The 55,534-nt window shown below is 73.7% G+C and carries 53 protein-coding genes (2 of these 53 cut by a window edge); 34 read left to right on the top strand and 19 right to left on the bottom strand.

Annotation, left to right across the window (positions count from 1 at the left end; genetic code table 11):
* The 5 genes from OG534_RS03050 to OG534_RS03030 form a co-directional block, all read left to right on the top strand.
* On the top strand, positions 1-165 hold the final stretch of the coding sequence (locus OG534_RS03050; protein WP_326586517.1) for an ACT domain-containing protein. It extends 252 nt beyond the left edge of the window; the window shows 165 of its 417 coding nt (coding positions 253-417); its start codon lies off the left edge, out of view; its stop codon occupies positions 163-165.
* Between the two features lie 186 nt (positions 166-351).
* Entirely contained in the window at positions 352-3,234 is a 2,883-nt protein-coding gene (locus tag OG534_RS03045) for an ATP-binding protein (protein WP_326586516.1), read from the top strand.
* A 172-nt stretch (positions 3,235-3,406) separates the two neighbouring features.
* On the top strand, positions 3,407-3,889 hold the full coding sequence (locus OG534_RS03040; protein ID WP_326586515.1) for a maleylpyruvate isomerase N-terminal domain-containing protein: 483 nt from the start codon (positions 3,407-3,409) through the stop codon (positions 3,887-3,889).
* Positions 3,889-4,167, top strand: coding sequence for a hypothetical protein (locus OG534_RS03035; protein WP_326586514.1), 279 nt, complete (start codon positions 3,889-3,891; stop codon positions 4,165-4,167). Before OG534_RS03040 ends, OG534_RS03035 begins: the two co-directional genes overlap by 1 nt.
* Before the next feature lie 110 nt (positions 4,168-4,277).
* Positions 4,278-4,778 carry a hypothetical protein gene (locus OG534_RS03030; RefSeq protein WP_326586513.1) on the top strand — a complete coding sequence of 167 codons (501 nt, stop codon included), beginning with the start codon at positions 4,278-4,280 and terminating at the stop codon, positions 4,776-4,778.
* A gap of 33 nt (positions 4,779-4,811) precedes the next feature.
* On the opposite strand, the gene kstD is transcribed toward OG534_RS03030, so the two are convergent.
* Together kstD and OG534_RS03020 are read right to left on the bottom strand one after the other, a co-directional pair.
* Positions 4,812-6,614: a 3-oxosteroid 1-dehydrogenase gene (gene kstD / locus OG534_RS03025; RefSeq protein WP_326586512.1), complete on the bottom strand. Its 1,803-nt coding sequence runs from the start codon at positions 6,612-6,614 to the stop codon at positions 4,812-4,814.
* A 244-nt stretch (positions 6,615-6,858) separates the two neighbouring features.
* On the bottom strand, positions 6,859-7,983 hold the full coding sequence (locus tag OG534_RS03020; RefSeq protein ID WP_326586511.1) for an aminoglycoside phosphotransferase family protein: 1,125 nt from the start codon (positions 7,981-7,983) through the stop codon (positions 6,859-6,861).
* A 230-nt stretch (positions 7,984-8,213) separates the two neighbouring features.
* On the opposite strand from OG534_RS03020, the gene OG534_RS03015 reads away from it, so the two are divergent.
* Positions 8,214-9,701, top strand: coding sequence for a DNA-binding protein NsdB (locus OG534_RS03015; protein ID WP_326586510.1), 1,488 nt, complete (start codon positions 8,214-8,216; stop codon positions 9,699-9,701).
* A 111-nt stretch (positions 9,702-9,812) separates the two neighbouring features.
* Here the strand turns inward: OG534_RS03015 and OG534_RS03010 are convergent, their stop codons facing one another.
* Positions 9,813-11,234 carry a PP2C family protein-serine/threonine phosphatase gene (locus OG534_RS03010; protein ID WP_326586509.1) on the bottom strand — a complete coding sequence of 474 codons (1,422 nt, stop codon included), beginning with the start codon at positions 11,232-11,234 and terminating at the stop codon, positions 9,813-9,815.
* 487 nt (positions 11,235-11,721) lie between these two features.
* Between OG534_RS03010 and OG534_RS03005 the strand changes: the two genes are divergently transcribed.
* From OG534_RS03005 to OG534_RS02990, 4 genes are all read left to right on the top strand, one after another.
* The gene (locus OG534_RS03005; protein ID WP_326586508.1) at positions 11,722-13,986 is read left to right on the top strand and encodes a xanthine dehydrogenase family protein molybdopterin-binding subunit; all 2,265 of its coding nucleotides are present in this window, start codon (positions 11,722-11,724) and stop codon (positions 13,984-13,986) included.
* 23 nt (positions 13,987-14,009) lie between these two features.
* The gene (locus tag OG534_RS03000; RefSeq protein WP_326586507.1) at positions 14,010-14,465 is read left to right on the top strand and encodes a (2Fe-2S)-binding protein; all 456 of its coding nucleotides are present in this window, start codon (positions 14,010-14,012) and stop codon (positions 14,463-14,465) included.
* A 161-nt stretch (positions 14,466-14,626) separates the two neighbouring features.
* On the top strand, positions 14,627-16,045 hold the full coding sequence (locus OG534_RS02995) for a PucR family transcriptional regulator (protein WP_326586506.1): 1,419 nt from the start codon (positions 14,627-14,629) through the stop codon (positions 16,043-16,045).
* A gap of 51 nt (positions 16,046-16,096) precedes the next feature.
* A complete protein-coding gene (locus tag OG534_RS02990) occupies positions 16,097-18,037 on the top strand; it encodes an APC family permease (RefSeq protein ID WP_326586505.1) in 1,941 nt (646 codons plus the stop codon).
* Here OG534_RS02990 and OG534_RS02985 read toward each other — a convergent pair.
* The gene (locus tag OG534_RS02985) at positions 17,955-19,220 is read right to left on the bottom strand and encodes a PucR family transcriptional regulator (RefSeq protein WP_326586504.1); all 1,266 of its coding nucleotides are present in this window, start codon (positions 19,218-19,220) and stop codon (positions 17,955-17,957) included. The genes OG534_RS02990 and OG534_RS02985 overlap by 83 nt on opposite strands.
* 162 nt (positions 19,221-19,382) lie before the next feature.
* Here OG534_RS02985 and OG534_RS02980 point away from each other — a divergent pair, with 162 nt between their 5' ends.
* The 9 genes from OG534_RS02980 to OG534_RS02940 all read left to right on the top strand — a co-directional run bounded on the left by OG534_RS02980 (position 19,383) and on the right by OG534_RS02940 (position 27,848).
* Positions 19,383-19,946, top strand: a complete 564-nt coding sequence (locus tag OG534_RS02980) for a TetR/AcrR family transcriptional regulator (protein WP_326586503.1) — start codon at positions 19,383-19,385, stop codon at positions 19,944-19,946.
* Between the two features lie 56 nt (positions 19,947-20,002).
* The gene (locus OG534_RS02975) at positions 20,003-20,623 is read left to right on the top strand and encodes a DUF6461 domain-containing protein (protein ID WP_326586502.1); all 621 of its coding nucleotides are present in this window, start codon (positions 20,003-20,005) and stop codon (positions 20,621-20,623) included.
* 209 nt (positions 20,624-20,832) lie between these two features.
* Positions 20,833-21,075 (top strand): helix-turn-helix domain-containing protein, encoded by a 243-nt coding sequence (locus OG534_RS02970; RefSeq protein WP_326586501.1) that lies wholly within the window; start codon positions 20,833-20,835, stop codon positions 21,073-21,075.
* Positions 21,076-21,235: 160 nt separating this feature from the next.
* Entirely contained in the window at positions 21,236-21,676 is a 441-nt protein-coding gene (locus tag OG534_RS02965) for a hypothetical protein (protein WP_326586500.1), read from the top strand.
* Complete coding sequence (locus OG534_RS02960; RefSeq protein WP_326586499.1) at positions 21,673-22,464, top strand: transcriptional regulator; 792 nt, start codon at positions 21,673-21,675, stop codon at positions 22,462-22,464. The genes OG534_RS02965 and OG534_RS02960 overlap by 4 nt, the downstream gene beginning before the upstream one ends.
* Before the next feature lie 71 nt (positions 22,465-22,535).
* Complete coding sequence (locus OG534_RS02955; RefSeq protein WP_326586498.1) at positions 22,536-22,955, top strand: roadblock/LC7 domain-containing protein; 420 nt, start codon at positions 22,536-22,538, stop codon at positions 22,953-22,955.
* 131 nt (positions 22,956-23,086) lie between these two features.
* The gene (locus OG534_RS02950) at positions 23,087-23,461 is read left to right on the top strand and encodes a hypothetical protein (RefSeq protein WP_326586497.1); all 375 of its coding nucleotides are present in this window, start codon (positions 23,087-23,089) and stop codon (positions 23,459-23,461) included.
* A 197-nt stretch (positions 23,462-23,658) separates the two neighbouring features.
* On the top strand, positions 23,659-27,237 hold the full coding sequence (locus OG534_RS02945) for a bifunctional glycosyltransferase/CDP-glycerol:glycerophosphate glycerophosphotransferase (protein WP_326586496.1): 3,579 nt from the start codon (positions 23,659-23,661) through the stop codon (positions 27,235-27,237).
* Positions 27,238-27,362: 125 nt separating this feature from the next.
* Positions 27,363-27,848 (top strand): VOC family protein, encoded by a 486-nt coding sequence (locus tag OG534_RS02940; protein WP_326586495.1) that lies wholly within the window; start codon positions 27,363-27,365, stop codon positions 27,846-27,848.
* A gap of 91 nt (positions 27,849-27,939) precedes the next feature.
* Here OG534_RS02940 and OG534_RS02935 read toward each other — a convergent pair whose 3' ends face one another.
* Positions 27,940-28,674 (bottom strand): SIR2 family NAD-dependent protein deacylase, encoded by a 735-nt coding sequence (locus OG534_RS02935; protein ID WP_326586494.1) that lies wholly within the window; start codon positions 28,672-28,674, stop codon positions 27,940-27,942.
* Between the two features lie 162 nt (positions 28,675-28,836).
* Between OG534_RS02935 and OG534_RS02930 the strand changes: the two genes are divergently transcribed.
* The 4 genes from OG534_RS02930 to OG534_RS02915 all read left to right on the top strand — a co-directional run bounded on the left by OG534_RS02930 (position 28,837) and on the right by OG534_RS02915 (position 31,634).
* On the top strand, positions 28,837-29,262 hold the full coding sequence (locus OG534_RS02930; protein WP_326586493.1) for a hypothetical protein: 426 nt from the start codon (positions 28,837-28,839) through the stop codon (positions 29,260-29,262).
* A gap of 42 nt (positions 29,263-29,304) precedes the next feature.
* Complete coding sequence (locus OG534_RS02925) at positions 29,305-30,243, top strand: ATP-grasp domain-containing protein (RefSeq protein WP_326586492.1); 939 nt, start codon at positions 29,305-29,307, stop codon at positions 30,241-30,243.
* Positions 30,240-31,106 carry a GNAT family N-acetyltransferase gene (locus OG534_RS02920; RefSeq protein WP_326586491.1) on the top strand — a complete coding sequence of 289 codons (867 nt, stop codon included), beginning with the start codon at positions 30,240-30,242 and terminating at the stop codon, positions 31,104-31,106. Before OG534_RS02925 ends, OG534_RS02920 begins: the two co-directional genes overlap by 4 nt.
* A 78-nt stretch (positions 31,107-31,184) precedes the next feature.
* Positions 31,185-31,634, top strand: coding sequence for a sel1 repeat family protein (locus OG534_RS02915; protein ID WP_326586490.1), 450 nt, complete (start codon positions 31,185-31,187; stop codon positions 31,632-31,634).
* Between the two features lie 49 nt (positions 31,635-31,683).
* On the opposite strand, the gene OG534_RS02910 is transcribed toward OG534_RS02915, so the two are convergent.
* The 4 genes from OG534_RS02910 to OG534_RS02895 all read right to left on the bottom strand — a co-directional run bounded on the left by OG534_RS02910 (position 31,684) and on the right by OG534_RS02895 (position 35,219).
* Positions 31,684-32,127 carry an SSI family serine proteinase inhibitor gene (locus OG534_RS02910; RefSeq protein ID WP_326586489.1) on the bottom strand — a complete coding sequence of 148 codons (444 nt, stop codon included), beginning with the start codon at positions 32,125-32,127 and terminating at the stop codon, positions 31,684-31,686.
* A 422-nt stretch (positions 32,128-32,549) separates the two neighbouring features.
* Positions 32,550-33,011 carry a Crp/Fnr family transcriptional regulator gene (locus tag OG534_RS02905; RefSeq protein ID WP_326586488.1) on the bottom strand — a complete coding sequence of 154 codons (462 nt, stop codon included), beginning with the start codon at positions 33,009-33,011 and terminating at the stop codon, positions 32,550-32,552.
* A 168-nt stretch (positions 33,012-33,179) separates the two neighbouring features.
* The gene (locus OG534_RS02900; protein WP_326586487.1) at positions 33,180-33,482 is read right to left on the bottom strand and encodes a hypothetical protein; all 303 of its coding nucleotides are present in this window, start codon (positions 33,480-33,482) and stop codon (positions 33,180-33,182) included.
* A gap of 138 nt (positions 33,483-33,620) precedes the next feature.
* Positions 33,621-35,219 carry an MFS transporter gene (locus OG534_RS02895; RefSeq protein WP_326586486.1) on the bottom strand — a complete coding sequence of 533 codons (1,599 nt, stop codon included), beginning with the start codon at positions 35,217-35,219 and terminating at the stop codon, positions 33,621-33,623.
* Positions 35,220-35,297: 78 nt separating this feature from the next.
* Here OG534_RS02895 and OG534_RS02890 point away from each other — a divergent pair, with 78 nt between their 5' ends.
* Both OG534_RS02890 and OG534_RS02885 read left to right on the top strand, forming a co-directional pair.
* Positions 35,298-35,894, top strand: a complete 597-nt coding sequence (locus OG534_RS02890; protein WP_326586485.1) for a helix-turn-helix domain-containing protein — start codon at positions 35,298-35,300, stop codon at positions 35,892-35,894.
* Positions 35,895-36,079: 185 nt separating this feature from the next.
* Positions 36,080-38,812: a DNRLRE domain-containing protein gene (locus OG534_RS02885; protein WP_326586484.1), complete on the top strand. Its 2,733-nt coding sequence runs from the start codon at positions 36,080-36,082 to the stop codon at positions 38,810-38,812.
* A gap of 393 nt (positions 38,813-39,205) precedes the next feature.
* On the opposite strand, the gene OG534_RS02880 is transcribed toward OG534_RS02885, so the two are convergent.
* Positions 39,206-39,625: a DUF3224 domain-containing protein gene (locus tag OG534_RS02880; RefSeq protein WP_326586483.1), complete on the bottom strand. Its 420-nt coding sequence runs from the start codon at positions 39,623-39,625 to the stop codon at positions 39,206-39,208.
* 123 nt (positions 39,626-39,748) lie between these two features.
* Between OG534_RS02880 and OG534_RS02875 the strand changes: the two genes are divergently transcribed.
* Complete coding sequence (locus OG534_RS02875) at positions 39,749-40,774, top strand: helix-turn-helix transcriptional regulator (protein ID WP_326586482.1); 1,026 nt, start codon at positions 39,749-39,751, stop codon at positions 40,772-40,774.
* Here OG534_RS02875 and OG534_RS02870 read toward each other — a convergent pair.
* Entirely contained in the window at positions 40,771-41,724 is a 954-nt protein-coding gene (locus OG534_RS02870) for an IS481 family transposase (protein WP_326586481.1), read from the bottom strand. The genes OG534_RS02875 and OG534_RS02870 overlap by 4 nt on opposite strands.
* A gap of 172 nt (positions 41,725-41,896) precedes the next feature.
* Here OG534_RS02870 and OG534_RS02865 point away from each other — a divergent pair, with 172 nt between their 5' ends.
* Positions 41,897-42,367 (top strand): GNAT family N-acetyltransferase, encoded by a 471-nt coding sequence (locus tag OG534_RS02865; protein ID WP_326586480.1) that lies wholly within the window; start codon positions 41,897-41,899, stop codon positions 42,365-42,367.
* Here OG534_RS02865 and OG534_RS02860 read toward each other — a convergent pair.
* Together OG534_RS02860 and OG534_RS02855 are read right to left on the bottom strand one after the other, a co-directional pair.
* Positions 42,354-43,226, bottom strand: coding sequence for a GNAT family N-acetyltransferase (locus OG534_RS02860; RefSeq protein ID WP_326586479.1), 873 nt, complete (start codon positions 43,224-43,226; stop codon positions 42,354-42,356). The two genes, OG534_RS02865 and OG534_RS02860, sit on opposite strands and share 14 nt — an antisense overlap.
* A gap of 93 nt (positions 43,227-43,319) precedes the next feature.
* Entirely contained in the window at positions 43,320-43,772 is a 453-nt protein-coding gene (locus OG534_RS02855) for a hypothetical protein (RefSeq protein WP_326586478.1), read from the bottom strand.
* A gap of 97 nt (positions 43,773-43,869) precedes the next feature.
* Here OG534_RS02855 and OG534_RS02850 point away from each other — a divergent pair, with 97 nt between their 5' ends.
* Positions 43,870-44,166 carry a hypothetical protein gene (locus OG534_RS02850; RefSeq protein ID WP_326586477.1) on the top strand — a complete coding sequence of 99 codons (297 nt, stop codon included), beginning with the start codon at positions 43,870-43,872 and terminating at the stop codon, positions 44,164-44,166.
* Positions 44,167-44,222: 56 nt separating this feature from the next.
* Here OG534_RS02850 and OG534_RS02845 read toward each other — a convergent pair whose 3' ends face one another.
* Positions 44,223-44,954 carry a hypothetical protein gene (locus tag OG534_RS02845; RefSeq protein ID WP_326586476.1) on the bottom strand — a complete coding sequence of 244 codons (732 nt, stop codon included), beginning with the start codon at positions 44,952-44,954 and terminating at the stop codon, positions 44,223-44,225.
* 294 nt (positions 44,955-45,248) lie between these two features.
* A complete protein-coding gene (locus tag OG534_RS02840) occupies positions 45,249-45,794 on the bottom strand; it encodes a hypothetical protein (RefSeq protein ID WP_326586475.1) in 546 nt (181 codons plus the stop codon).
* Between the two features lie 144 nt (positions 45,795-45,938).
* On the opposite strand from OG534_RS02840, the gene OG534_RS02835 reads away from it, so the two are divergent.
* Positions 45,939-46,373 carry a hypothetical protein gene (locus OG534_RS02835; RefSeq protein WP_326586474.1) on the top strand — a complete coding sequence of 145 codons (435 nt, stop codon included), beginning with the start codon at positions 45,939-45,941 and terminating at the stop codon, positions 46,371-46,373.
* 8 nt (positions 46,374-46,381) lie between these two features.
* Here OG534_RS02835 and OG534_RS02830 read toward each other — a convergent pair whose 3' ends face one another.
* Both OG534_RS02830 and OG534_RS02825 read right to left on the bottom strand, forming a co-directional pair.
* The gene (locus tag OG534_RS02830) at positions 46,382-46,672 is read right to left on the bottom strand and encodes a hypothetical protein (protein WP_326586473.1); all 291 of its coding nucleotides are present in this window, start codon (positions 46,670-46,672) and stop codon (positions 46,382-46,384) included.
* Between the two features lie 124 nt (positions 46,673-46,796).
* Entirely contained in the window at positions 46,797-47,246 is a 450-nt protein-coding gene (locus OG534_RS02825; protein ID WP_326586472.1) for a hypothetical protein, read from the bottom strand.
* Positions 47,247-47,623: 377 nt separating this feature from the next.
* Between OG534_RS02825 and OG534_RS02820 the strand changes: the two genes are divergently transcribed.
* The gene (locus OG534_RS02820) at positions 47,624-48,766 is read left to right on the top strand and encodes an MFS transporter (protein WP_326593441.1); all 1,143 of its coding nucleotides are present in this window, start codon (positions 47,624-47,626) and stop codon (positions 48,764-48,766) included.
* A 918-nt stretch (positions 48,767-49,684) separates the two neighbouring features.
* The gene (locus OG534_RS02815) at positions 49,685-49,876 is read left to right on the top strand and encodes a peptidoglycan-binding domain-containing protein (RefSeq protein WP_326586471.1); all 192 of its coding nucleotides are present in this window, start codon (positions 49,685-49,687) and stop codon (positions 49,874-49,876) included.
* 24 nt (positions 49,877-49,900) lie between these two features.
* Here OG534_RS02815 and OG534_RS02810 read toward each other — a convergent pair whose 3' ends face one another.
* On the bottom strand, positions 49,901-50,644 hold the full coding sequence (locus tag OG534_RS02810) for an SDR family NAD(P)-dependent oxidoreductase (protein WP_326586470.1): 744 nt from the start codon (positions 50,642-50,644) through the stop codon (positions 49,901-49,903).
* Positions 50,645-50,822: 178 nt separating this feature from the next.
* Here OG534_RS02810 and OG534_RS02805 point away from each other — a divergent pair, with 178 nt between their 5' ends.
* From OG534_RS02805 to OG534_RS02795, 3 genes are all read left to right on the top strand, one after another.
* Complete coding sequence (locus OG534_RS02805; RefSeq protein ID WP_326586469.1) at positions 50,823-51,899, top strand: RNA ligase (ATP); 1,077 nt, start codon at positions 50,823-50,825, stop codon at positions 51,897-51,899.
* 66 nt (positions 51,900-51,965) lie between these two features.
* Positions 51,966-52,562 carry an HD domain-containing protein gene (locus OG534_RS02800; RefSeq protein ID WP_326586468.1) on the top strand — a complete coding sequence of 199 codons (597 nt, stop codon included), beginning with the start codon at positions 51,966-51,968 and terminating at the stop codon, positions 52,560-52,562.
* Positions 52,563-52,856: 294 nt separating this feature from the next.
* Entirely contained in the window at positions 52,857-53,774 is a 918-nt protein-coding gene (locus tag OG534_RS02795) for an NADP-dependent oxidoreductase (protein WP_326593440.1), read from the top strand.
* Between the two features lie 18 nt (positions 53,775-53,792).
* On the opposite strand, the gene OG534_RS02790 is transcribed toward OG534_RS02795, so the two are convergent.
* Positions 53,793-55,534, bottom strand: partial view of a poly(A) polymerase gene (locus OG534_RS02790; protein WP_326586467.1) — the 3' portion only. The gene runs 1,195 nt beyond the window's last position; 1,742 of the gene's 2,937 nt are visible here — the last part of the coding sequence; its start codon lies beyond the right edge, outside the window; the stop codon is at positions 53,793-53,795.

The following is a 55,534-nucleotide window of genomic DNA, read 5'->3' as shown; positions in this document are numbered from 1 at the left end:
CTCACCGCGGCCTTCGCCACCGAACTCGGCGCACACGGCCTGAGCTGCAACGTCATCGCCGGCTACCACCACGACCACCTCTTCGTGGACGCCGACCGGGCCGCCGAGGCCGTGGCCGTCCTGGAGGACCTCGCGGCACGGTCCGCCCGGGACGGACACGCCTGACGAAGACGCCGGAGAGGCCACCGGAAGGGCGCCGGAAGCACACCGGAAGCGCAGTGGAAAAGACGCCGGAAAAGACTCCGGAACGGACACCGGTAAAGAAGATCGGATTCTTTCCCGACAGTGGGATCCCCCGCGATGTGCGCGGGCGTACGCTGATCCCCCGAACAGGCCTGGGGGGTACCAGCCATGACGGACCGCCGTACCCGCAAACGGCGCACCTTGGTCGAACGCGAGACCGAACTCGCCATCGTCGACGAGGCCCTGGACCAGCTCACCGGTCCCGGGCCGGACGCGGGCGGCGCGCTGCTCGCCTTCTCCGGCCCCGCCGGCCTCGGCAAGACCACCCTGCTCGCCGAGCTGCGCCGCCGCGCCCACGCCCGCTCCTGCACCGTCCTCGCCGCCCGCGGCGGCGAACAGGAGCAGAGGCAGCCCTTCCACGTCGCCCGCCAGCTCATCCAGCCCCAGCTGGCCGGCACCTCCGAGCAGGAGCTGCGCGCCGCCCTCGGGAGCTGGTACTCGATCGTCGGCCCCGCCCTCGGACTCTGCGCCCCCGAACAGGGCGCCCCGCCCGACCCCCAGGGCCTGCGCGACGGACTCGACTGGGTCCTCACCCACCTCGTCGTGAAACGCGCCCCCGTCACCCTCGTCCTCGACGACGCCCACTGGGCCGACCCCGAGTCCCTCGGCTGGCTCGCCGCCTTCGCCCCGCGCGCCGAACACCTCCCCCTGCTGCTCGTCGTCGCCTACCGCCCCGACGAACTGCCCGCGGACGCCGACGCCTTCCGTACGCTGCCGGGCCGGGCGGGACAGCGCCCGCTGCCCCTCGCGCCGCTCACCCCGGCCGCCGTCGCCGCGCTGGTCCGCGAGGCCCTCGGCGACCACGCCGAGGACGCCTTCTGCCGGGAGGCCTGGGCCGTCACCACCGGCAACCCCTTCGAGGCCGTCGAACTCACCGCCAAGGTCCGGGAGAAGGGACTGCCCCCGGTCGAGGCGAACGCCCCGCTGCTGCGCGACCTCGCCGCCGCCCAGCGCGGCAGCGGCCTCGTGGCCCGCCTCGAACGCCTCGGCCCCTCCACCGTCCGCTTCGCCTGGGCCTGCGCCGTCCTCGGCACCGCCATCCCGCAGGACCTCGCCGCGCGGGTCGCCGCCCTCGGCGCCGAGGAGGGTGTGGACGCCACCAGGCGGCTGCGGGACGCCCGCATCCTGTCGGCCGCCGGGTCCTCGACGGCGCAGGAACCCGTGACCGGGCCGGCGCAGGAACCCGAGACCGGGCTGGAGTTCGTCCACCCGCTCATCGCCACCGCCATCTACCGCGCCATCCCCGACGCGCTGCGGGTCGCCCTGCACGGCAAGGCCGCGGCCGCCGTCGTCGACGCCGGACTCGGCCCCTCCGCCGCCGCCCGCCACCTGCTGGAGACCCACCCCGAGAACGACCCCTGGGTGGTGCGCATCCTGCGCGAGGCCGCCGGCGAGAACCTCCGGGCCGGCGCCCCCGAGGCCGCCCGCCGCCAGCTCGCCCGCGCCCTGCGCGAGCCCCCGGACTTCGACGAGCGCGCCGCCGTCCTGTACGAACTGGGCTGCGCCTCCCTGCTCACCGAGCCCGCCAACACCGTCAACCACCTGAGGGCCGCCCTCGCCGAACCTTTCGACGACCCCACCCTGCGCCAGGGCATCGTCATCCGGCTCGCCCAGGTCCTTGCACACAGCGACCGCCTCGCCGACGCCTCGGAATCCCTCGCGCGGGAGATCCCGTACACCCAGGACGTCCGGGCCCGGCTGCGCCTGCAGTCCGAGCAGTTCATGTGGGACGCCTTCAACGCCGCCGAGACCGACTCCCCGGCGCGCTCCCGGCGCCTCGCCCGGCTCGCCGACCGCCTCACCGGGCGCGACCTCACCGAGCGGTACGTCATCGGGCTGCGCGCCTGGGACGCCTGCCTGCGCGGAGAACCGGTGGACGTGGTGCTGCACCACGCCGGACGGGTACTGGAGCGGCCCTTCAGCTGGGCCTACGAGGACCGCGGCTTCGAGGTGCCGGTCCTGGTCGCGATGGCCTACATGTACGCCGACCGCCCCGGACGGGCGGAGGAGCTGTTCGAGACCGGCACCGCCGAGTTCGAGCGGATGGGCTGGCGCGGCGCGCACCTGTCCTTCGCGTACAGCCTGCGCGCCTACATCCGCTACCGGCGCGGGCGGCTCGTGGAGGCCGAGGAACTGGCGCGGGCCGGGCTGCGGCTCGCCGAACGCGTGGGACGGCGCACCCCCGTGCACTGGTACGCCATAGCCATCCTCCTGACCACGCTGCTCGCACGGGGACGCGTCGACGAGGCCTGGGAACTGGGACGCGAGCACGAGTACGGCCGGCCCTTCCCGGCGGCCGTGGTCTTCCCCGACTCCCAGACCGTGTACGCCCAACTGCTCGTCGCCCGCGGTGAGATGCGTGCGGCCGTCGCCGAACTGGAGGAGGTCGACCGGCGGCTGACCCCGCGCGGCATCCAGAACCCGGCCTGGTGCCCGTGGCAGCTGCTCCTGGCCCGCGCCGTGGCCGGGGAGGATCCGCAGCGGGCGCGCACACTGGCCGACGACGCCGTCCGGCGGGCCCGCTCCTTCGGCGCCCCGTCGGGCATCGGCCAGGCCCTGCGCGTGGCGGCCGAGGTCGCGGCCCCGCAGGACCGGGCCGTGCTGCTGCGGGAGGCGGTGGCCCTGCTGTCGCAGTCCCCGGCGGGACACGAACTGGCCCGCGCCCTGGCCGCGCTGGGCACCGAGCTGCGCGACGCGGACCTGCTGGAGCGGGCCGTGGTGACGGCCCGGGAATGCGGGGCCGACGGGCTGGTGGCCGAGACGGCCGACACCCTGCTGGGGCTGGGCGCCGGCCTGCCGGGCGGGCCGGACTGGCAGGACGGGCTGACGGAGGAGGAGCTCAAGGCGGCGCGGCGGGCGGCGGGCCAGGCCGTCCCGGACGGCTCCGCCCTGCCGGAACAGGGTCCGGACTGGGCCCTGTCCGCGGCGTGCCGCAAACTCGGCACCAACCTTCCGGGCCTCCCGGCCGTCCTGGACTCGTACGCGCCGTAGGCCGCCGGGGCACCGGTTCCGGAAGCCGGCGATGCCGTGCTCGCCGGTGCGCCAGTGCGGCGGTGCGGCGGTGTGGTGGTGCGTGATTCCGCCGGTCCGCCGGCCGCGCCGGAGGCGTTCGCCCGTAGCGCAAGGCGGGAGGTTCCGCCGTCCGGCGGGCAGGGTCAACCGTATGGATCACCTCCACCGGATGTCCCTCTTCCGGAGCGAGGCGGCGGCCTTTGAGAAGGCCGTCCGCCACGCCTTCGACCTCGGCGGGCCGGCCCCGCAGGTCCCCTCGTGCCCGGGCTGGTCGGTCTGCGACCTCGTCGGACACCTCGGGGGCGTGCACCGCTACCTGGTACACGTCCTGCGGGAGCGGCTCGCGACCCCGCCCGACCCCGCCGGCCTCGGGCTCCCGCAGGCCCCGGCCGACCCGGAGGCGCTGACCGAGTGGTTCGCCGAGGGCGCCCGGGAGCTGGGGGAGCTGCTGGGCGAGCTGGGGCCGGACACCCGGGTGTGGACCTGGTCGGACGAGCAGACCTCGGGCTTCTGGCTGCGGATGCAGCTGATCGAGCTGGCCGTCCACGCTGGGACGCGCAATCCGCGACCGGAACGCCCGCCCCGCTCGACCCGGCCCTCGCGGCGGACGCCGTCACCCAGACCTTCGAGGTGATGGCCCCGGCCCGCCGCTCCTGGCAGGCCGCCCCCGTCGGCCGGGGCGAGCGTTACCGCTTCCGGCGTACGGACGGGCCGGAATCCTGGACGGTGGTCTTCACACCGGACCGGGTCCTGCCGGAGCCCGGCTCCACCGCCCCCGCGGACGTCGAGGTCGCGGGCCCGGCCCCGGACCTCGCGCTCTTCCTCTGGCAACGTCTGCCCGCCACCGGCCTGCGGGTCACGGGCGACGCCGCCCTGCTCCCGTACTACTTCACGCTGGTCCCACCGGTCTGACCCGCCGGCCCGGCGCGCCCGCACGGCCGGCCCGGCGCGCCCGGCCGCGGCGGCCGCCGGGATGAGGGCCCCCGGGCCGGAAAAGCCGTGCGGCCACGTACCATGGCGGCATGTCCTTCCTCCGCCGCCACCGCGCCGCCACACCCGCCGGCCCGGACTTCGACGTCCTGGCCATGGACCCGGGGGACTGGCCTGGCAATCTCGGGGCCGGGCTGCTGCCCGCGCCCGACGGCAGCTGCCAGGGTGTCTTCCTCCGCTACGACCTGTTCGGCGGACGCGGCCCCGCGATGATCATCGGAAACCTCCCCGAGGGTTCCCCGGCCCGGGACCTCACCGAGGGCCAGGTGCCCTTCGAGGTGGCCCAGCTCCTCGACGCGCTGGAGAACGACGAGGACGTCGAGGTCACCGGCATCGAGGACTGCCCCGTCATGCAGGGTGACAACCTCCTCATCGTCCGGAAGGTCAAGCTGTCGGAGTCCCGCATCTCCTGCGTCCAGTTCGACCGCAGTGACAACGTGCTGGTCACCATCGCCAGCTGGGACCGCCCGATCACCGATGACCTCTACGCCCTCCTGAAGCCGCTCCCCGCCGAGCTCTTCCAGCAGGGCTAGGATCCAGGGCGTGCCCGGGCGCCGGCCGCTCGATCACGCGTCCGCGATGTCGTTCGCCGCCACGTAGCCGAACGTCATCGCGGGGCCGATCGTCGATCCGGCGCCCGCGTAGCTGTGCCCCATCACCGCGGCGCTGGCGTTGCCCGCCGCGTACAGGCCGCGGATCACCGAGCCGTCCTCCCGCAGGGCCCGGGCCCGCGCGTCCGTGACGATGCCGCCCTTCGTGCCGAGGTCCCCCGGGACGATCTTGAACGCGTAGAACGGCGGGGCCCAGATCGGTGCCAGGCACGAGTTCGGGTGCACGTTCGGGTCCGTGTAGTAGTGGTCGTACGCCGTGGCCCCCCGGTGGAAGTCGGAGTCGGTCCCGCTCCACGCCTGCGCGTTGAACCGGCCCAGGGTCGCCCGCAGCGCACCCGCCGGAACCCCGATCTGGCCGGCCAGCGCGTCCCACGTCCACGCCTTCTTCGCCGCGCCCGCCTGGTACCACGAGTCCGGGAAGGGGAGCGTCGGCAGGATGTCCTTGAACAGGTACTTGTTGCGGTAGTTCTGATCCACGATCAGCCACGCCGGGATGTGCGAGCCGGCCGCGCCCCGGTCCTTCTCGTACATCACGTGCACCACGTCGCCGTAGGGCGCCGCCTCGTTGACGAACCGCGCGCCGTTCGCGTTCACGATCAGCCCGCCCGGCAGGGTCCGCTCGGCGAGGCAGAAGTACGGCTCCCCGGGCAGCGGGATCGACGGACCCCACCAAGCGTCGTCCATCAGGGCCAGTGCCGCCCCGGCCCGCTGCCCCGCCCGGATCCCGTCGCCGGTGTTCTCCTTCGCGCCGACCGACCACTGCGTGCCGATCGGCTGCTGCTGGTACTGCGCCCGCATCGCCGCGTTGTGCTCGAACCCGCCCGAGCCGATGATCACCCCGCGCCGGGCCCGTACCGTGCCCCGTACGCCCTCCTTCTCCACCACGACCCCCGTCACGGGACCGTCCGCGCCACCCTCCCGGACCAGATCGACCAGCGGACTGTTCAGCCACACCGGCACCCCCGCCCGCTGCAGCCCGACGCGCAGCCCGGCCGCCAGGGACTGGCCCATCGTCAGCGGCTTCTCGCCGCGCAGTGCCGCCTTCGTGCCGCGCGCCAGGCACTCGGTCGACACGGCGAGCCCCTTGGCGCTGACCGCCGCGAGGTTCAGCCACTTGTAGTCCTGGCTGAAGACCACCATCCCGGCCGGTACCGGCATGTACGCGGGGTTCAGGCGGGCCAGTTCGGCGCCCAGTAGCCGGCCGTCGAGCTGGTCCGGCTCGATGGAGCGGCCGTTCGGCAGCCCGCCCGGCAGATTCGGGTAGTAGTCGCTGTACCCCTCCATGAAGCGGAACCCGAGCGGGCTGTTGGCCATCACGAAGTCCAGCATCCGGGGCCCGTTGGCGAGGAACGCGGCCTGGCGGTCGGCCGGAACCTCCGGCCCGACGACGGCCGCGAGGTACGTCGCCGCCTTCTGCGGGGTGTCCGGCACGCCCGCGCCCAGGATCACCGAATTGTTGGGGAGCCAGATGCCGGCCCCGGAACGTGCGGCCGATCCGCCGAAGGTGGGGGCCTTCTCGACCACCAGCACGCTCAGCCCCCGCCGGGCGGCGGTGAGCGCGGCGGTCATCCCGGCGGCCCCGGAACCGACCACGACGACGTCGTACTCGCCGAGCGGGGGCCCGTCCTGGGCGCTGTCGGCCCGCGCCGCGGCGGACGGGAGCACGGTGGCGGCAAGCATCCCGGCCCCGGTACCGGCGAGGACCGTACGTCTGGACGGGAGGGCGGCGGGGGAAGTGCGTGAAGCGCTTGCGGACATGGGCAGGCTCCAGCGGTGTGGGGAGGAGGGGAGTGACTCCAGCACGTCTGATGCTGAGTCAGAAAAGGTGTTCGGGGGATCATGTGATGTCAAGGCATCCGGCGTCCCCGGCTCCTGACCGCACCCCGCCTCAGCTCCGCCCCGCGCCCCGCGCCCACAGGCTCCAACGCCCCGCGCTTCCGGGCCCGCACGAGCGAAGTCCCGTGGCGGTGGGGGCCACGGGACTTCGCGTACGAGGGGACGGTCAGCGCGTGCCGACCGCCGCGCGGACCGCTCTGCGCGCCATCCCCGCATCGTCGTGCAGGCGGCGGAGCAGCAGCCGCTGCTCCTCACCGGAGGACAGGGCGCCCACCGGCAGCGGCTGGGTCGGGGCGGTCGCCAGCATCGAGCGCTGCACCGCCGTCTCGGACATCCGGATCTCCCGGGTCAGCACCAGCATCAGGTTGACCAGGAAGGCGTCCCGTGCGACCGGACCGGCCGACTGGGCGAGCCGGCTGATCTGGGCGCGGGCGGCCGGGGCGTCGCCCAGCACCGTCCACAGGGTGGCGAGGTCGTAGCCCGGCAGGTACCAGCCCGCGTGCTCCCAGTCGAGCAGCACCGGACCGGCGGGGGACAGCAGCAGGTTCGACAGGAGCGCGTCACCGTGGTTGAACTGCAGGGGCGTGCCCGACAGCTTCACTCCGTGCAGCAGCTTCTGCAGGTCGCCGAGGTCCCGGTCGGTCAGCAGGCCCAACTCGTAGTCGCGGGCGATCCGCCGCGCGTAGTTCATCGGGGTGCCGAACAGCTCCGACGGCGGCCGCCACTGGTTGACCCGGCACACCGCGCCCAGGGCCGCCCGCAGGTCGACCCGCGGCGGCGGTTCCACCGGGTGCCGCTGGAGGGCCGCGACCCGGCCGGCCATCCGCTCCACCACCAGCGTGCAGTTCTCGGGGTCGGCGGCGATCAGCCGCGGCACCCGGACCGGCGGGCGGTGCCGGACGAACGCCCGGTATGCCGCTATTTCGTGCCGGTAGCGCTCACGCCACTCCGGCGAGTGATCCAGTAACACCTTCGCGACGGCGGTCATCCGCCCGGTGGTCCCCACCAGGAGGACCGAGCGGCCGCTGCGCCGCAGTACCTGCACCGGCGCGAACTCGGGACAGATCCGCTGCACCGAGGCGAGGGCGGTGCGCAGTTGCGCGCCCTGCGGCCCCGAGAGGTCGATTCTTCCGCTGACGGGCTGAGACCCGGTACCCGGCATCCGCCGGGCCCGCACGGCGCCCTGCGCCGGGGCCGGCTGACGGCCGGGGTCGAGGTAGGGGCCGCCGCCCGCAGGGAGCGTGCGGTGCGACCGGACCGGTGCGGACACGGAGGACGTTGCTGCGTACATGGTGATACGGATCCCTTCGTGCGCCGACGAGTTGCGTACGCCGCCCCGCCGGATCCCGTGCTTCACCCTGGGGAGTTCCGCCGGTGACCGGGTCGGGGAGGCGCATTCCTACCTGACACCCGGCGCAAGGTGGCGAACCATCGGGCGTGCCCTGGCGAAGCCTGGCGAATAGTCGCTGGGCATCTGACGGCGGGCTACTGTCAACTCAGCCGAGAACCTGGGGGCTTGACGTGAGCAAAGGTCCAAACACCCGCTTGAACGACCTGTTCGGCCTGGCCGGCTGGTCGAAGGGCGAACTGGCGAGGATGGTAAACCGGCAGGCGGCGGCCATGGGCCACCCCCAGCTGGCCACCGACACCTCGCGGGTGCGGCGCTGGATCGACATGGGGGAGACCCCCCGCGAGCCGGTGCCCACGGTACTGGCAGCACTGTTCACCGAGCGGCTCGGTCGTGTCGTGACCATCGAGGACCTCGGGTTCGTACGGCAGCGGCGCACCTCAAGACGGCAGCCGGACGGGGCTCGCGAGAACCCCGACGGAATGCCCTGGGCGCCCGAACGCACAGCCGCGGTCCTCACCGAATTCACGGGAATGGACCTCATGCTCAACCGTCGCGGTCTGATGGGCGCGGGTGCCGTGCTCACCGCCGGCTCCGCTCTCAGCAACGCCATGTACGACTGGCTCCACACCGACCCCGCCGCAGCGAAGGAGGCCCGGCACTTCGGGGACGCCTTCCAGGGCGACCCGGCGGGCTACGACCGCTACGAGGCGGCCCCGATCGGCTCCCAGGAGATCGAGGCGCTGGAGCGCTCGGTCGAGGTCTTCCGGGCCTGGGACGCCTCCAGAGGCGGGGGACTCCAGCGCAAGGCCGTCGTCGGCCAGCTCAACGAGGTGGGCGGGATGCTCGCCTACCACCACCCCGACCACCTCCAGCGCCGGCTGTGGGGGGTGGCGGCCAACCTGGCGGTGCTCGCGGGCTGGATGTCCCACGACGTGGGCCTCGAACCCACGGCGCAGAAGTACTTCGTCATCGCCGCGCACGCGGCCCGCGAGGGGGGCGACCGTCCGCGCGCGGGCGAGGCCCTGTCCCGCGCCGCCCGCCAGATGGTCCACCTCGGCAAGCCGAACGAGGCCCTGGACCTGATGAAGCTCGCCCAGTCCGGCTCGGGCGAGCAGACCCTCCCGCGCACCCGCGCCATGCTGCACACCATCGAGGCCTGGGCGCAGGCCGCCATGGGCAAGGGCCAGGCCATGCGCCGCACCCTGGGCGAGGCGGAGGAGCTGTTCGTCTCCGACAAGGGCGACGTGCCGCCGCCGAGTTGGATGCAGCACTTCGACGAGGCCGACCTGCACGGCATGCAGGCCCTCGCGTACCGGACCCTGGCCGACCACGACGCCGCGGCGGCGCCGATCGCCGCGCGCCACGCCAGGGAGGCTTTGCGGCTGCGGGGCGAGGGCCACCAGCGCTCGCAGATCTTCGACTACATCTCCATGGCCTCGGCCTGCTTCATCGCCGACGAGCCGGAACAGGCCGACCGCTACGCGCGCCTCGCCCTGGTGTCGATGAACGAGACCTCCTCGCACCGCACCTGGGACCGGCTGCGCGAGATGTACCGGCTCACCGCCCAGTACTCCGGGTACGCCAGCATCGAGGACCTGCGCCAGGAGATCAAGCTGGCCCTCCCCGACACCCCGGCGCCGCGCGGTACGGGGGTGTAGTCCCGCGCCGGTACGTCGTGGACGCCTTGCGGTGCACGCCTTGCGCCTTGCACGGAGACGAGAAAGGCCGCGCCTTCCGGCGCGGCCCCGAAGCCCGTACGGCACTGCCCGTTACCCGCCGACCCGGGCGACGAGCACACAGGCGTCGTCCTCCCGCTCGCTCTCGCCGAACTCCTCGATCACGATCCGTACGCAGTCCTGCGCCGACCGCGCCGCCGAGAATCGCGGCGCCAGCGCCAGCAGCCGCTCGGTCCCGTCCGCCCGGCTGAACTCGATGCTGCGCGGCGTCAGTCCGTCCGTGTGGAGGACCAGCAGGTCGCCCACCTCGAGCCGTTCCTCGGCCTGCCCGTACGAGGCCCCGGAGGTCGCACCCAGCAGCACGCCCTCCGGCGGCACCAGGGAGCGGCCCGAGCCGCGGCGGAACAGCAGGGGGGCCGGGTGGCCGGCCTGCGCCCAGGACAGGACGCGGCGCGCGGGGTCGTAGCGGCAGCACACGGCCGAGCCGAGCGCGGGCTGTACGGAGGTCTCCAGGAGCTGGTTGAGCCAGCCCATCAGAGGGCCGGGCTCGATCCCGGCCATGGCCATGCCGCGCAGGGCGCCCAGCATCATCGCCATCCCCGAGGTGGCGGTCACCCCGTGCCCGGTCAGGTCGCCGACCGTCAGCAGCGAGCGTCCGTCGGGCAGTTCGAGGGCGTCGTACCAGTCGCCGCCGATCAGCGCGCTGGTCGCGGACGGCAGATAGTGGGCGGCCACGTCCAGCGTGCCCGCGCTGCTGTACGGGAACCGCAGGGAGCCGCGCCACGGGGGGAGCACGGCTTCCTGCAGCTCGACCGCCAGCCGGTGCTCGGTCTGCGCGATCTCCCGCTGGCGCTGCAGCGAGTCACGGGACTCGCGCACCGCTCGCTGGCTCCGGCGCAGCTCACTCACGTCCCGCAGGACGGCCCACATCGAGGCCGTACAGCCGTCGGAGTCGAGTACCGGCTCGCCCCTCATGTGCAGCGTCCGGACGCGGCCGTCGGCCCGGACGATGCGGAACTCGCCGTCGATCGGCTTGCCGTCCACCAGGCAGGCGGTGACCCACGCGGTGAGCAGCGGCTGGTCCTCGGAGAACAGGGTGGACCCCAGTTCGTCGAGGGGGAGCGCGCCGGTCTCGGGGGAGCGGCCGAAGATCTGGAACAGCTCGTCGGACCAACTGACCTCGTCGGTCAGCAGGTTCCACTCGGCGCTGCCGACGCGGGTCTGGGCCTCGGGCCCGGCTTCGGGGGCCGTCTGCGGGAACTCGATGGTCTCGGGCGCCGGAGGCAGGCCCTCTTTGAGCTGGTCGAGGTGCTCGCGGAGGTCGTCGAGGTGGTGGACGGCGAGATCGCACAGCGCGCGCTGCCAGCGGCCCTGGGCGTCGTCGTCGTCCACGACGGTGTCGCGGCGGACCGCGTCCACTTCGCCCCGCAGGCGCCGGGTCTGAGAGATCAGCGCGTCCACCGACCCCGGCTCGGGCGGTTGCGCGGGACGGTCCGCGAACAGGTGGGACGGCATGAGAACTCCGATACAGGCGCGGCACGGCCAAGTCTGAAGGAAGGACCGGTAACGACTGTTGCACAGGCAGCGACAGCGTGTAAGGCGTTTGGCAACATCCGCTATGTTCTTGCTTCTGGCATATACCGCAGGCCTGCGGTGGCATGTTTCGTGTGCGAACGAATTCGGTCAGAGGGGCTGCGGACGGCGAGTCCGGCACCTGCCGTTCGGTACCGGAACGCGGGGAAAACGGCGGCCGGAAACCGGCCGTCCGGGCGGCGTGGCTCGCATGTACGACCGATGTGTACGAGGCGGTCCCGCCACCGTGTTCGGACGCGCCCCGAATCAACGCGGCCCGCCCCGGTACCCCCGAACGGAGGACCCACGGCACCGATTCGACACCGAGCCCGGACTTCCCACCGCACCGGCGGGTCGCTACTCTACGTGCCGGTAATGAACCGGGGGAGGTCCGCGCGGGCGGACCCGCGCAGCGTGGGGACACGAGAACATGGCCGGCCAGAACCACGCCACCGGGCAGAACCAGGCCACCGGCCGGAACCACGCCACCGGGCAGAGCCGCCGGTCCTTCCTCACCTACCTCGTGGCGGCGCCGACCCTCGCCCTCGTCACCCGCGCCGGCGCCGACGCGCTCGCCCCGCAGAGCGCCCACGCCGTGGTGCCCTCCCTGCCGGCCATCGCCGACGTGATCGACCTCGGCGACCTGTTCATCCTGGCGGGCGCGCCCACCTCCGCCCTGCTGGCGCTCGCCGTGGAGGCGGACGGGACCATCCGTTTCCGGCTGCCGCGCGAGGAGGTCGGCCAGGGCCTCACCACCGCGGTGGCCATGCTGGTCGCGGAGGAACTCGACGCGCAACTGGCCGACGTACGCGTGGAGTTGGACGACGCACGGCCCGAGCTGCTCTTCAACCAGCTCACCGGCTCCTCCAACTCGATCCGCTCGCTCTACGGGCCGGTCCGCCAGTGCGCCGCCACCGCCCGGGCCCGCCTCGTCGCGGCCGCCGCCCGCCGCTGGAGCCTCTCCCCGACGTCGCTGACCACCGCGAACGGCGCCGTCCACGCCCCCGACGGCCGCACCGCCGACTACGGCGGCCTCGCCGCGGCCGCCGCCGACCCCGGCCTGGTCGTCCTCGGCGCCGGCCCCAAGAAGACGGCGAAGCACACCCTCGTGGGGAAGCCGACCAGCCGCATCGACGCCCGCGCCATGGTCACCGGTGCCCAGCAGTACACCCTCGACCTCGACGTGCCCGGCGCCAAGCCCTGCGTGGTGCGCCGCCCGCCCACCCTCGGCGGCGCCGTCCGCTCCGTCACCAACCTCGCCGCCGTCCGGGCCATGCCCGGGGTGCTGCACGTGGTGACCGTCCCGACCGGGGTCGCCGTCGTCGCCGAGACCTTCGGGCAGGCGATCGACGCCAAGTCGGCCCTCCAGGTCACCTGGGGCCCGGGCCCCGCCGACCAGCTCTCCGACGCCCAGATCCGCGCCAAGCTGCGCGCCGCGACCCCGCCGCTGCTGGTGCCACCGCTGCTGACCCCGTACGTGGACGCCGAGTTCGACTTCGCCTTCGTCAGCCACGCCCCGATGGAGACGAACTGCGCCATCGCCGACGTGCGGGACGACCGGGCCGAGATCTGGTCCGGCCTCAAGTCCCCGATCGTGGCCCGTCAGAGCATCGCCGCCGACCTCGGCCTCCCGCTGGACAAGGTCACGGTGCACGTGGTCCAGGCCGGCGGCTCCTTCGGCCGCCGGCTCTTCTTCGACGCGGCCCTGGAGGCCGCCCGGATCTCAAAGGCCTGCCGCCGCCCGGTCAAGCTGATGTGGACCCGCGTGGACGACACCCGGCACGGCCGGATGCGCCCCGCTACCCACCACAGGATCCGGGCCACCCACCTGCTGGGCGAGGTGCTCAGCTTCGAGCACCGCGTCGCCGCCGCTGAGACCGACTTCCGGCACGGGCTCGGCGAGATGATCACCGCGACCGCGGCGAGCCTGCCGCTCGGCATCGGCAACGCCACCCTGGCACAGACCCTGTTCCTGACCACGGTGAAGTCCCCGTACCACTTCGGGCTCACCACCCAGGCGCTGACCGAGGTGCCGACCGGCATCCCCACCGGATCCTGGCGCTCGGTCTACTCCGCCAACACCCGCGGAGCCGAGGAGATCGTGGTCGACGAACTCGCCGCCCGCACGGGCCGGGACCCGTACCGCTTCCGGCGCACCTTCCTGAAGACCGACGCCCAGCGCGCCGTACTCGACAAGGTGGCGACCGAGGGGAACTGGGGGCGGCCGATGGAGGCGGGCTGCGCGCAGGGCATCGCCTTCCACGAGGAGTACAAGTCCCGCACCGCCTGCCTCGTCGAGATCGACACCCGCGACCCGGAGCGCGCCCGCGTCACCAAGGCGGTCATCGCCGTGGACGTGGGCCTGCCGGTCAACCCGCGCGGACTGGAGGCCCAGATGATCGGCGGCCTCACCGACGCCATCTCCACCACGCTGCGCGCCGGCCTGCACCTGGACAAGGGGCTGCCGCTGGAGGGCAGTTACAGCCAGTTCCACTGGGCGCAGCAGCGTGACACCCCGCGCGACGTGCGGGTCTTCGTCCTGCCGGCGACCGGCGAGGACCCGGGCGGCGCGGGCGAGCTCGGCGTCCCCGCCGCGGTCGGCGCGATCGCCAACGCCTGGGCGCGGGCCACCGGTTCCAAGCCGCGCAGCTTCCCCCTCGACTTCGACGTCGACTTCACCCCCTACCCGCGCTAGTCCGCCGGATCCAGGAGTACGCCGTGCCCTCGCACACCTTCACCGTCAACGGGCAGAGCGTCACCGTGGACGCGCCCGACGACCTGCCCCTGCTGTGGGTGCTCCGCGACATGCTGGGCGTCCGCGGCCCCAAGTACGGCTGCGGGGTGGACGTCTGCAAGGCGTGCACCAGCCACCTCGACGGCGCCGACGTCCGCCCGTGCGTGGTGCCCGTCTCCGCGTGCGCGGGGAAGGCGGTGACCACCATCGAGGGGCTGGCGAACGGGGACGAGCTGCACCCCGTGCAGGAGGCCTGGCTCGAACAGGACGTCGCCCAGTGCGGCTTCTGCCAGCCCGGCCAGATCATGGCCGCCGTCGCGCTGCTCAAGCGGACCGCCGAGCCCACGGACGAGGACATCGACGCCATCGCCAACATCTGCCGCTGCGGCACCTACTTCCGCATCCGGGAGGCCATCCGCAGCGCGGCGCGCAAGATGTGAGCGGCGGCGGGATCCCGGTGCCTCCCCCGTGGGCACCGGGATCCCGCCGCTGTGGCCAAACCTATGCGGCCGGCCGTCCGTGCGCAGGGTTCGCCGTGCCCAGTGACCCGGCGAGACGGGTATCACAGCGCACAGTGTGCGGCCGGTGGTTGAATGCGGCCGTGTCCCGGTCCGACGACGTCCTCAGGCTCCACCGGCTCGCCCACGCCGGGGGATCGGCCGCGCTGCTGGAGTGGCTCGCGGCCCGGCTCGGCGGATGGGCCGGGGTGGTGGACGCCGAGGAGGGCAAGGGGCCGCGGAGCGCCGTGCGCGGCGTCGCCGAGATGAACGCCCGCGGCGTCCGGTCGGCCGTCCTGCACGGTTCCGGCTCCGCCACGCTGCTGTTCGCACTGGACGGCGGCCGCGCCCTGGCCGCCGTACTGGAACAGCCGCACGATCCCGGCGCGCCCACCCTGCTCGCGGACGCCGCCGTACCGCTGGCCCTGGTCCTGCGCGCCGAGGAGGCCGTACGGCGCGAGGAGCGGGCCGCGCTCGCCGAATCGCGGGCCCGCGAGGCGGTGCTGCACCTGCTGATGAACGGCCGGCTCTCCATCGCCCACCAGATCGCCGAGGCGCTGGGGCCCGCTCTGCCCGAGCCGATGCGGATGTACGTCGTCGAATGCCGGACCGGTCAGCGCGCCGAAGTGGCGCGGCGGTGCCGGGAGCTGACGGCGGGCCGGGCCTGGATCGTGCGCTGCCCGGTCTACGTACGCCACCTCATCGTGCTCGTCCCGGCCGGCCCGGCGGCGGTGTCCGCCGACCACGACCCCCTCGCCGGGGCGCTGGTGCAGGTGGCCCCGGACTGCACGGTCGGCGTCAGCGGGGAGATGCACCTGCGCGAGGCCCCGGCCGCCTACACCCAGGCCTTCCACGCGCTGACGGTCGCCCGGGGCCGGGGCGAGCGGCACGCCCGGTTCGGACCCGGCCCCGAGCTGGCGCTCGCCGCCCACGAGGCGGGGGCCGGCTGGGCCGAGGCCCTGCTCGCGCCCCTGCACGCACACCGGCCCCGGCGCCCCCAGGACCCCGGCGGGCAGGAACTGCGCGCCACCGCCCACGCCTGGCTGAACTTCACCTCGCACGCCACGCGGCTGCTGAAGATCCACCGCAACACCCTGTCCGCCAGGCTCCGCCTGGTCGAGGCGCTCCTCGGCCTGGACCTCGCACGCCTCGGGGACCAGGCGGCGCTTTCGCTGGCCCTGCGGCTGACCCCGGGTGCGCGGCGGGGCGAGGGCGCGGCCGCGGCGGCCGCCCCCGATCTCGACGCGGTGCTGCGCGATCCGCGCCTGACGGCCTGGGCCCGTACCCAACTGGACGGGCTGACCGGGCCGGACGCCCCGCCGGGAGCCCGCGACACGGTCCGCGTCTGGCTGGCGCACGACGCCCAACTCGTCCCGGCGGCCGCCGCGCTGGGCGTCTCCGTCCCCGGCGCCCGCAAGCGGCTGACCCGCGTCGAGGCGCTGCTGGAGCGCTCCCTGCTGCAGTCCCCGAGCGCCCGGCACGACCTGTGGCTGGCACACCGGGCGGAGCAGCTCGCCGAGTGACACAAGCCTCAAAAGGGATGATCGGCGAGTGAAATGGATGATCATGCCCAAATGAGGCGTATCAATGCGAAACGCGTGCTGGTCGGCGAACCCCTCGACACCGCGCGGCTGGGCGAGACCCTGCTGCCCAAACGACTCGCCCTGCCGATCTTCTGCAGTGACCCGCTCTCCTCGGTGGCCTACGCCACCGAGGAGATCCTGCTGATCCTGGCCCTCGGCGGCGTCGCACTGCTCCACCTCACCTGGTACGCCGCCTCCGCCATCGTCTTCCTGCTCGTCGTGGTCATCGCCTCGTACCGGCAGACCTGCCACGCCTACCCCGGCGGGGGCGGCGCCTACGTCGTCAGTTCGGAGAACCTCGGCCAGACCGCCGCACTCACCGCGGCGAGCGCCCTGCTCGTCGACTACGTGATGACCGTCGCGGTCTCCGTCGTCTCCGGCGTCTCCGCCATCACCTCCGCCGTTCCCGCGCTGAACGACCACGAAGTGGCCCTCTCCGTCGCCTTCGTGGTGCTGCTGACCCTGATGAACCTGCGCGGCGTACGGGAGTCGGGCCGGGTCTTCGCCATCCCCACCTACGGCTTCGTCCTCGTCATCTACCTCATGTTCGCCGTCGCCGCCGTGCGGATCGGGACCGGCGACACCATCCGCGCCGAGTCCGCCCACCTGCCGATCACCGCGGAAGGCACCTACACCGGGCTCGCCCTGGTGTTCCTCGCGATGCGCGCCTTCGCCTCCGGCTGCACCGCCCTCACCGGCGTCGAGGCGATCAGCAACGGCGTCCCCGCCTTCCGCAAGCCCAAGGCCAGGAACGCGGCGACCACGCTCGCCGCGATGGGCGTGCTCTCGGTGACGATGTTCATGGGCATCACCGTCCTCGCCATGTCCTACCAGGTGCACGTCGCGGCCGACCCGACCGAACTGGGCCTGCCGCCCGGCACCGCGACCTCCACCGCCCTCGCCCAGATCGGCCGCGCCACCTTCGGCAGCTGGCACTTCCTCTTCTACCTGCTCCAGGCCGTCACCGCGGGCGTGCTGATCCTCGCCGCGAACACCGCCTTCAACGGCTTCCCGATGCTCGCCTCGATCCTGGCCAGGGACCGGTACGCACCCCGCCAGCTCTCCAACCGCGGCGACCGGCTCGTCTACTCCAACGGCGTCGTCCTCCTCGCGCTCGCCGCCATCTCCCTCATCGTGGCCTTCGACGCCGAACTGACCCGCCTCATCCAGCTCTACATCATCGGCGTCTTCGTCTCCTTCACCCTCTCCCAGTCCGGCATGGTCCGGCACTGGAGGAGGGAGCTCGCCTCACCCGGCACCCCGCGCACGGAGCGCGTCCACATCCACCGCAGGCTCGCCATCAACGCGGTCGGCGCCACCCTGACCGCCCTGGTCCTGGTCATCGTCCTGCTCACCAAGTTCACGCACGGCGCCTGGCTGGTCGTCATCGCCATGCCGCTGCTCTTCCTCGGCATGAAGGGCGTGCGCCGCCACTACGACCAGGTCGCCCGGCAGGTAGCCGTCGGCCCCGACGCCACCCCGCGCAAGCCGGCCCGCCACCACGTCCTGGTCCTGGTCGCCGCCGTGCACGCCCCCACGCTCAAGGCCATCGGCTACGCACAGGGACTGCGCCCCGACACCCTGACGGCCGTGACCGTCGCTGCGGACGAGGGGGAGGCGACCCGGCTGCGCGAGACGTGGGCCGAGCACGACACGGGCCTCGCACTGAAGATCATCCACTCGCCCTACCGCGAGGTGGTGGGCCCGATCATGGCCCACATCGAGGAACTGGCCGCCGACTCCGCGACGGACATGCTGTCGGTGGTGATCCCCGAATTCGTCGTGGGCCACTGGTGGGAGCAGCCCCTGCACAACCAGAACGCCCTGCGGCTGAAGGCGCGCCTGCTGTTCACGCCGGGCGTCGCGGTGATCGACGTGCCGTACCTGCTGGAGTCGGCGAAGCCCGCGGAGCCGGCGCGGCAGGACGGGTAGCCGGCTGCGCGGCGCCCCGCTGGAGCACCGCCGCGTGCGCCAGCGCCAGTTCCACCACGTGCCGCGGGTCGGAGAGGGAGCGGCCGGTGAGCTGCTCCAGGCGGCGCAACCGGTTGGAGACGGTGTTGCGGTGGCAGTACAGCCGCTGCGCGGCGTACGTCGTCGAGCCCTGGCAGGTCAGCCAGGTGCCCAGGGTGGTCAGCAGCGTCCGCCGGTCCTCCGCGGGCAGCGCGAGCACCGGGCCCAGCACCACCTGGCGCAGCCGGCCCGCCAGTTCGGCCTGGGCCGCGACCAGCGCCGCGGGCAGCCGTTCGTCCAGCAGCGCGGTGCTCGGGCCGCCGGACTCGGGGGCGGTGCGCAGGGCCAGGGCGGCCAGCCGGTGCGCCCCGGCCAGCTCGGCCGGGGCCCCGACGACCGGGCTGACCCCGGCGCGCACCCCGAGCGGCGCGAGCAGGTCCCGTACGGACTCCAGCGGATGGTGTCCCAGCTCCACCAGGCCGGTCTCCCCGTCGGCGCGGATCCGCCACAGCACGCGCGGAGCGGACGGGGCGCCCGGTCGCTCGGGCGGGCCGGTGGTCGTGCCGGAGCCGCCGGAGGCCGCCACGATCACCGCGAAGCGGCCGCGTTCGGGCAGGCCGAGCCGGTCGGCGGCCTCCGAGGCCGTCGGCCCGTCCGTGGCGGCCGCGCCGTCCAGCAGGACGTCCAACAGGGCCGCGCGGCGCTCCCGGTCGCGGTCGGTGTGCGCGGCCTCCGTGCGGCGGTACGACTCCGTGACGGCGTCCGTCATCTGGTCCAGCACGTCCCACAACACGGTCGCGCTCGGCAGCAGCCGGGGCAGCGCCGCCCGGTCGTGCGCGGCCACGGCCTCGGTGAGGGTGTGCCAGAGCAGCCGGCCGCCGTGGCGGTAGGTGCGCAGCAGGGAGGTGAGCGGCAGCCCCTGTTCGGCCCGGAGCGTGCCGGTGGCCCGGGCGTCGGCGAGCTCCACGGGGAGGCCGCGGGAGCTGCGGACCAGGCCGTCGACGGCCTGGCGGAGGTTGTGGTGGATCCGCTCGCGCAGCTCGGCCCGGCCGAGCAGGGCGGCGTAGGCGGGGTCCTCGGTCAGCGTCCGGTCGGCGAGCCGGTCCGCCGCCACGGCGATCCGGCGGGACAGGTCCTCGCGTATCTCCTCGATGATCCGCTCCATGACCCGCAGCCTGACACGGGGGAGGGGCCGGTGGGGAGGGGGCGGAGGGGGATCGGCGGGGGATCGGCGGGCGGGCCCGGACCGGGTGCGTCCGCTACCGTGTGCGAAGCACTGCACGTGCAGTGATCACATCGCGTGCCGCACCCACCCCGAGGACCCGCCATGCGCCAGAACCCACAGCGCCGCGCCGCGCTGCTCGACGCCGCCATCGAAGTCCTGGCGCGCGAGGGCTCGCGCGGCCTGACGCTGCGCGCGGTGGACGCGGAGGCGGGAGTGCCGACGGGCACCGCCTCGAACTACTTCGCCAACCGGGCCCAGCTGCTCGTACAGATCCTGCACCGCACCCGGGAGCGCCTGGTCCCGGACCCGGCGGACCTGACCGGCCCGCTGGACACCAAGGTGCTGCTCGGTCAGCTCGTGGACCGGATGCGGCGCGAACGCAGCGTGCACATCGCGATGCTGGAGCTGCGGCTGGAGGGCACCCGGCGCCCCGAACTCCAGGCGGAGCTCGCCGGTTTCCAGAGCGCCGAGCTGGAGGCGAACGTCGCCTGGCACCTGGAGTCCGGACTGCCCGGGGACCGGCAGGGCGTGGTCCTGCTGTACCTCGCGATGCTGGGGCTGATCGTGGACGACCTGACCGCGCCCGCGACGCTGACCGGCCACCCGGTGGAGGGGCTCATCGAGACGATGGTCGAGCGCCTCCTCCCGCAGGGGTCCGCGGACTGACTATCGTGCCGGTGGGGGAGCACCGGCATCGCGGGGAAACCGTGGGGAGTGCAGACATGGCGTACATCACCGAGGGCGGGCCCGGCGGGATCCAGTGGCTGGCCGACTGGGACGCGTGGTTCGTCGGACTGACCTTCGCCCGGGGCATCGGCCCCGAGGAGCTCGCCGCGCGGCTCGGAGCCGTGCCGGGAGTCCGGCCCGGACCGCTGTCCGCCCCGGCCGCCTGGAGCATGGTCGCGGACACCGTGGACGGCGACGGCGTGGCCCGGGTCGGCAGCTGGGGAGGCTGGTCCTTCGCCGTCGAGCACGGTCTGCCGGCCGGAGGGGAACGGCTGGCCGAGGTCTCCCGGGGCGGCGTCGAGGCCGTCCACCTCGACCCCCAGCCCGACCACCCGCCCAAGCAGTTCGCGTACGCCCGGGACGGCGAACTGGTGTGCTGCTTCGGCCTCGGCGAGGAATGCTGGCGCGGCGGCCATCAGCCGGACTTCCTTCTTCCGGAGCTGCTGGCGGCCAAGATCCTCGCCCCGGACGGCACGAGCATCCGCCCCGACGGGGAACCGTACGAGTGCCGCGACCGCGACACCCTCGCCGTCCTGGAGCACCGCTTCGGGCTGGCCCTGCCGCGGCACCTGATCGAGGACGCCCCGCTCCCGGCGTACGTGACGTGCACGCGATAGCGGAGCGGTCCGTGCGCGTGCTCCGCAGCCGGCTCCTGACCGGTTCCGGACGGGCACCGAGCCAACTCCGGGCGCCCCCGGCATTTTTCGCCCACAGGGCCGGGATCCGGTGATCTTATGCTCAGGTTTACGCGAGTCAGCTGGTTTTGCGGCCGGTGAGGGACTTTGATGGGTTTGCCAGGCCTCGTACCGGAGCAGGGGGAGTAACCATGGGCACCGACCACAGTCAGAAGGACAGCACACCCACCCTGATCGGTTCCGTGCAGCGCGCGCTGCGCCTCGTGGAAGCGATGTACGCGGAAGGCGGGGCGACGGCGAAACGGCTCGCCCGGGTCACCGGGATCCCGCTGCCCACTGTCTACCACCTGCTGCGCACCCTCAGCCACGAGGGCTATGTCCAGCGCGAAGGCGGGTCGTTCCGTCTCGCAGACGATCTCCCCCTCGCCTCGTGATCAAATAGCGACGCGTTCCGGCCAAGGTCTTACTCGCTTCTTGGCATGTTCCAGCGGAAAATGCCAGAACGCCCTTTCGCCCTGCGGAAGTTGAGTAAGTTCCCTCCTGTCGCGCCGTACGACCGTGCACCCAGCACGTCCGGCCGGGAGGGGAGCCCGCGTGCCCGGGATCGACGAATGCCTGCTCGAAGCCATGGCCCTGCCTGGTGCGCGGGGGGCCGCGCTGGTCGACTGGAGCAGCGGACTGGCCCTCGGCACCGCCGGGGACTCGCCCGTGGGCGACCACGAGACCACCGCGGCCGAGACCGCCGAGCTGGCCCGGGCGGCCGCCGAGTACGAGTCCTTCGCCCCGTCGGAGTCCGCTCCGGCACACGGAGGCGGAGCCGTCCCCTCCGCCGGTTCGTCCGCCGGCCAGGCGGCCGGCCCTCCCGTCGAGGACCTGATCGTCACCACCCGGACCGGCTACCACGTCCTGCGCTTCGTCGAGACGAGCTTCGACAGCAGCGTCTTCCTGCACCTGTGGCTCGACCGCACCGACGGCAACCTCGCCCTCGCACGTCACAGACTCCGCGCCCTGGCAGAGGGGCTGGTCCTCAGGTGACCACCCAGGCCACGGCTCCGCACGCCTTCGCCGCCGTCTCGCCCCTCCTCACCCGGCTCGCCGCGGAACGCGCCACCGGCGCCCTGCTCCGTGACCGCGGCACCCTCTTCCTGGAGGACGGCCGCATAGTCCACGCGGAGAGCCCGGCGACCCCCGGCCTCGACGTCCTGCTCACCACCGGCGGCGGCTTGGCCCCCGAACGCTGGCGCGAAGCCGTGGACCGGGCCGGTGCCCGCCGCCAGGTCGCCCGCTTCCTCGTCGACAGCGGCGGGCTCGCCGGCGGGGAACTGGAGATCTGCCATCTCGCCGCCATCTTCGACGCCGCCTTCTTCGCCCTGTCCCCGGGCACCGGGCCCTCCCGGTTCCGCCGCGGGGCCACCCACTGGATCGGCTCCGTCCGCTCCGTTCCGGCGGCCGCCGTCGAGCGGGAGACCCAGCGCCGCCGGGAACTGCTCGACGCGGTCTGGCCGTACCCGCTGCTCGACACCGCCCCCGTGGTGCCGCGGGCGGCCGCCCCCGGCCAGACGGTCACCGCCCGGCAGCGGATCCTGCTGGGCCAGGCCGACGGCGTGCGCACCCCGGCGGACCTCGCGTGGGTGCTGGGCCGGCCCGCCTTCCACACCCTGCTCGACGTACGGCGCCTCGCGGCGGCCGGGCTGGTCGAGACGCCGCTCACCCCGCCGCCGCCACCGGCCGCGGCACCCCTGCCCGACTGGATGACCCAGGACCAATCCCCGGACGTGGCGCTGCTCCGCCGGTTACGCGACGCACTGGAGGCAAGCCTGTGAGGCTCCCGCTGCGACCGGCCCTGCGCGCCGACCGCTCCGAGCGGAGGCAGCCCGAAAGGAGAAAGGCCGACATGAGCACGGTGCCCCCCGAGGCGGAGGCCGAGATACTCGCCGAACTCCGCAGGCTGAGGGCCCGAGTACCCCAGCTCACCGGCGCCCTCGCCGCGAGCGCCGACGGCTTCGTCCTCGCCCAGGACAGCGCGGCCGCCGAGGCCGAGTCCATCGCGGCACTGACCGCAGCCGCGCTCGGAGTGGCCCAGCGGCTCAGCGACACCACCGGCCAGGGAGCCTTCCGCGAACTGCTCGTACGCGGCGAGGACGGGTACGTGGCCACCTACGCGGCGGGCCTGGCGGCCGTCCTCACCCTGACGGCGGAGCCGCGCGTCAACGTCGGGCGCCTCCACCTGGAGGCCCGGCGCTCCAGCGTCCGGATAGCCGAACTGATCGACCACACCCTCGGGAGGCGGGGCTCCATCGCCCCGCCCGGGTGATCCGCGGACGAGCCCGCACCACGCCCCATCGACATCCACGACTACATCGACATCCACGACTGCATCCGCATCCACAACAACGACTACAGCCAGTCACCACTGGCACACCGAAACGAGAAGAGGAACCTCTCATGGTCAACGTGGACACCGCGCTCAAGGAAGCGACCACCATCATCGAAGGCGCGATCGGCGCCGCCCTGGTCGACTACGGCAGCGGCATGGCCCTCGGTACCATCGGCGGCGGCAAGGACCTCGACCTCGCGGTCGCCGCCGCGGGCAACACGGACGTGGTGCGCGCCAAGGTCCGCACGATGGAGATGCTCGGGCTCAAGGACGAGATCGAGGACATCCTCATCACCCTCGGCAGCCAGTACCACCTGATCCGGCTGCTGAAGGGCCGCGGGTCGTCGGGCTTCTTCCTCTACCTGGCCCTCGACAAGGGCCGGGCCAACCTCGCGATGGCCCGCCATCAGTTGAAGAAGATCGAAGCCGAGCTGGAGGTCTGACAGAGTTCTGCCCGCCGGACCCGGTCCGGCCGGGTCGAATCGCAGCGTCGAGGTGGCGGGCGGCTGAATTCTTTGCCGTCCGCCCCGGCGATCAGTCGCGTCTGCCCCATATGGGCGGAGTTTATGACTCTGTTACAGAGTAAGATGCTGTGAGCTGATCATCGAAAAAGCATAAAACGCTGGAGATACCGCCACCCATGCCCCCGCGCCTGAGCATCGTCGTCCCCGTCTACAACGTCGAGCTCTACCTCGACGAGTGCCTGGAATCCATTGCAGGCCAGACCTTCGACGACTTCGAGGTCATCCTCGTGGACGACGGGTCCACGGACACCAGCGCCGTCATCGCCAAGGCGTTCGCCGCCAAGGACAAGCGCTTCCGCGTGGTGATGCAGGAGAACGCGGGCCTCGGTGCCGCACGCAACGCCGGCGCCCGCCACGTCCACCCGGACAGCGAGTACCTGGCCTTCGTCGACAGTGACGACACGATGCCCGACTACGCCTACCAGCGCCTGATCGAGGCGCTGGACGAGACGGGATCGGACTTCGCCGGCGGCAACGTCAAGCGCTTCCGCTCGGTCGGCATGAACCAGTCGTGGGGCCACCGCGCCGCTTTCGCGAAGACGCAGCTGAAGACCCACATCTCCAAGTTCCCGGCGCTGGTCACCGACCGCACCGCGTGGAACAAGGTCTACCGGCGCAGCTTCTGGGACAGGCACGGTTTCCAGTACCCGGAGGGCATCCTCTACGAGGACGCCCCGGTCAGCATCCCCGCGCACTACTTCGCCTCCAGCGTCGACGTCCTCAGCGACTGCGTCTACCACTGGCGCGTCCGCGAGACCGGCGAGCGCTCCATCACCCAGCGCTCCACCGACCCGGTCTCCCTCATCGACCGCGTGAAGTCCGTCCGCCTGGTCCGTGAGTCCCTCAAGGCCAAGCAGGGCGCCAAGTACGCCCGTTACCTGCGCGACTACGACTACAACGTGCTGAGCGAGGAACTCCCGCTCATCTACAAGTACGTCGGGGAGGGCGGCGCCGACTTCCGCGCCGCGTTCGTCAAGGAAGTCGGCGGCCTGGTCCGCGAGATCGGCACCGAGCCCTGGTCCGACCTGACCGTCGCCGACCGGCTCAAGGCGTACCTGGCCGGGGAAGGCCGCGTCGAGGACTTCATCGCCCTCCAGGACCACCAGCGCGACTACCACTACAGCGTGCCGGTCAAGGGCCTGGCCCGCCCGCAGGCGGACTACCCCTTCCTGCAGGGCCGTCCGCCGGTCCCCGCCAAGATCCTCACCCTCGGCCCGCGCGAGCGCCGGGTCGTCAGCCGCCTGGAGCAGGCGGCCTGGGCCGACGGCAAGCTGCTGCTGCGCGGCTACGCCCTGCCCGGCCACCTCGGCGCGGAGAGTCGTCTCGGCTCGCGCAAGATGCTGGTCTTCCGCGAGGGGGGCAAGCGCCGCCGCTCCGTCGTCGGCGCCCGAACGGTCGCCTCCCCGATGGCCACCGTGAAGTCCCCCCACCTCGCCCTGCGGCATGCCGACTGGGCCGGCTTCACCGCCGTCGTCGACCCCTCGATCTTCCAGTCGGGCGGCAAGTGGCACGAGGGGATATGGACCACTTCCATCGCCGTCACCGGAGCCGGCGGCCTGCACCGCGCCCGCCTGCGCGGCGGCGAGCACGACACCGGCCAGAACCCGCCCGCGCACTGGGTGGCCCCCGACGTCCGGATCGTCCCGGCCGTGTCCGGCGCCCTCACCATCCAGGTGGAGATCGTCCGCGCCCGCGCCCTGGACGTCCACCCCGCCGGTGACGACGCCGTCGAGATCACCGGCGAGCTCTCCGCCGAGGTCGGCGCCGTGTCCGCACTGCAGGCCGTCCACGTCTCCACCGGCGCCGTCCTCAGCTTCCCGCTGGAGACCGGTGCGGCCGGCTCCGGCCGGATCCCGTTCACCGCCCGCGTCCCGCTGGCCGAGCTGGCCGCCGTACCGGACGCGGAGGTAGATCCCGGCGAGTGGGCCCCCGAGCCCTGGAGCCTGTCCGTCCTCGGCGCCGACGGCACCGAGCACCGCCTGGCCCACGACGAGCGCGGCGGCTTCAACGGCCTGGTGCTGCCCCTGCAGGGCGAGGTCGCCGGCCGCGCCCTCTTCGCCAAGCGCGGCAACACCGGGCACCTGACCCTCTCCGTGCAGCCCTCCCCGCCGCTGATCGACGAGGTCACGACCGAGGACGGCACCGTGACCCTGAGGGGCCGGTTCGTCGCGCCGACCGACGAGCCGTACGAGCTCGTCCTGCACGACGCGTTCGGCGTGGAGTTCAGCTACCCGGTCACCCGCGACGGCGACGGCTTCGAGGCCGTCTTCGAGCCCGTGCTCCCCGAGGCGTACGCCGGCCGCACCACGCTGCCCGAGGGCCGCTGGTGGCCGACGCTGCGCCCGGTCGCCCAGGGCGGAAACACCGCCGGCCTGCTCGGCGTCGACCGCGGCGCCCCCGTTCAGATGGGCCCGGGCCTCCTCTTCGCCGGACCCCACCCCTTCACCGTGCAGGGCCGCCGGATGCGGGTCGAGACCCGCTTGCACGACCGCATGGTGCTGGTCGCCGACCCGCTGCTCAGCCCGCACGACCGCTCCCGCTTCGCCCAGCGCGTCGCCCGCTTCGAGACCTACCCGGCGCAGCGCGCCCTGCCGGTCAAGAACGTCGTCCTCTACGACACCTTCCAGGGGAACGGCGCGGGCGACTCGCCCCGTGCCGTCCACGAGGAGCTGGTGCGCCGCGGCGAGAAGCTGGAGCACGTCTGGCTGGTCCGTGACGGCCGTGCCGAGGTCCCGGCGACCGCCCGCGCCGTGCAGTACGGCAGCGTGGAGTCCTGGGAGCTGCTGGCCCGCGCCCGCTACTACGTGACCAACGACAACGTGCCGCGGCGCTTCCAGCGCCGCACCGGGCAGGTCGTCGTCCAGACGTGGCACGGCACGCCGATCAAGCAGATCGGCCACGACTTCGTGCACGACTACTACACGAGCCCGGAGATCCTGGAGGGGCTGGCGCACGACAGCGCCCAGTGGTCCCTGCTGGCCTCCCCGAGCTCCTACGCCACCCCCGTCCTCAAGCGTGCCCTCGGCTACGACGGCGAGGTCATCGAGGCCGGCGCCCCGCGTGCGGACGCGCTCGTACGGCCCGACGCGCAGCGGATCGCGGAGGTCCGCCGGCGGCTCGGCCTGCCCGAGGGCAAGAAGGTCGTCCTCTACATGCCCACGTGGCGCGAGAACTGCGAGGGCTGGTCGGCCGGCTACAAGCTCGACCTGCGGATCGACCTGGACCTGGCCCGCCGCGAGCTGGGCGAGGACCACGTCCTGCTGGTCCGCGGCCACCACCACGTGACCGAGCAGGTCCGCGAGGGCGTCCGCGACGGTTTCGTCGTCGACGTGTCCCGCTGGCCCGACGCCGCCGACCTGCTGCTGGTCGCCGACGTGCTGATCTCGGACTACTCCTCCGCGATCTTCGACTTCGCGCTCACCGACCGGCCGATCCTGCTCTTCACGTACGACCTGGCGCACTACCGCGGCACGCTGCGCGGCTTCAACTTCGACCTGGAGGAGAAGGCGCCCGGCCCGCTGCTGGCGGACTCGGCGAGCCTGATCGAGGCCGTGCGCAACGCGGACGCGGTCGGGACGGAGTACGCCGAGGCGCGGGCGGCGTTCCGCGCCGAGTTCTGCGACCTGGACGACGGTCACGCCACCGAGCGCGTCGTCGACCGCATGCTCGCGATGGGCGCGGAGCCCGCGAAGTAGGCCGTACGAGCGCATTCCCGGCTGAAAACAGACCGGCCCCGGGCCCACCGATGAATTTCGGGCCCGGGGCCGGTCTGTATGTGAGGAACGGTATCCACCGTCCACGCACCGGCCTGGAGGCAGAGATGATCGGCAAGGGTTTCACCACGTGTCTGTGGTTCGACGGCGACGCGGAAGCGGCCGCCGACTACTACCTGTCCGTGTTCAAGGACGGCAGGCTCGGCCGGATCACCCGCTACACGGACGCGGTCCCGGCGCTGGCGGGCTCCGTGCTGACCGTCGAGTTCGAGATCAACGGGCAGCAGTTCGTCGGCCTCAACGGCGGACCGCAGTTCCCCTTCACCGAGGCGATCTCCTTCATGATCAACTGCGCCGACGAGTCCGAGGCGGACCACTACTACGACACGCTGACCAAGGACGGCGGCCAGGAGTCCGCCTGCGGCTGGGTCAAGGACAGGTTCGGGGTGTCCTGGCAGGTCATCCCGCCCGGTGCCGTCGACCTGATCAGCGACCCGGACCCGGGGCGGGCCTCCCGGGCGACCGCCGCCATGATGAAGATGAAGAAGCTGGACGTGGCGGAGATGCGCCGGGCGGCCGACGAGGGGGCGTGACCCCCGGGTTCTGCGGGAACGCCGGTCCCTCAAGCCTCGCCGGAGCCAAAGCCAGCCTCGCCGGCGCTGGGCCCTCGGGAGCACGGGGCCCTCAGGAACCCTCCGCGGCGATCCTGGCCAGCAGAGCCGGCAGGGCGGTCCCGATCGGTTCACGGACGATCTCGGCGGCGAGGGGGTCGTAGGGGGTCTCCTCCGCGTTCACGATGATCAGCCGGGCCCCCGCCTCCGCGGCCATCCCGGCCAGCGAGGCGGCGGGCTGCACCTGCAGGGTCGACCCGACGGCGATGAAGACCTGGCACCCCTTGGCCACGGCCACCGCCTGCGCCAGCACCTCGGGGTCGAGCCGCTGGCCGAACATCACCGTCGCCGCCTTGAGGATCCCGCCGCACACCGGGCAGGCGGGATCCGGCTCCCCGGCGGCCACCCGGGCCAGCGCCTCGTCCATGTCCGACCGGGCGTGGCAGGCCGTGCACACCACCGAGCGGGCGGTGCCGTGCAGCTCGAACACCTTGCGTGCGGGCATGCCGGCGAGCTGGTGCAGCCCGTCCACGTTCTGGGTGATCACCCGGACCGGTGTGCCGCCGCGCTCCAGTTCGGCCACGGCCAGGTGCGCGGCGTTCGGCCGCGCCCCGAGCGCGGCGAGTTCGGCGCGCATCAGCCAGGAGCGGCGCCGGACCTCGGGATCGGCCATGTAGTACGCGTAGGTCACGAGCTTCTCGGCGTCGGGCTCCCGCCGCCACAGGCCCTGTGGCCCCCGGTAGTCCGGGATTCCGGAGTCGGTGGACATTCCGGCCCCACTGAACACGGCGACGAGCGGCTTTCCCATGCGCCGACCCTACGTACGGGCGCCGCCCGCCCGCGACCCGATTTCGGCGGCCCCGGCCGGCAGGGGCGGGAGGGTCGTTTCTGCGGTGAATCCCGCCCCCCACAGGAGTGAGATCCGGGCCACGCCCTCCCGTGGAAGCGACCCGGCGGGTACAAACCGGACATGATGCTCAAGCCGTACAGACTCGGCGCCCTGCTGCTGGCCCTGCTCGCGCCGCCGGTCATCTTCCCCGCCCCCGCCCTCGCCGCGCCCGCTGCCACGGCCGAGGGGCATACCGCCGACCAGATCGGCCGCTTCCTCGCCGGCTTCTACGGTGACCACGGCCCCTCCGCGGACGACCGGAAGCACCGCGTCTCGCAGGTCCTCAAGGACAGGCAGCAGGAGAACGCGGACGCCGACGTCCTGCTCTGCGCCCAGAACAAACCGCACGCCATCGGCATCGGCGCGGTCACCGTCGCCCAGTCGGCCAGGGTCGGCTGGGCCACCGTCACCACCCACTGGGCCGCCGGCGACACCGATACCTTCACGGCCTACGTACGCCTCGACTCCCGGCCCATCCGGGTCGACGACGTGATCTGCGCGGGCTGACATCCGTACGGTGCTCCCCGGAACGGTCCGTAGGGTGGGCGCATGCCGACGTCGACCGCGACCACCACCGTCCTCTACTGCTCCGACCCGCTCAACGAGCGCCGGGTCGACGCCCACTTCGCGGCGGAGGCCCGGCAGTTGCGCGCCGCCGGGGGCGCCGTCCTGCTCGTCGACCACGACGCGCTGCTCGCCGGGGACCCCGAGCGGGCCGTGGCGCGGGTGCCCGACGGGGCGGGCGCGGTCTGGTACCGCGGCTGGATGGTCCCCGCCCACCGGTACGCCGAACTGGACGCGGCCCTGCGCCGGCGCGGTGGCGAGCTCGCCGTCACGCCCGACGCCTACCGCCGGGCGCACGAACTCCCCGGCTGGTACGGGACCTTCGCAGGCCTCACCCCGGTCAGCCGCTGGCTGCCGACGGCGCCGGGGCGGACCCCGGACCCGGGGCGGCTCGCCGCCCTCGCCGCGGGCCTGCCGCCCGGAGCCGCCGTCGTCAAGGACTACGTGAAGTCCCGCAAGCACGAGTGGGACGAGGCCTGTTACGTGCCAGACCTCGCCGACCGGGCCGCCCTGCACCGCGTGGTCGCCCGCTTCGTCGAACTCCAGGACGACTTCCTGGCGGGCGGGGTGGTGCTGAGGGCCTTCGAAACCTTCGTCGCGCCGGAGACGGCGGCCGCGGAGGTGCGGGTGTGGTGGCGGGACGCGGCGCCGCGGCTGGTCACCGCCCACCCCGACAGCCCGGTCGCCGAGGTCCCGGCGCCGGACCTCGCACCGGTCCGGGCGGCGGTCGAGGCGCTGGGCTGCCCCTTCGTGACCACCGACCTCGCCCTGCGAGCGGACGGCGTCTGGCGGGTCGTCGAAGTGGGCGACGGGCAGGTCAGCGACCTCCACCGGGACGTCGATCCCGCCCTGTTCGTCAGCCTCCTGACGGCTTATCGGGCACCGCTGTGCACGCCGTCCGCATCTGGTACAACACCGGCATGACGGGATTCGAGATCACCGGCGCGAGCGCCGCCGACATGGACCTGATCCGAGGCTGGGCCGACGAGGAGGGCTGGAATCCGGGGGATTCGGACCGGTTCGCCTTCGCCGTCGCCGACCCGCAGGGCTTCCTCGTCGGACGGCTCCACGGCGAACCGGTGGCCTGCATCTCCGCCGTGCGGTACGGCGACGGCTTCGGCTTCATCGGCTTCTACATCGCCCGTCCCGCCTTCCGTGGCCAGGGCTACGGGATCCGGCTGTGGCAGGCCGGGATGGAGCGCCTCGACGGGCGGCTCGTCGGCCTGGACGGGGTCGTCGACCAGCAGGACAACTACCGGAAGTCCGGATTCCGCCCGGCCTGGAACAACATCCGCCACGAGGGCGTCGCCCGGGAGGACGACGCAGACGGGCCCGAGGCCGAGATCGAGGACGAGACCGAGATCGTGGACGCGGCCTCGCTGCCCTTCGGCCTGCTCGCCGCCTACGACCGGCGGTTCTTCCCCGAAGCGCGCGACGCCTTCCTGTCCGCCTGGACCGGGCTGCCCGGCCGGACGGCCCTGGCCGCCGTCCGCCACGGCCGGATCGAGGGCCTCGGGGTGATCCGCCCGTGCAGCGCCGCGCACCGGATCGGCCCGTTGTACGCGGCCACCCCGGCCGTGGCGGCCGCCCTGCTGCGGCGGCTCGCCGGGCACGCGCCCGGTGGGCTGGTTGCCCTGGACGTGCCGGACGCGAACCCGGAGGCCACCGCGCTGTGCGCCGGCCTGGGCCTGGTCCCGACCTTCGAGACCGCCCGGATGTACACCGGCCCGGCCCCGAACCTCGCCCTGGCCGAACTGTTCGGCGTGACCAGCCTCGAACTGGGCTGAGAACACCGGCGGTTGGCCCACCCGCGGCCTAGACTGCGCGTGGCCCGATCGCCGCCTTGCTGTTCCGGGGGGAACGCCATGCCGTATCTGCTGCTGCTCGTCGCCGCCGTGCTCAGTGTGCTCGCCTGGGTCAACGACAGCGACGGCCTGGTCACCGCGAGCTGGGTGGCCTGGGGCGTGGGCGTCCTCCTCCTGGTGCTGCGATGGCGGCGCAACCGCCACAGGTTCGCCTCGCTGGAGGAGGCCGAGGCGGCGGCCGCCGCCGGGAACCCGCGTGCCCTGCGGGCCCTGGCGCTGCGGCAGAAGCTGCTCGGCGACTTCACCGAGGCCGAGCGGCTGCTGCGCGCCGCCGTCGAGCGGGGAGACGTGGAGTCGATGTGGGAGATGGGGCGGCTCGTCGAGCAGCGGGACGGGCTGCGGGAGTCCGAGCCGTGGTTCCGGATGGCCGCCGAGCGCGGGCACTTCTTCGCGAAGCGGTTCTTCCGGCCGGGACATGCCCTGAACATGGACGGCAACAATCCGCTGTGAGCCGGACGGCGGTCGCACGGCGCCGCCCGGCCCGTCGCGTCATGCCGGGTCAGAAGTCGAACAGCACGCCCGTGGTGTTCCGCAGGCCGCACGGATTGGCGAAGGTGTAGCTGTAGTTGAGCCGGCGGCCCTCCCACACGCCGTCGGCCGTCACCGTCATCGGGTTCCACTCCCTGGTACACACGGAGTCGGCGGCCGGGGCCGCGAGCGGATCCAGCTGCGAGCCGTTCGCGAGTAATTCGCCGCACGCGGCGACCGGGTCGGGGTGCGTCCCGCCGGGCGTCGGCGCGCAGACGAGCGTCACCGCACGCACCACCGTGCCGGTGTCGGCGTCCGCCCCGGCCGTCACGCCGAGCACGAGCGCGGACGGTGCGTACAGGCTCTCCGTACCGGCAGGGGCGGCGCCGGCCGTGCCGGGCCAGGCCAGTGCGGTGAGCGCGGTGAGCGCCATGGCGGCGGAACCGAGCCCGAGACCCCTTGCGATGGACCGCATTTCGAACACTCCCTTTGGGTTGGTGTTTCGGATAGCGGACGGAGTCTTGCCCACCCAGGCCGTGAACGCCCGTTCGCACCCCCATTTCTCGTCACCGATCGTGTACGAATGACTGCAGACCGCAGCGGTGCGGGAGGGGCTGACCTGTGGGGGGGCGCGCCGCCGAATCGGCCGAACACCGACCGGGAGACACCCCTGAAACCTTTGGAACGCGGCCGTGATCTGCCCGGACGGGGCGTGAAACCCCTCCGGGGGCAGGGGCAGGGGCAGGGGCTGCGGCGCCGGGCGATCGAGCCGGCCGGCGTCCGGGGCTAGAGGGTGTTCGGACGGTCAGACCGGGCTCGATCCGTCATCGGGCACGGCTACGGGGCCCGCGCCTCCCGGGCGGAGGAGCGGGCCCGGCTGTCGTGGCCGGGGCGGGATCAGCCCGTCGTGGTCAGGCGCGGGGCGTACAGCTCCAGCAGCCGGGTGCGCGTCTGTTGGAGGCGCAGCGCGAGGACGCGTCCGACCCAGTGCCCGATCGCGGACCCGAAGGCGGGGTCGGCGTCCATCAGCATGCGTATGGCCGGGGCGTCGAACTCGTACGCGCGCACCGGCGTCATCGCCGACGCGCCGAGCTGCCACACGTACGGCGGGAACAGCCAGGACCAGCCCACCAGCTCGCCGGGGCCGAGGCTCTCCACGGGGGCCGGCCTGCGGCCGGCCACGGGTATCTCCAGGGTCACCGTGCCCGAGCGCACGATCCAGAACGAGTCCGCCCGGTTGCCTTCGTCGAATATCCGGGCGTTCTCCGGAAAATTGATCTCCCGGGCCTGGGACATCAGCCGTCCACGGTGTTCCGTGGACAGGACGGCAGCGATCTTGATGGGGGAAGGTGTGCTCACGACGGCCTCCGATCACGACCCCCCGGGACGATCCTGCTCTCCCCAGTGTCGCCGAAGCCCGGCGATCCCGGTCGGGCCGGACGCGGATTCTTCCGGGGATCCGGCCCGCGACCCGCCCCGGAGGCCGTCCAGGGCCCGCCGCGCCCTGACCCGGCCCGCCCCGCCCTCCTAGTCCTCGGCATTCGCCTCCAGGCAGGCCAGCTCCATCGCGTCCAGCACCGCCTCGTGGCTGCGCCCGCTCAGCTCGGCGACGTTCTCGATCTGGGCCGTCGCCCACGCGGCCAGGGTCATCACCAGGACCCGGAGCCCGTCGGTGCCGTGCTCGGCCAGGACGGCGTCGGCGACGACCATGGCCTCCTCGGGGACCTGCTCGGGCGGCTCCAGGCCCGCCAGGCCGCGCAGCATGGTGAGGGTGCGGCGGGAGATCTCCGGCGTCATCCCCGCCAGCCGCATGTCTTCTTCGTTGTCCATCCGCCCCGCCCTCCGGTGCCCGTGCCCATCACCTCAGGGCACGGTAGAGGGGTGCGGCCCGGCGCGGGGCCGTTTCGCCAGGGTGACCCTGCGTGAGCGGGCCCCGACCGGCCGGACCCGGTGAACGCGCCGTCCCGTTCACGGCCCTGCGGAGCCGCGCCGCAGCCGTCCGCGCGTTCGGGTCCTCCCGGTTCGATTCCTTCCGGCGGTGAGCCCGCGGTACCACCCGCTCCCCAGCGCCACGGCGAGCGCGGCGAGGACCAGGAGGGCCGCGACCAGGAAGGTGGTCCGCATGCCGGCGGCCACGGCCGCGGCGGACGCCCGGGTGACGTCGGTCGTCGCCGACGCGCCCGCGAACACGGCGCCCATGACGGACGCACCGGTGACGAGCCCGAGGTTGCGGGAGAGGTTCAGCAGGCCGGACACGACCCCCCGCCGGTCCGGGAGGACGTCCGCCATGACCGAGGTGTTGTTCGCCGTCTGGAACACCGCGTAGCCGGCGGTGACGACGGCGAGGGGGAGGACGTAGCCGAGGACCCCGAGCGCCGGCGGCGCCACGGACAGGACGAAGGAGCCGGCCGCCATCGCGACGAGCCCGACGGCCGTCATGCGACGTGCGCCGAACCGGTCCGCGAGGCGACCGGCCGGCACCCCGCTCACCGCGGCGACCAGGGGGCCGACCGACAGGACGACTCCGACCAGGGCCTCGCCGAGCCCGAGCGTGCGAGAGAGGTAGAACGGACCGACCACCAGCGTCGCCATCATCACCGTCGAGACGAGCGCGCTCGTGGCGAGGCTCGCACGGAGCACCGGATCGCGGAACATCGCCCGCCGGACCAACGGGGAGTCCGCTCGCGCCTCGGCGCGCACGAACAGGCCGACTCCGCAGGCGGCGGCCACCAGCAGCGCCACGTTCAGCGGTCCGAAACGGCCGTGTCCGAGGGTCATGGCGAGCGCGTAGGCCGCCAGGGTCAGCGCGAGGAGCAGCGTGCCCAGGTGGTCGAAGCGGGCCCGGCCGGCTCGGGGCTCCTGCCGGTCTACGGGCAGATGGCGGTGGGCGAGGGACAGGGCCAGCAGGCCCAGCGGCACGTTGACGAGGAAGAGCGCCCGCCAGCCGAACCCGGCGATCAGGGCGCCGCCCAGCGACGGACCGAGCGCGGTGCCGACCGAGGACATCGTGCCGAGCAGCCCCATGGCCCTCCCCGTCCTCGCCTTCGGGACCGTCTCGCCCACGAACGCCATGGTGAGGGCCGTCATGACCGCCGCTCCGAGGCCCTGCGCCGCCCGGGCGCCGATCAGCAGCCAGAGGGTGGGCGCGGCCCCGCACAGGACCGAGGCGCCGGTGAACAGGGATATGCCGGCCAGGAGCAGCCTTCGGCGGCCGACGAGGTCACCGAGCCGTCCGGCGCCGACGATCAGGGTGGTGATGGCGAGGAGGTAGGCCAGGACGATCCACTGGACCTCCTGGAAGGACGCGGAGAACGCCTCGGCCAGGGTGGGCAGGCCCACGTGGGCGATGCTCGTGCCGAGCGAGGAGAGCAGGACGGAGAGCGACAGACCGGCCAGCGCCCACCGCACCGCGGGAGCCGCCAACGCGGTGGTGATGGTGGCGGCGGCGGCCGGCCCGGCCCGTTCCGCCCGCCCGACGTCCGGCACGACGGCGCCGGCCCTCCCGTCACCGCGGGCGGGGTGCTGTCCGTACGGGTGCGCGGGTCCGGAATCTCTGCTGGGGCTCATGCGCAGGAGCGTGGACGTACCAGCGCGTTGCGGCAAACCTTGTTGCTGTTTCCGGGACGCCGTGGATGGAATGGCCGCATGGACAAGCCATCGGACAAGCCATCTCCCCACCAAGCGGTCCTCGACGAGGTCGCACCCCGGCTCAAACGGCTGCGCGCTCAGAGCGGCCTCACCCTGGCCGCGCTCTCCGAGGCGACCGGCATCTCGAAGAGCACTCTGTCCCGGCTGGAGTCCGGGCAGCGCCGCCCCAGCCTGGAACTGCTGCTGCCGCTCGCCGCGGCGTACCGGGTGCCCCTGGACGACCTGGTCGGCGCTCCCGAGGTGGGGGATCCCCGGGTCCGGCTGACCCCGCGCACCCTGCCGAACGGCGGCACGGCCGTCCCCCTGACCCGCGGCCCGGGCCCCCTCCAGGCGTACAAGATGCTCATCCCCGACCGGGGCGGCGAGCCGGATCCCCGGACGCACGAGGGCTACGAGTGGCTGTACGTGCTGGAGGGCCGTCTGCGACTCGTCCTCGCCGAGCACGACCTGGTCCTCGGCCCCGGCGAGGTGGCCGAGTTCGACACCCGGCTGCCCCACTGGTTCACCAGCGCGGACGGGCGGCCCGTGGAGATCCTCAGCCTCTTCGGGCGGCAGGGGGAGCGCATGCACATTCGCGCCAAGCCCCGCACGTGAGCGTGGCCACGAGCGGAGATACCGGAGCGATTTGGCATCCGATGCGTCAAGTGGGATGAACCGAGCGCCGAATCGCTCTAGGGTGCGCCCGTGAGCATGACGGCGGACTGCTGTTCGGCGGTTTCCGGCCATGGTTCACCCGGCCGCGCGACAACGGCCGCACCGCACACCGAACTGGGGGGTTCATGCGTAGATCCCGAAGCCTGGCGGCCGCTCTCGTCCTGTCCCTGGCCGGAACCGGCGCAGGAGTGGGCCTCGGCCTCGCCCCACAGGCCGCGGCCGTCACCCCGCCCGTCGCGTTCACCGCCGACGCACTCGCGACCTGGCAGCCCAACGGCGTCGTCTGGGCCCTCGCCGAGGCCGGCGGCCAGGTCTTCGCCGGCGGCACCTTCTCCACCGTGCGCCCGCCCGCGGGCGGAGCCGGGAGCGAGCAGTCGGCCGTGAACTTCGTGGCGCTCGACGCCGCGACCGGCGCCCCGACCGCCTGCACCCTGTCCTTCACCATCGGCTCCGGCACCGCGACGGTCCGCGCTCTCGCCCTCTCGCCGGACAAGACGACCCTGTACGCCGGCGGTTACTTCGGCGCCGTCAACGGCACGGCCGTCTCCAGCCTCGCCGCCATCGACGTGGCGAGCTGCACGGTCAAGACCGGCTTCCGCCCGGCCTTCGCGGCCACCGTCCGCGCCCTCGCCGTCACCGGTGACACCGTCTACGCGGGCGGCGACTTCCTCAGCGTGGCCGGTCAGCCGCGCCAGCGCTTCGCCGCCGTCGGCGCGGCCGACGGGGCGCTGAAGCCCTTCACCGCCAACGCCGACGAGCCCGGGCGCGCCGTCGAGGTCACCCCTGACGGCAACGGCGTGATCCTCGGCGGCGACTTCTTCACCGTCAACGGCACGAACACGCACGCGCTGGCCGTCGTCGACGCGACGAGCGGCGCGCTCACCACGTCGTACCCCGGTTTCATCGAGACCAACTCCGTCGTCAAGGACATCGCGACCGACGCCACCGGCTTCTACACCGCCAACGAGGGCACCGGCGGCGGGGTCTTCGACGGCCGGATCGCGCTCAACCTCAGCAACTTCGGCCAGCGCTGGCGCGACACCTGCCTCGGTGCCACCCAGGCCGTGCTGCCGTACCAGAGCGTGCTCTACAGCGCCTCCCACGCGCACGACTGCTCCAGCGTCGGCGAGTTCCCCGACGGCCAGCGTCACCACCTGCTCGCCCAGCCCACCGGCGGCACCGGCAAGCTGGGCTGGGCCCCCGACACCAACGACGGCATCGGCGAGGGCATCGGCCCGCGCGTCATGACGGTCGGCTCCAAGGGCGGCGTCCAGTACCTGTGGGTCGGCGGGGAGTTCACCACCGTCAACGGGGCGGCGCAGCAGAGCCTGACGCGCTTCGCCTCCACCGGGGACACCGGCGCGCCCACCGTGCCCGTGGCGAGCGCGGTCAGCTTCAAGCCCGGCGAGGTCCAGGTGCGCTGGCGCACCAGCCTCGACCTCGACGACAGCGCGCTGACGTACAGGATCTACCGGAACGGCGCGGCCACGCCGGTCGCCACAGTCAGCGCCGACTCGCTGTTCTTCAAGCGCCCGCAGGCCTCCTGGACCGACACCACCGTCGCGGCGGGCCAGTCGTACACCTACCGGGTGACGGCCACCGACGCGGCCGGCAACACCAGCGCCCTGTCCGCGACGGCGAGCGTGACGGTCCCGACCACGGTGGACGGCTACCCGAACCAGGTCCGCGCCGACGGGGCCCAGCAGTACTGGCGCTACGACGAATCGTCCCTGCCCTTCGCCGCCGACTCCTCGGCCGGCGGCAACCAGAGCGGCGTGCACCACAACGCCCCCGCCCTGCGCCAGAGCCCGGGCGCGGTCTCCGGTGCGAGCACGGCGATCGGCTTCAACGGCACGGACACCCAGGTGTACGGGGACCAGCGGCAGACGGTGGGCAGCACCTACACCATCGAGACCTGGTTCAAGACGACCACCACCCGGGGCGGCAAGCTCGTCGGCTTCGGCAACAACCAGGCGCGCGGCAGCAATCAGTACGACAAGCACATCTACATGACCAATGGCGGCCGGCTGGTCTACGGGGTCTACACCGGAGCCACCCGCACCATCACCACGAGCGGCGCGTACAACGACGACCAGTGGCACCACGTCGTCGCGACCCAGGGACCCGGCGGGATGAGCCTCTACGTGGACGGCGTCCAGCGGGGCACCCTCGCCGTCACCACGCACGAGAACTTCTCGGGCTACTGGCACGCCGGAGGTGACAGCCTCGGCGGCTGGCCCGACCGCCCGACCAGCGAGTACTGGGCGGGCCGGCTCGACGAGACCGCCGTCTACCCGACCGTCCTGAGCGCGGCCCAGGTGCAGAACCACCACGCCCTCGCCACCGCCCCGGCCGACTCCGTGGTCCAGGTCACGGCCGCGGAGGACACCTACGCCAACGCGGGCGCACCCGCCACGAACTACGGCACCTCGGGATCGCTCGCCGTGCGCGGCACCTCGTTCTACGCGAGCTACCTGCGCTTCAACCTGCCCGCCGCGCCCGCGGGCACGGTGCTGAAGTCGGCCACCCTCAGCGTGAAGACGAGCACGATGAGCGGCGCCGGAACGACGGACACCGTCTCGGTCGTCCCGGTGACCGGGTCGTGGACCGAGGGCGGTACGACGTACAACAACCGGCCCGCCCTGGGCGGTCCGGCGCTCGGCGCCTTCGCGGGGGTCCCGGACGGTTCGGCGGTGCACACCACCGGACTGACCACCGCAACCGTCGCGGCGGCGCTCGGCGGCGGCTACGGCCTGGCGCTGAGCAGCACCGGTACCGACGCCCTGTGGCTGTGGTCCTCCGAGGCGCAGGCGGGCGAGGGGACGCCGCAGCTGACCCTCACCTTCGGCGCGCCGTGACCTGAGGGGCGAACGAGTACGAGGGGGTGCGGGCCGCAGCGGTCCGCGCCCCCTCGTGCGTGCGAGGCACCCTGCCGAACGCGTGCCTCCGGCGTTAGGGTCCCCGGTGTCCGACACCATCCACTGGTCCAGGGGGGATCCATCAGATGGCTCGCTCACGCCTGCCCGCGTTACCGTCCCGGCGCCTGCCCGCGTTACCGTCCCGGCGCCTGCCCGCGTTACCGTCCCGGCGCCTGCCCGCGTTACCGTCCCGGCTCGTCCTCGCCTTCGTCCTCGGCCTCGTCGCGGCGGCAGGGCTCGTACTGGCCGGCCCGGGCTCCCACTGAGCGTCACCCTGCACGACGTCCGCAGCAGCCCCGGCTTCCGGGCGGGCCTGTCGAGCACCGGCCCCGACTAGCCCAGGTCGTAGGTGAAGGAGTAGGCGACGGAGGATTCGCCGTGGCGGAAGGTGAATCCTCCGGAGCCCGTCAGCCCCACGAGGTCCCCGGTGGCGGAGCCGGGCACCACCTCGAAGCGGCAGACGGTGCCGGCCGCGTCGAAGGTGCCGCGCTCCTCCAGTACGAAGGTGCCCTTGCGGCCGTCGAGGCTGCCGGCGAGCAGTTCCATGCCGCTGTAGGTGCCGACGTTCTTCCCGGTGTAGGCGATCGTGTAGTCGCAGGCGGTCCCAGGAGCCTCGATCCCACCGGTGAAGGCATTGGTGACACGGGCGTGGGCGAGCCGGGGTACGGCCTCCGCGGGGCCGACGGGGGTCTCCTCCCAGTGGGCGAAGGTGAAGCGGCCACCGGTCTCCACGGGCTGTACGGGCGTGGGCATGGCTGTCCTCTCGGCCGGCCGGACGGTCTGCTCCGCCCGGCGCTTCATCACGTGCGCCCTCAGGCTGGCAGGCGTACCTGACACCTTCTGTCAGGTACGGCGTGGACGGCGACAATGGGCCCCATGCGCGCCGACCGGCTCCTCTCCCTGCTCCTGCTGCTGCAGAACCGCGGCCGGATGACCGCGCCCGAGCTCGCCGCCGAGCTCGAGGTGTCCGTGCGCACCGTCTACCGCGACATCGACGCCCTCAGTGCCTCCGGCGTCCCCGTCCTCGCCGACCGGGGCCCGGCCGGCGGCTACCGGCTGACCGACGGCTACCGCACCCGCCTCACCGGCCTCACGGACAACCAGGCCGGCTCCCTCTTCCTGGCGGGCGCCCCCGGACCCGCGCGGGAACTCGGCCTCGGCGCCGACCTGGCCGCGGCCCAGCTGAAGCTCCAGGCCGCGCTCCCCGCCGCACTCGCCGGACGGGCCCGGCAGATCCGGGACCGCTTCCACCTCGACGCACCGGCCTGGTTCCGGGAGGCCGACCCCGTCCCGCACCTCGCGCAGATCGCCCAGGCCGTCTGGGACCAGCGCCTCCTGCACGCCCACTACCGCCGCCCGCGCGGCGAGGTGCGGCGCGAGCTGCGGCCGCTCGGCCTCGTCCTCAAGGGCGGCATCTGGTACCTCGTGGCCGCGGCCGAGGAGGCCGTCCGCACCTACCGGGTCTCCCGGTTCCTGGCGGTGGAGACGGCGCCGGACGGCTTCGAACGGCCCGCCGGATTCGAACTCGCCGCGTACTGGCGGGAGTCCACCGGCCGCCTGGACGCGGCGCTCCACCAGCAGACCGCCGAGCTGCGGCTGTCCCCGCTCGGTCAGCGGCTGCTGCCGATGCGGTTCGGGGCGGCGGGCGCGCGGGCGCTCGCCGACGCCGGCCCCGCCGACGCGGACGGCTGGGTCCGGCTGCGGCTCCCCGTCGAGTCCGAGGCCGTCGCCGTCGGCGACCTGCTCCGGCTGGGCACGGAAGCCGAGGTGCTCGGCCCGCCCGAACTGCGCCGCGCCCTCGCGGAGACGGTGACCGCGCTCGCCGGACGCTACGCCTGCCCGCCGCACGGGCGGGACGGGCAGGAGGAGCGGGACGGACAGGACGGGCAGGACGGGCCCTAGGTGTATTGCCCTGTGAGGTTGGGGACGCGGCTGGCGGGTGGTTTGCCTGCGAGCGCGGTGTGTCCGCGGTGGTGATTGTAGGTGTGCAGCCAGCCGGGGAAAGCGTCGCGTCGTTCCTGCTCTGACCGGTAGGGGCGGGCATAGGCCCATTCCTCCAGCAGGGTGCGGTTGAGGCGTTCGACTTTGCCGTTGGTCTGGGGCCGGTAGGGCCGGGTTCGCTTGTGGGTGATCCCGGCCGCCGCCAGGGTGTCGCGCCAGGCGTGGGACTTGTAGCAGGCGCCGTTGTCGGTCAGGACGCGTTCGACGGTGATCCCGCAGCCGGTGAAGAACGCCTGGGCCCGGGTCCAGAAGCCGGCGGCGGTCTCCTTCTTCTCGTCGGCCAGGATCTCGCTGTAGGCGAGGCGGGAGTGGTCGTCGACGGCGGTGTGGATGTAGCTGTAGCCCGTGCCGGACCTGGTCTTGCGGCCTGCCTGTCGGCCGAGAGCCCTGTGGCCGCCGCCGTCAGGGATGTTGCCGAGCTTCTTGATGTCGACGTGGACGAGTTCGCCGGGCTTGGGTCGTTCGTAGCGTCGTATGACGCGGCCGGTGGCCCGGTCCAGATGGGACAGGCGGGCCAGGCCGAACCGGGTCAGCACCCGGTGCACGGTTGAGGGCACCAGGCCGAGCAGGTGGGCGATGCGGGCGGGTCCCCACCTGCGCAGGACGCGGACCTTGATGATCCGGCGTTCGGTGCGGGTCGGGGTCCGGCGCGGGCTGTTGTGCGGGCGGGAAGACCGGTCGTGCATGCCCGCGTCGCCGAGCGTTCGGTAGCGGTCGGCCCACCGCTGGGCGGTCGTCGGGGAGACCTGGAAGCGTTCGGCTGCCCGGCGGTGGGTCCAGCCGTCCTCGACCACGCAGCGGGCAAGCCGCAGCCGTCCGGTCTCGGTCAGGGGTGCATTACGGTGGGGCATGAGGGCCTTCCGGTCGGTGTAGACGTCGCAATCCACACCAAACCCGGAAGGCCCTCACCCGTTCAAGATCCCCCAGCCGAGACCTGCATCACCCGTCCACAACCTCCCGGGGCATTACACCTAGGGTGGGCGGTCGTGATCGCACACCCGGGGAGAGAAGAGGAGAGAGCACGTGGAGATCGAGCTGCGCGAGACGACGGACGACGATCTCGCCGTCTTCTGGGAGCAGTCGACGGACCCCGCCCTCCAGCGAATGGCGGCGTTGACGAGGGAGTACCACTACGACCGGGGCCGCTTCGACGCGCATTGGGAGAAAGTGCGGGGCGACCCGGCCGTGACGCCGCGCACGGTGCTGGCCGACGGAGTCGTGGTCGGCCACGCCGCCGTGTTCGGGCCGCCGGAAGAGCGCGAGGTGACGTACGTGATCGGCCGCGAGCACTGGGGACGGGGCATCGCGACCCGGGCGCTGGCGGAGCTGATCCGGCTGGAGGACACCCGCCCCCTGCACGCGGGGGCGGCGGCCGACAACGCGGGCTCGATCCGCGTGCTGGAGAAGTGCGGTTTCACCGTCACCGGCCGCGTCCGCGAATTCGCCCTGGCCCGCGGCGAAGAGATGGACGTCGTCCTGCTCACCCTGCGCTGAGGCCGCCGTCCCGGCCGCCGCCGGACTCCCAGCGGATCTCGCCGTCCCGGCGGCGTTCGGTCGGGCGCATTCCGCAGCCCGCGGCGACCGCCGCCGAAGCGGTGTGGTCCGGGTGGATGTGGGCGATCAGACGGTCCACGGGAATCCGCTCCAGCCAGGCCGCGAGCGCGCGGGCGGCCTCCGCGGCGAAGCCGTGGCCCTGCCAGGGGGTGCCGACGACCCAGGCCAGCTCGGCCTGACCGCGCGCCGGGGCGATCGTGGCCTGGACGGTGCCCACCAACCGCCCCTGCCCGCGCACGCTCAGCACCCAATTGGCCCACACCACCGCAGGGTCGGGGGAGCCGTCGGCGAGGCGCTCGTAGCGGGCGCGGAGTCCGTCCCGCGACAGCGGCGCGCCACCGGTGAAGGCGTGCAGCGCGGGGTCGGCCAGGACCAGGCTCATCTCGTCGGCGTGCGAAGGGAGCAACGGAAGCAGGTCCAGGCGCCGGGTGGCGAGCGGGAGGGCCCGGATCGCGGGCCGGCGCACCTTGTCGGCGGCCCGCGACCGGGGTACGCCGTCCACGGCCAGGCAGATGCCCACCACCCGGTCGTGGCCGGTCCAGCCGTTGACACGGCCGTGGTTGTTGCTGATCTGCACGCGCCGGCGCGGGGCGTCCACCGCCGACACGAGATGCAGGTACACCGTGCCCGAGACGCGGGCCAGGACGATGTCGCCGACCTCGACCAGAGCCGGGTCGGCCGGTGCGACCCGGACCCGCTGCCGGCTGTGGATCAGCGGCACCATGGATCCGCCGGTCGGCCGGAACTCCACGGTCTCGCCCCGGCCGATGCGGTCCGCCAGCGCGTTGAGCATGCCCATGGGGCGAGTCTCCCGGTGCGGGGCGGGCACGGCCAGCGAATTTCGCCCCGAGGCCCGAGGCCCGAGGCCCGAGGCCCGAGGCCGGGGGTGCGGTCAGCGCGGGGGTTCCACCTCCAGGAAGCGGCGTCGGCGCGGTCCCCGGTACAGCAGGCACACCCAGCCGAGCCCTTCCAACACGGCCGCACAGGCCGTCAGCCGCTCCTGCTCCTCCTCGGCCGCGCCGCCTCCGGGCGGCCCGAGCCACGTCACCTCCACCCGCCCGGGCTCGGACCCCGCGGCCACGCGGTAGCCCGTTCGCGTACGCCGCCCCTCCGCGTCCAGCGCCGACGGCGTGATCCCCGCCGCCTCCAGTACGAGGGCCACCGCACGCGTCGGCTGCCGTACCTCCCACGGCGCGGGAACCGCCGCGCCCGCCGGGCCGTTGACCAGACGTCGGATCTGCAGCAGCCCCTCGTGCGCCGTGCGCAGCTCCGCCTCCCGTCCGCCGGGCGGCGCGGCCGGGCCGTCGCCGCTCGCGGCCTCGAAACCCTGCCCGGGTACCGCCATCACCCACCACCCGCCCCGCCCGTCTGAGTACCTCGTGCCCAACGGCCTGAGTATCCGCCCCGATTCCCCGCCGCGCCGCCGCTGGTCGAATGGGGGCATGACTTCAGACGCCCCGCGCAGCGCGACAGTCCGCCCGCGCATGCAGCACGTGACCACCGCCGGCTCGGCCCTGGCCGTGGCCCTGGTCCCGCTCGTGGTCGGCGTCCTGTTCGCGAAGGCGCTGGCCGCGGACCCGATGACCCCGGTCAACGCCCTGATCGCGGGCGGCGGCCAGCGGGCCGCGCTGCCCCGGGGCGAATGGAAGCGGCGCGGCCACAACACCGTACGCAGGCTGCGCACGGCCCGCCGCGACACGGCCCGCCGCTGCGCCCGCGCCTGCGGCCGCCGCCCTTAGAACCCGTCGTGTCGATCAGGTGTCGAACCGGATGAGGGTGCCGGCCGGGGCCGTGGTCACTTCGTGGTGGCGTACTGCTTGACGCGCAGGACGGCGAAGGTCGGCGCGGTCATCTGCCCGCCGAGGGTGGTGGTGTAGGTGAACGGCTTGCCGACCATGACGTCGGCTTCGAAGGCGTCGCCGTCGACGATGTCCTTGATGCCGCTCGCGCCGTTGGCGCTGATGTCGGTGAAGATCGAGTTCGTGTCGCAGTCGGCGATGTACCCGTACTTGGGCTGGTGCTTTTCGCCGCAGGCGTTGGCGCGGAAGCTGCCGGCGCCGGTGGCGCTGTCCGCCTGGGTGACGTACCCGTACACCCGGTAGCACTTGCCGAAGTGCGCGCCGGGGTCCTTGCCCAGGAGCTTGAACTCCCGGTCGGTCAGCTCGGCGAAGTCCGTGCACGCCGGGGTGGCGGGCGTGGGTGTCGGCGTCGGGGCGGTGGTGGTGGCGGGCGCGGGCGAGGTGGAGTACGTGGCCGCGGCAGTGCCGACCGGCGTGATGGTGGGGGTCGGGGTCGTCTCGGGGGACGCGCTCACCGTGCTGCTGCCACTGGTGGTGGAGCCGATGGCGTAGCCGACGGTCCCGGCGATGACGGCGGAGGCCACGCAGGCGGCCATCGCGGCGTAGAGGGGCCCTCGCGCCCGCGCGGGAGCCTGCGGGGGCGCCAGAGGGGGCGGAGGCGGGCCGGGGTAGCCGTAGGCGGGACCCGGCGGGGGCTGCTGCTGCGCGTTGTCGGGAGGCTGGGACACGGTGATCTCCTGTGAGGGTGGCGCGGAGGCGGGCAGAGGAGGGGCGGCCGAGCTCGCCGAGCTCGCCGCGGTCGGCCGCTGCGACGCGGATGGCGCAGGTGCCGCGAAGGACGCGTGCGCCGGCATCGACGCACGCGAACCACCTGGCGGGTGCCGGCCTGCGCCGCGGCGTGCGGAGGCCCGGGGTCCCGGGCCGGTGACCCCGGGGGCGGTGCGGCGGTGTGTCCTGAGAACCACGGAGCCGGCCGGTGGCTGAGCACGGGCCGGCTCCGGCGTGAGAGGCGGTGTTGCCGGTCAGAGCGCGTTGCGGGAGACCTTGAGGATCTTGCACTCGATCTTGTCGCCGGGCTTCGCCGCCTTGGCCACGTTGAAGCCGAGCGCGCCGGCGCTGTCGTCGGTGTACTTCTGGCCCGGCGCCAGGTTCTGAGCGGTCGAGAGGAGGTCTTCCTTCTTCTCGCCGTTGACCAGGACCTCGCCCTCGGCAAGGTACGAGTAGCGGCGGTCGCCACTGTTGACGTAGTCGACCTTCACTTCGAGTTCCTTCATGTCGAAGTCGCCGGTCTTCACGGCGCAGGAGGTCACCTTGACGTCCTTGGTGATGTCCGGCTGGCCGCTCTTCCCGCCGGCCGAGGTGCCGTCGGAGGGGTTGACCTGCGCGCTGTCGTAGGACTTGTCGAGCTCCTTGCCCACCTCTTCTGCGGCCTTGCCGACCACAAGGGTGCAGCCGCCGAGAACCAGGAGGCCGAGGGCGGCGGGGATGCCGCAGCCCAGGGCGATCTTCTTACCGGTGGACATGCCGGGCTTCGGGGCCGGGGGCTGCTGCTGCGGGTATCCAGACATGATGGGGTGTCCTTGAAAAGCAGATGGGTCCCCAGGTCATGCGTGTGCGGCGCGTGCGGCAGGGGCGGCTCACTATGACAGACACCCGATCAACTTGCACGCTCGTCTCACAGACGAGTGATCAGGATTTGGACAGGCTGGCCCATGAGGATCACAAGGAGCGGAAGCGGCGTCACCGTGGAGGACTTCCCCGGCTACGAAGGCCACAGCTTCATCATCGGCTTCCCCGCCGGCGGCACGAAGCCCAACGGCTTCTACGTCAAAGCCCCCGACGGCCAACCCGTCACCGCGACCTGGCTGCGTCGCCTTCCTCTCGACAGACTCCTGCGTGCCGCTGCCGAGGCCCGTGCCGCCGAGATCGCCGGGGAAGTCGACGCCGCCCCCGCCACCGAGGGCCGCCCCTACGGCGGCGGTGGCGAACACCTCGCCAAAGTCGCCGAGGTCTACCAGTGGGCCACCGAGCGCAACATCCCCCCGCGCCGCGCGATCGCGACCCGCTGGGCCCGCTCCGAGGCCACGGCCGGCCGCTGGATCGCCGAAGCCCGGAAGAAGGGCGTGCTGCCCCCGGCCGGAAAGTGACCCGAGAATCAGGGACGGACGGTGCTCAGGGGGAGGGTCGCCCCGGCGCGTACGGAATCGATGACCGCGTCATGCAGGGCACGGCTCGCGTCCTCGCTGGGGCAGGGCACGGGGCTTCCGGTGAGGGGGAGCCAGTCGGACCCGCCGCTGTACTGCACGGTGACGTGCGCCAGACCCTCGGCCTCGGTCCAGGTGGTGTGAATGTCGAGCTCACCGGTGAGGGCGTGGCCCCCTTCACCGGTCTCTACTCCGTCGCGACCGGCGAAGATCCCGCGAGTGGTCCATGATGCCCAGCTCATCCTGCCTCCCTGCGGTACTCGTCCTGCCAGTGTGAACGCGCAGGCCCTCCCGCGCCCCTCAGGGCCGGGCCGAGAGCCGAGGACGCCGCCGCGGCCGACGAAGGATGCGCCCGGCACGGCCCGGTCAGCGGTCGTACTGGCGCAGGCACAGGTCGACGATGGACGGCGGTACGACGCCTTCCGCGGCCGCGCACAGCTCGTCCGCCGGGGGAGGAGGGACCGGCCGGCGGCGCGGACGAGCGGTCGTCGGCCCCGGCTGGCGCTTCCGCCGGGGCGGCGGCGCCGCCTTCGTGCGCGTCCGCTCGCGTGCCGGTTCCGGGTTCGCCTCCGGCACCGGGTCGGCCACCCGGCCGGCCACCGGGTCCGGACCGTGCGTCGCGGGCGCCGGCAGCTCGCCCAGGGGCAGGGCGGCCAGGGGGAGGGGCGAGGGGGACGAGGGGACGTCGGGTGCGCCGGCGGGCGGTACCGCACCCCGTACGGGAACCGGAGCCGCATCCTGCGGCCCGACGGAGACACAGCCGGCGCTGGCGAGGAGCGCGACGAGGGAGAGGGGCACGGCCCGGCGTAACTGCATCCGACCACCTTGCCGCACGGCGTACCCGACCCGGTTCCCCACCTCACGCGTGCGGGTGACCCCGGGCCGGTCCGGGCGCCCGGGGCGTGTGGCAGATTGGAACGGCAGTGCGGGCGGCAGGGGAGGCGCGACCCCCGGCACCCCGTGTTGCCGCGCCCTGCCCGCCGATCGCCCGTACGGAGTACCGGTCCATGACGTCAGCCGCCGCGCCCGGCAACCCCGCGCACATCCCCGAGTCCGGACCGTCCGAGTCCGGTCCGCCCCAGTCCGTACCGCCCCAGTCCGTACGGTCGACCGCCGCCTCCGAGTCCGCAGTCCCTCCGGAGGCGGGGCCGGGAGCCGGGAGCGGTCCCGCCCCCTGGAAGGGCTGGGCGGCCGTGTGCGCCGTCGCGCTCGGCATCTTCTGCCTGATCACCTCCGAGCTGCTGCCCGTCGGCCTGCTCACGCCCGTCGGGGCCGACCTCGGCGTGTCCGACGGGACCGCCGGACTGATGGTCACCGTGCCCGGCCTCGTCGCCGGATTCTGCGCGCCGTTCGTCACCGTCGGCGCCGGCCGCCTCGACCGCCGGCTCGTGCTCTGCGTCCTCATCGCCCTGATGGCCGCCGCCAACCTCGCCGCCGCCCTCGCCCCGAACTTCGCCGTCGTCCTGGCCGCCCGCCTGCTCGTCGGGGTCAGCGTCGGCGGATTCTGGGCCATCGCCGGCGGACTCGCCGTACGCCTGGTCCCGGAGCGCCACGTCGGCCGGGCGACCGCGCTCGTCTTCGGCGGTGTCCCCACCGCCTCCGTGCTCGGCGTCCCCGCCGGCACCCTGCTCGGCGAACTCGGCGGCTGGCGCACCGCCTTCGCGGCGGTCGGCGTCCTCGGCCTCGTCACGCTGGCCGCCCTGCTCCTGCTGCTGCCCCCGCTGCCGCCGACCCGGCACATCCGCTTCCCCGAACTCCCCGCCCTGCTCCGCGAGAACCCCGCCGTCCGGGCCGGCGTCATCGTCACCTTCCTCGTGGTGACCGGGCAGTTCGCCGCCTACACCTTCGTACGGCCGATCCTGCAGGACGTCTCCGGCATCGACGCCGAGTTCGTCAGCACGCTGCTGCTCGGCTACGGCCTCGCGGGAGTCGCGGGCAACTTCCTGGCCGGGGCGCGCGACGCGTACCGGACCCTGCTCGTCGTCAGCGCCTCCCTCACCGTGGTCCTCGCGCTCATCGCCGTCGTTCCGGGACCGGTCGCCGGGACCACGCTGCTGCTCGCCTGGGGACTCGTGTACGGCGGGGTGTCGGTGAGCCTGCAGAGCTGGATGATCAAGGCGGCCCCGGCCGCCGCCGAGGCCGCGTCCTCGCTCATGGTGGCCGTGTTCAACCTCGCCATAGCCGCGGGCGCGCTGTTCGGCGGTCTCGCGGTCGACGGCATCTCCGCGCCTGCCGCTCCGCTCGGCGGAGCCGCCCTGATGCTCGTGGCGGCCGGCACCGTCTGGGCCACCGCGGTCCGCCGCAAGCCCGACGCCCTCGACCGGGCGGCGGGGTGATGCTGCGGGTGAAGTGGAGAGGCGAAGTCGAGAGGTGAAGTGGAAGGGTTCGCACCGGATAGACCGGACGCTCGGGATCAGATCGGACATGCGGCTTGACCTGGCCGTTCCGGAGGGCAAGAGTGCGCCCGAATCAAGAACCACTGCTTGAGCCGCACTTCGGAGATACGCCAGATGTCCACATCCGCTCGCTCCCCGCTCCCCCCGGCCACGATCGGCGGTTCTCCGGCACTCGGCATCCCTGGCGCCCCCGGCGTCGGTGGGGTCCCGGCTCCGGCCGCCCGGCGGCCCAGAGCCTGACCGGCCGGGCAGGGGCCGGCACCGCACCGCGGCGCCTGCCCCCGCCCCCGCCGGGAGACACCATGTCCCAGACCCAGCACCCCGATGAGAGCGGGATCGTCCCCGACGACCACCTGCTCGTACGCCCGTACGTCGCCCCCTTGGGCCGACCGCCCCAATCGACGGCGCCCGCCTGGCCGCAGACCGGCCCCCTCGCCTTCCCCGGCCCTGCGCGCGGCCCGGTCACCGGCGCCTCCGCTCCGACCCCGCCGCCCGCCGACCGCCGTGACGCGGACTCCGCCACGGGCCGCGGCCGTAGCCGCGGCCGTGCCGGCCGAAGCCGGCTTCCGGCGGCCGTCCTCACCCTGCTCGCGCTCTTCGCGGTGGGCGCCCTGGTGCTGCTGTCGGCCGGCCCCGACCCGCAGCCGCCCCGGGCCGCGCCACCGGCCGACCTGTCCGTGCCGGTGCTCCCGGGCGGGCCCGGCGCCGACGACGAACCCGGGCCGACCGCGTCCGTACGGTCCGCCGCGCCCACGGCCGCGGAGGCCTCGGACACGCCCGCGAGCCAGAGCCCGAAGCCGACGCCCCCGCCGAGCTCCTCGGCCCCGTCACCGGCGGGCGGCTCCGGGAACCCTGCGGATGGGGGACAGCGGGCCCGAGGTGCGCTCCCTGCAGGAGATGCTCTACGGGCAGGGGTTCACGTACGTCTCCGTCACCGGCGTCTACGACGCCCAGACCAAGCGCGGCGTCAGCCAGCTCCAGCGCGACCGGTCCATCAAGGGCGACCCCCCGGGCGTCTACGGTCCGGCCACCCGGGCGGCGATGGAGTAGCAGCGCGAGGTCTTCGACGGTGGTTCAGTGGCCGCCGGAGACCCGCAGCACGGTGCCCGTCGTGTACGAGGCGTCCGGGGAGAGCAGCCAGGCGATCGACCCGGCGATCTCCTCGGGCCGGCCGGGCCGTCCGAGCGGGATCCCGGCGGCGGCCCGGGCCGGGCGGTCGGGGTCGCCCATCGCCGCGTGGATGTCGGTCTCGATGATGCCGGGCGCCACGGCGTTGACCCGGATCCCGTCCGGGCCGAGCTCCTTGGACAGCCCCACGGTCAGCGCGTCCACGGCCGCCTTGGTCGCCGCGTAGTGCACGTACTCCCCGGGGCTGCCGAGGGTGGCGGCCGCGGAGGAGACGTTCACGATCGCCCCGCCGCCGGCCTCCGCCATGTCCCGGGCGGCCCGGCGGCAGCACAGCAGGTACCCGAGGAGGTTCACCTCGACCACCCGCCGCAGGTCCTCGGTCCGGGCGTCGGCGAGCCGGCCCAGCGGTCCGGTCACCCCGGCGTTGTTGACCAGCCCGGTCACCGTGCCGAGTTCGGCGCCCGCGATGTCGAACAGCCGCTCCACGGCACACTCCTCGGAGGTGTCACCGCGTACGGTCACACAGCGGGCCCCGGCCGAGCGTACGCGCGCGGCGACGGACTCGGCCGCCACCTCGTCGCGGGCGTAACCCAGCACCAGGTCGTGCCCGTCGGCGGCCAGCCGCAGACAGGCCGCCGCCCCGATGCCCCTGCTCCCGCCGGTGACGACGGTGACCGGACGACGTGACATATGAGCCTCCTGGGGCGCGGAACGCGGAGCACGGACGACCGGGTCGCCCGCACGGTGGCGCAGGCTAACACCGTGATAATCGCTGGACCAGCGGAAATGGTGGAACGGACAGTGGTCGTCACCGACGCGCCGCACCACCGGACGTCGGCCGCGTCCGTGACGACCGTGGGAGACCTCCATGTCCACTCTGCGAGTAACCGCCGAAGAACTGACCGTCCATGAGCACCCGAACGCCGATGCGTTGGAACTGGCCCAGGTGGGCCTGTACCGGGCCGTCATCGCCAAGGGGGCCTACCGCACCGGCGAGTTCGCGCTCTACATACCCGAACAGGCCGTGCTGCCCGCCGCCCTGATCGAGGAACTGGGCCTCACCGGGCGGCTGTCCGGCAGCTCCGCCGACCGGGTCAAGGCGGTCCGGCTGCGCGGCGAGCTCTCGCAGGGACTGGTGTGCAGGCCGCGCGCCCTCGCCGACGTCGACCTGGCGCAAGCGGCCAAGGAGGGCACGGACTTCGCGGAGCTGCTCGGCATCACCAAATGGGCCCCGCCCGTCCCCACCACCATGGACGGTGACGTCGAAGCGGCCGCCGACCTGCTGCCGTGGGTCGACATCGAGAACCTCCAGCGCTACCCGCACATCTTCGAGTCCGGCGAGCCGGTCGTCCTCACCGAGAAACTGCACGGCACCGCCTGCCTGTTCACGTACCTGGCCGAGGACGAGCGGTGCCTCGTCTCCTCCAAGGGATTCGGCTCGAAGGGGCTGGCGCTCAAGGAGGACGAGCGCAACGTCTACTGGCGTGCCGTCCGCGGCCACGGCGTGCCGGCCGTCGCGGCGGCCCTGGCGGCCCGGCTCGGCGCGACCCGCGTCGGGATCTTCGCCGAGGTGTACGGCGCGGGCGTCCAGGACCTGTCGTACGGGACCGACGTGCGCACCGCCGACACGCCGCCCGGGTACGCCGTCTTCGACGTGTCCGCCGAGATCGACGGACAGGTGCGCTGGCTGGACCCGGCCGTCGTCCTGGAGGACGGTGAACTGCCGCTGGTGCCACGGTTGTACGAGGGCCCGTACGGGCTCGACACGGTGCTGGAGCTGGCGAGCGGCCGCGAGACCGTGTCCGGGCGGGAGGCGCACCTGCGGGAGGGGGTCGTCATCCGGTCGTCGACGGAGCGGTACAGCCCGGTGGTGGGCGGCCGCGCGATCGCCAAGGCGGTCAGTCCGGCGTACCTGACGCGCAAGGGCGGCACGGAGTACGAGTGACCGGAACGGGGTCGGATTTCGGAGCCGTCGGAGCCGTGGGGGGTGATCACCCCCTACGGTGATCTGATGCCCACCACCGATGCCCTGTCCCGGGCGCTCGACGCCCGGGGAGAACCGCCGCTGCGACCGCTGCCGCCGGCCGTGTCCGCGCTGTTGCGCACGCTGGCCGCCCCGCCCCGGCTGGCCGCGCACCTGCGGCTCGTGCACGACGTCGCGCACGAGCTCGCGGACTGGCTGGCGGGGCACTGCCCGGCCCTGGCCTTCGACCGCGAGGCCGTGTTGTTCGGGGCGGCCACGCACGACATCGGCAAGGCGGTGCACACCGCCGAACTGAGCGGGCCGGGCTCCGCGCACGAGCCGGCGGGCCGGGAACTCCTGCTCGCGCACGGGTTCACCGAGGACCGGGCCCGGTTCGCCGCGACGCACGCCGCATGGGACGACGACGGCGTGAGCGTCGAGGAGTTGCTGGTCAGCGTCGCCGACAAGGTGTGGAAGGGCAAGCGGGTCCAGGGCCTGGAGGACCTCCTGGTGGACCGCCTGGCCGCGGCGGCCGGCACCGAGCGCTGGGCGGCGTACCTGGAGCTGGACGGGGTGCTGGGGCGGATCGCCGAGGGGGCGGACGGGCGGCTCGGCTTCCAGGCCGCCTTTCCCGTGCACGCCTGACCGGCCGCCCGCCTGACCGGCCGGGCCGTACGGCACCGCGCCTGTGTCCGCGCCCGGGCCCCGCGCCACGCCGCGCCCGCGCCACGCCGCGCCCGCGCCACGCCGCGCCCGCGCCACGCCGCGCCCGCGCCACGCCGCGCCCGCGCCACGCCGCGCCCGCGCCACGCCGCGCCGCGCCCGCCCGCCTCTTGGGGCGGGCGCGGCGTGCGTGGTGGGATGGGCCCGGGGCGGGGTCCACCAGCACACGGAGAGGTCGGGTACATGTCCCAGTCGGACCAGAGCAGCCGGGCAACCATGCGGGCGATGGCGTACGAGACGTACGGCGGGACGGAGGTGCTCTCCGAGATCCGGCTGCCGCTGCCCAAGCTCGGCCCCGGCGAGGTCCTCGTCCGGGTCAAGTGCGCCGCCGTCAACCCCGTCGACTGGAAGATCATGGCGGGCGGGCTGGACGGCCTGATGGACGTCATCTACCCGGTGATCCCCGGGTGGGACGTGGCCGGGACCGTCGAGCGGGTCGGCATCGACGTCCCCGAGTACGCCGAGGGCGACGAGGTCATGGCGTACGCCCGCAAGGACTACGTGCACGGCGGGACCTTCGCCGAGTTCGTGACCGTGCCCGTACGCGCCCTCGCGCACAAGCCCGCCTCGCTCGACTGGGCCGAGGCCGCGGGCCTCCCGCTCGCCGGGCTCACCGCCTACCAGGTGCTCACCCGCCTCGGCACCGGCAAGGACGACACCGTCCTCATCCACGGCGCCGCCGGGGGCGTCGGCTCCCTCGCCGTGCAGATCGCCCGCTCGCTGGGCGCCCGTGTCATCGGCACCGCCTCCCCCCGCAACCACGACCGGGTGCGCGAACTCGGCGGCGAACCCGTCGCGTACGGAGACGGGCTGGCGGACCGCGTGCGTGCCCTGGTGCCCGACGGGCCCACCGTCGTCGCGGACTTCGTCGGCGGCGTCGGGAGCGTCACCCGCGAAGTGCTCCACAACGACGGCCGGCACGCCTCCATCGCAGACCCCAGCGTGCTCGGATCGGGCGGCGAGTGGATGTGGGTCCGCCCGGTCGGCAGCGACCTGGCCGCGCTCGGCAAGCTCGCCGACAGCGGACAGCTGAAGGTGCCGGTCGCCAAGACCTTCCCGCTGGCCGAGCTGGCGGCGGCCTTCGAACTGAGCCAGGGCGGGCACACGGCCGGAAAGATCGTCGTCGAGCTCTGACCTCTCGCGCCGCCGGCTTCAGGCGCTCAGGTCCGGCACGTCGCCGCAGGCCGCCCAGGCCACCTCGACGCCCGGCAGGCCGGCCCTCCAGGGGTCGGCCAGGGCGGCGAGGACCGCCGCGTCCGGAGGGGTGGCCCCGAGGCCGATCGCGTAGCGGGCCAGGCCCGGGCCGGACGAGAAGGGGCGGGGCCAGGCGTGCGCGTCCGTGACACCGGCCTGCTCCAGGGCCCCGAGCAGTGCCCGCAGCCGTCCGCGCACCCGGCCCAGGGTCTCCTCGAACTCCCCGTCGGGCGTCCGTACCGTCACCACCGCCCAGGCGGCGTGCCGACGGTGCACCGGCGGCGGGGAGAGGGCCAGCGCGGCGTCCCCGCCCCCGGCCTCCAGCAGCTCCCAGGCCCCGTACAACTCCTGGACCAGCAGGTCGCGCAGGCCCGGTCCCACCTGGGCCGTGCAACTGCGCACCGGCTCCGAGGGGGTGAGGACCGTGACCGGACCCGGCCCGTCCGCCGTCCCGGGGAGCGAGGGCGAGAGTTCGACCGGCTCCCGCCAGTCCCATGCGGCCCACCTGCCGAAGAACTCCCGCAGCAGGGCGCCGGGCGGCAGCGCCCCGGCCTCCTGGACCGTGCGCGCCGCGAGGACCGCCCAGGCCAGCCCGGGCAGCCCGCCGAACGGCGCCGAGTCCAGTCCCCGGGACCGGGCCCACGCCTTCACCTCCCGCGCCAGCCCGGCGAACGCGGCGTGCTCCGCGCCCACGGCTCGCCGTACGGCGTCGGCGTCGCTCACCGCGCTCAGCGCGACGGCGGCCGCCTCACCCAGCTCGGCCCGCCGGGCCACCGCCTCCGCCGGATCCAGCCCGCCGGTGGAGACCGCGACCAGATCCACGGACAGCGCCCCGACGCGGAAGCGCAGCCCCGGCACCCGCGCGCCGGTGACCTCGCGCGGCCGCCCGGCCTCGGGCAGGGCCGCCGCCAACCGGTCCCGCAGCCCGGCGAGATCGGCCGGCCCGGGCAGCGCGGCCACCAGGTCCAGGTCGGCGTCCGGCAGGGCGCAGCCCATGCGGCGGGACCCGGCCAGGTACACCTCCGCCCCGCCCAGGGCAGCCCGGATGCGTGCGGTGACCGACTCGGCGTGACCGGGCGGCGCAGCCGCGGCTGGCCGCTCTGGCGGGTGCCCTGACGCGTCGCTCGGCGCGTGCCCTGGCCCGTGCTCGGGCCGGTGCGTCCACGGACGGTCGGGCCCGTGCTCGTGTCCGGGTTCCGGCGCCCAGCGGACCTCGCCCGTCCCCAGCGCCACCGTCGCCCGGACCCGCATCGGCCCGTCCCCGCGCCGCGAGAGCACGGCCAGCTCCCCGACCCGTACGGTCACCCCGCCGGCGAGCCGCGCAGCGAGGGCCGCGACCGCCCGCTGCGGGTCCCGGCTGCGCCCCAGCGTCAGATGCGGGGTGTAGCCCTGCTGCCCGTCCGCGCGCCCCCGGCACCCCGGGAACCGCTCCGCCAGCGCACGCCGAAGCTCCTGCCACGGCGCCTCACCGGCCGCCGCCGGGTCCAGCCAGACGGTGGCTTCCTCGCGGTGCCCGAAGCTGTGCACGCCCTCCAGCCGGGCCTCGAACGGCCCGGTCTCCGCGGCCGCTTCGGCCAGCAGCGGCAGGGCCTCGGCGAAGGAGGACTCCGGCACGAAGCCGAACAGCAGGTTCACGTGCGCGGGCCAGCGGCCGGCCTGCGGGTCGTGCTCGCGCCGCACCTGCCGTACCGCGTCCGGGA

It is taken from the genome of Streptomyces sp. NBC_01294 (assembly GCF_035917235.1).
GTDB lineage: Bacteria > Actinomycetota > Actinomycetes > Streptomycetales > Streptomycetaceae > Streptomyces > Streptomyces caledonius.
The sequence above is the reverse complement of the archived record's forward strand: the minus strand, read 5'-3'. Positions and strand labels throughout refer to the sequence as shown.

Excerpts from the sequence above, each read along its gene's own strand:
- OG534_RS02835 (WP_326586474.1), top strand. The coding sequence starts at position 45,939 with ATGAGGATCACAAGGAGCGGAAGCGGCGTCACCGTGGAGGACTTCCCC.
- OG534_RS02925 (WP_326586492.1), top strand. The coding sequence starts at position 29,305 with ATGCCGACGTCGACCGCGACCACCACCGTCCTCTACTGCTCCGACCCG.
- OG534_RS02840 (WP_326586475.1), bottom strand. The coding sequence starts at position 45,794 with ATGTCTGGATACCCGCAGCAGCAGCCCCCGGCCCCGAAGCCCGGCATG.
- OG534_RS02795 (WP_326593440.1), top strand. The coding sequence starts at position 52,857 with ATGCGGGCGATGGCGTACGAGACGTACGGCGGGACGGAGGTGCTCTCC.
- OG534_RS02825 (WP_326586472.1), bottom strand. The coding sequence starts at position 47,246 with ATGCAGTTACGCCGGGCCGTGCCCCTCTCCCTCGTCGCGCTCCTCGCC.
- OG534_RS02955 (WP_326586498.1), top strand. The coding sequence starts at position 22,536 with ATGAGCACGGTGCCCCCCGAGGCGGAGGCCGAGATACTCGCCGAACTC.
- OG534_RS02890 (WP_326586485.1), top strand. The coding sequence starts at position 35,298 with ATGGACAAGCCATCGGACAAGCCATCTCCCCACCAAGCGGTCCTCGAC.
- kstD (WP_326586512.1), bottom strand. The coding sequence starts at position 6,614 with ATGTCCGCAAGCGCTTCACGCACTTCCCCCGCCGCCCTCCCGTCCAGA.
- OG534_RS03020 (WP_326586511.1), bottom strand. The coding sequence starts at position 7,983 with ATGTACGCAGCAACGTCCTCCGTGTCCGCACCGGTCCGGTCGCACCGC.
- OG534_RS02885 (WP_326586484.1), top strand. The coding sequence starts at position 36,080 with ATGCGTAGATCCCGAAGCCTGGCGGCCGCTCTCGTCCTGTCCCTGGCC.
- OG534_RS02800 (WP_326586468.1), top strand. The coding sequence starts at position 51,966 with ATGCCCACCACCGATGCCCTGTCCCGGGCGCTCGACGCCCGGGGAGAA.
- OG534_RS03040 (WP_326586515.1), top strand. The coding sequence starts at position 3,407 with ATGGATCACCTCCACCGGATGTCCCTCTTCCGGAGCGAGGCGGCGGCC.
- OG534_RS02860 (WP_326586479.1), bottom strand. The coding sequence starts at position 43,226 with ATGGGCATGCTCAACGCGCTGGCGGACCGCATCGGCCGGGGCGAGACC.
- OG534_RS03045 (WP_326586516.1), top strand. The coding sequence starts at position 352 with ATGACGGACCGCCGTACCCGCAAACGGCGCACCTTGGTCGAACGCGAG.
- OG534_RS02805 (WP_326586469.1), top strand. The coding sequence starts at position 50,823 with ATGTCCACTCTGCGAGTAACCGCCGAAGAACTGACCGTCCATGAGCAC.
- OG534_RS02935 (WP_326586494.1), bottom strand. The coding sequence starts at position 28,674 with ATGGGAAAGCCGCTCGTCGCCGTGTTCAGTGGGGCCGGAATGTCCACC.
- OG534_RS02855 (WP_326586478.1), bottom strand. The coding sequence starts at position 43,772 with ATGGCGGTACCCGGGCAGGGTTTCGAGGCCGCGAGCGGCGACGGCCCG.
- OG534_RS02970 (WP_326586501.1), top strand. The coding sequence starts at position 20,833 with ATGGGCACCGACCACAGTCAGAAGGACAGCACACCCACCCTGATCGGT.
- OG534_RS02850 (WP_326586477.1), top strand. The coding sequence starts at position 43,870 with ATGACTTCAGACGCCCCGCGCAGCGCGACAGTCCGCCCGCGCATGCAG.
- OG534_RS02810 (WP_326586470.1), bottom strand. The coding sequence starts at position 50,644 with ATGTCACGTCGTCCGGTCACCGTCGTCACCGGCGGGAGCAGGGGCATC.
- OG534_RS02990 (WP_326586505.1), top strand. The coding sequence starts at position 16,097 with ATGAGGCGTATCAATGCGAAACGCGTGCTGGTCGGCGAACCCCTCGAC.
- OG534_RS02975 (WP_326586502.1), top strand. The coding sequence starts at position 20,003 with ATGGCGTACATCACCGAGGGCGGGCCCGGCGGGATCCAGTGGCTGGCC.
- OG534_RS02815 (WP_326586471.1), top strand. The coding sequence starts at position 49,685 with ATGGGGGACAGCGGGCCCGAGGTGCGCTCCCTGCAGGAGATGCTCTAC.
- OG534_RS02945 (WP_326586496.1), top strand. The coding sequence starts at position 23,659 with ATGCCCCCGCGCCTGAGCATCGTCGTCCCCGTCTACAACGTCGAGCTC.
- OG534_RS02950 (WP_326586497.1), top strand. The coding sequence starts at position 23,087 with ATGGTCAACGTGGACACCGCGCTCAAGGAAGCGACCACCATCATCGAA.
- OG534_RS02980 (WP_326586503.1), top strand. The coding sequence starts at position 19,383 with ATGCGCCAGAACCCACAGCGCCGCGCCGCGCTGCTCGACGCCGCCATC.
- OG534_RS02940 (WP_326586495.1), top strand. The coding sequence starts at position 27,363 with ATGATCGGCAAGGGTTTCACCACGTGTCTGTGGTTCGACGGCGACGCG.
- OG534_RS02930 (WP_326586493.1), top strand. The coding sequence starts at position 28,837 with ATGATGCTCAAGCCGTACAGACTCGGCGCCCTGCTGCTGGCCCTGCTC.
- OG534_RS02830 (WP_326586473.1), bottom strand. The coding sequence starts at position 46,672 with ATGAGCTGGGCATCATGGACCACTCGCGGGATCTTCGCCGGTCGCGAC.
- OG534_RS02870 (WP_326586481.1), bottom strand. The coding sequence starts at position 41,724 with ATGCCCCACCGTAATGCACCCCTGACCGAGACCGGACGGCTGCGGCTT.
- OG534_RS03035 (WP_326586514.1), top strand. The coding sequence starts at position 3,889 with ATGGCCCCGGCCCGCCGCTCCTGGCAGGCCGCCCCCGTCGGCCGGGGC.
- OG534_RS03005 (WP_326586508.1), top strand. The coding sequence starts at position 11,722 with ATGGCCGGCCAGAACCACGCCACCGGGCAGAACCAGGCCACCGGCCGG.
- OG534_RS02875 (WP_326586482.1), top strand. The coding sequence starts at position 39,749 with ATGCGCGCCGACCGGCTCCTCTCCCTGCTCCTGCTGCTGCAGAACCGC.
- OG534_RS02895 (WP_326586486.1), bottom strand. The coding sequence starts at position 35,219 with ATGAGCCCCAGCAGAGATTCCGGACCCGCGCACCCGTACGGACAGCAC.
- OG534_RS02880 (WP_326586483.1), bottom strand. The coding sequence starts at position 39,625 with ATGCCCACGCCCGTACAGCCCGTGGAGACCGGTGGCCGCTTCACCTTC.
- OG534_RS02985 (WP_326586504.1), bottom strand. The coding sequence starts at position 19,220 with ATGGAGCGGATCATCGAGGAGATACGCGAGGACCTGTCCCGCCGGATC.
- OG534_RS02910 (WP_326586489.1), bottom strand. The coding sequence starts at position 32,127 with ATGCGGTCCATCGCAAGGGGTCTCGGGCTCGGTTCCGCCGCCATGGCG.
- OG534_RS03030 (WP_326586513.1), top strand. The coding sequence starts at position 4,278 with ATGTCCTTCCTCCGCCGCCACCGCGCCGCCACACCCGCCGGCCCGGAC.
- OG534_RS02920 (WP_326586491.1), top strand. The coding sequence starts at position 30,240 with ATGACGGGATTCGAGATCACCGGCGCGAGCGCCGCCGACATGGACCTG.
- OG534_RS02915 (WP_326586490.1), top strand. The coding sequence starts at position 31,185 with ATGCCGTATCTGCTGCTGCTCGTCGCCGCCGTGCTCAGTGTGCTCGCC.
- OG534_RS03010 (WP_326586509.1), bottom strand. The coding sequence starts at position 11,234 with ATGCCGTCCCACCTGTTCGCGGACCGTCCCGCGCAACCGCCCGAGCCG.
- OG534_RS02900 (WP_326586487.1), bottom strand. The coding sequence starts at position 33,482 with ATGGACAACGAAGAAGACATGCGGCTGGCGGGGATGACGCCGGAGATC.